The organism is Sphingomonas sp. PP-CC-3A-396, assembly GCF_004343105.1.
GTDB lineage: Bacteria > Pseudomonadota > Alphaproteobacteria > Sphingomonadales > Sphingomonadaceae > Sphingomonas.
Genome location: NZ_SLYF01000001.1, coordinates 167,730 through 225,146, shown reverse-complemented (window position 1 = coordinate 225,146; position 57,417 = coordinate 167,730). Strand labels below are relative to the sequence as shown.

The following is a 57,417-nucleotide window of genomic DNA, read 5'->3' as shown; positions in this document are numbered from 1 at the left end:
CCTCCTGCTCGCGCTCGCGATCACCGCCGCGGCGCCTGCCGCCGCGTTTGCCCAGACCGCGCCGCAAACCGCAATCCAGTCGCCTTTCACGTTCGAAGAGGTGATGGTGCCGATGCGCGACGGGGCGAAGTTGCAGACGGTCATCATGCGGCCGCGCGGGATGACCGGTCCGCTGCCGATCCTCCTCCAGCGAACGCCCTACGGCGTGCCCGATGCGCCGTTTCCCACCGCCGATCGCTTCGCGCCGCTGATGAAGGACGGCTATGTCTTCGTGTTCCAGTCGATGCGGGGGCGATTCAGGTCGGACGGGGTGTTCACGCTGTCGACTGCGGTCCATCCGAACGATCCGAAGGCGGTCGACGAGGCCACGGACGCGTACGACACCGTCGGCTGGCTGGTGAAGAACATCCCCGCCAACACTGGCAAGGTCGGCATGTGGGGCGTGTCCTACCCCGGTTTCGCTGCCGCCGTCGCGCTGGCGAACCCGCATCCGGCGCTGAAGGCGGTATCCCCGCAGGCGGCGTGGATCGATTACTGGCAGTCGGACGATCTGCACCGCAACGGCGCGCTGCGGCTGAGCTATGCGACCGACTGGGTGTCGTCGCTGCAGCTCGACAAGACGAAGAATTCCGACTTCGCGTATCCAAGCGATACCTACGACTATTTCCTGAAGGCGGGCTCGGCGGAGGCGATCGACCGGAATGTCTTCAAGGGGCGGGTGCCGATGTTCACGTCGCTGCTCGACCATCCCAATCACGACACGTTCTACACCGCGCAACGCTGGACCGATGCGCTCGGCAAGACGACGGTGCCGACGCTGAACGTCGCCGGGTTCTGGGATCAGGAGGATCCGTGGGGCTCGTGGCAGATTTACGCGCGTCAGAAGCGGAACGACCCGAACCACTTGGCGCAGATGGTGGCGGGGCCGTGGCGGCATGGTGGGTGGCAGGGGGTGGCGGATCATCTCGGGCCGATCCCGCTAGGCGCCGCGAGCGGGACGCAGTTCCAGGAAAAGATCCAGGCGCCGTTCTTCGCCTATTGGCTGCACGGTAAGGGGCCGCGGCCGGACTTTGCGGCGAAGATGTTCCAGTCGGGGTCTAACGTGTGGAAGACGTATGCTGCCTGGCCTCCGACGGGTGCGAAGACGACCGAATTGTATCTGCACGCGGACGGCAGCCTGTCGTTCACCGCGTCGGCGGCGGGCGAGGGGTGTCGCGACTACGTGTCCGATCCGGCGAACCCGGTGCCGTTCCGCCGGCGACCGATGTCTGCGACCTATGCCAGTCCGGACTGGGCTTGGTGGGAGGCGGACGACCAGCGCTTCGTCGATCACCGGCCCGATGTGCTGGGGTATGTGTCGGAGCCTCTGACCGCGGACCTGACCGTGACGGGGGCGCTGTCGGCGACGTTGCAGGCGTCGACCAGCGGGACGGACAGCGATTTCGTGGTGAAGCTGATCGACGTGCTGCCCGACGATACGGAGGTGTTCGACGGCCGTGCGGCGCAACCGGGCGACTATGCGAAGACGCTGAACGGCTATCAATTGCCGATCGCGATGGAGGTGCGGCGCGGGCGCTTCCTGGCGAGCGATACGGCGCCGCAGCCTCTCGTGCCGGGGAAGGTCGTCGCGTGGAACGTGCCGCTGCGTGACCATGATCATGTGTTCAAGGCGAGGCACCGGATCATGGTGCAAGTCCAGTCGACGTGGTTCCCGATGATCGACCGCAACCCTCAGTCGTTCGTGCCGAACATCGGGCGGGCAAAACCGGGCGATTACGTAAAGGCGACCCAGAAGGTCTGCGCGGGCTCGCGGATCACGTTGCCGGTTATGCGGTAAAAAGCTTGTTCTCCCGCGAAGGCGGGAGCCCAGACTGGGTCCCCGCCTTCGCGGGGAAACATGGTTCTTCAGCTTAGTTCTTCATCCGCCAGCCGGTCTTGAAGATCCAGGCGATCGCGATCAGGCACACGGCGAGGAAGCCGGCCGTCACCGCGAGGCTCACCCCGACCGCGACGTCACCGACCCCGAAGAAGCTCCAGCGGAAACCGCTCACCAGGTAGACGACCGGGTTGAACAGGCTGAACGTGCGCCACGGCTGGGGCAGCATGTCGATCGAGTAGAACGCGCCGCCGAGGAACGTCAGCGGCGTGATCAGCAGCGCGGGGACGAAGTTCAGCTGCTCGAAGCCGTTCGCCCACACGCCGATGATGAACCCGAACAGGCTGAACGCGACCGCGGTCAGGATCAGGAACGCGATCATCGCGAACGGGTGTTCGATGCGGAGCGGCACGAAGAACGACGCCGTCGCGAGGATGATCAGCCCTAGGATCACCGACTTGGTGGTCGCCGCGCCGACATAGCCGATCACCATCTCCATCGCCGACACGGGCGCGGAGAGCAGCTCGTAGATCGTGCCGGTGAACTTGGGGAAGTAGATGCCGATCGATGCGTTCGAGATGCTCTGCGTGAGCAGCGACAGCATGATCAGGCCGGGAACGATGAAGCTGCCGTAACCGACGCCGCCGACCTGTTGCATGCGGCTGCCGATCGCGCCGCCGAAGACGATGAAATACAGCGAGGTAGTGAGGACGGGCGTGACGAGGCTTTGCCAAAGGGTGCGCAGCGCACGCGCCATTTCGAAGCGATAGATCGCCCAGATGCCATGGGTATTCATGCGCGTTCTCCGACGAGATCGACGAAGATGTCTTCGAGGCTCGATTTGCTGGTTTCGAGATCCTTGAAGCCGATGCCGAGTTCGCTGAGCTTGCGCAGCAACGACGGGATGCCGGTGTGGTCGGCCTGTGCATCGAACACGTAGCGCAGGCGCTTGCCGTCGTCTTCCAGTGCCACATCCCAGTCGGCGAGTTCCGGCGGGATCGTCGTCATCGGGTCCTGGAGCGCGATGTCGAGTTCGCGCTTGCCGAGCTTCTTCATCAGCGACGCCTTGTCGTCGACGAGGAGCAGCTTGCCCTTGTTGATGACGCCGACGCGATCGGCCATTTCCTCGGCCTCCTCGATGTAATGCGTCGTCAGGATGATCGTCGTGCCGCCTTCGCGCAGGCGGTGGACGAGCTTCCACATGTCGCGGCGCAGCGCCACGTCGACGCCTGCGGTCGGCTCGTCGAGGAACAGGATTTCGGGTTCGTGCGCGAGCGCTTTCGCGATCAGCACGCGGCGCTTCATGCCGCCTGAGAGTTCGCGGATTTTCGCGTCGCGCTTGTCCCAGAGCGAGAGGTCGCGGAGCACCTGTTCGATGTACGCGCTGTGGCCCGAACGGCCGAACAGGCGGCGGCTGAAGGTGACGGTGGCGAGCACCGTCTCGAACATGTCGACGTTGAGTTCCTGCGGGACGAGGCCGATGCGGCTGCGCGCCTGCTTATAGTCGCGGATCGCGTCGTAGCCGGCGACCTTGATCGTGCCGGCGGACGGCGTGACGATGCCGCAGATGATGCTGATCAGCGTCGTCTTGCCGGCGCCATTGGGGCCGAGGAGGGCGAAGATCTCGCCTCTCTGGATGTCGAGGTCGACGGGGTGGAGGGCGGTGGTGCCGCTCTTGTAGGTCTTGGTGACGCCCGCGATGGACAGGATCGGTTCGGTCATTGGCACCCCTTTTTCGTGGGTGTCAGATGGGGGTGGGACGTGCCTATTGATAGGGGGCGGGCTACCCAAATCCCGTCATCCTGGGCTCGACCCAGGATCCAGAGCCATGCGCGTTCCGATTGTGGCTCTGGATCCTGACTTTCGTCAGGATGACGGGAGTGGGTGGGATTAGCCAGCGCGGGCTGCTGCTACGGCTTTTTGCAGGTCTTCGAGGGGGAGGGCGCCCGACAACACGCGGTCGCCGACCACCCAGCTCGGCGTGCCGGTCATGCCGAGCTTGGCGGCGGTTTCCATGTTCTTGGCGATCTCGGCGTCGGCGGTCTTGGTGAAGCTCGCCTGCGTCGTGTCTACCCCGGCCTTGCTCGCAGCCGCGGCGATCGAGGCGTCGCTGACGGGGCCGCCGGCGTAGAGCGCGTCGTGGAAGGTGGCGAACTTGCCTTGTTGTGCCGCCGCCAGGCTCGCGCGCGCGGCGATGCGGCTTTCGGCGCTGAGGATCGGGAGTTCGCGGAAGACCACGCGGACCTTGGGGTCGGCGGCGATCAGCTTGGCGATCATCGGCAGGCTCGCGCGGCAATATCCGCAATTATAGTCGAAATACTCGACCAGCGTGACGTCGCCCTTGGGGTTGCCGGCCCAGGCGCTGCCGAACGGCGTGACGATCGCGTCGCGGTTGGCGGTGACGGTCTTGCCGGACTCGCGGTCGCGCAGTTTCTCCATCGCCTCGGGCAGGATTTCGGGGTGCGCCAACACGTAATCGTGGACGATCGATTCGACCTGCGCGCGCTCGACACCGCCGCCCTGGCGGTCATAGCCCCAGACGGCGAGGCCTCCGATGACGGCGCCCGCGACCGCGATCGCGGGGAATGTAAGTTTGCTCATTTGCGGCGCTTATACTGCTTCGGGTTGTCGTCCATCTCGTTCTGCGCGGCCATCGCGATATCCTGCGCGCGGATCCAGTCGGTGGTGTTCGCCGGGATGTTCGCCAGCGCATATTGCGCGCTTGCCGACGCGGTTCGCATGTCGCCGCCCATGCTGGCGCGCTCGGCGGTGGCGAGCGCGGCGCGTGCGGTATCCCCGGTCAGTTCGTAGACGGTGCCGAGCTGCATCCAGGCGAACGGGTTCTGATCGTCGCGGCCGACTGCGGTGCGCAGGACCCTGGTGGCCTCGGGGTAGTTCGCCTTGTTCTCGGTCGCGATCAGCGCGTGGCCGAAGGTGGTGGCGATCAGTGGGTTGTTACGCGAACCCTCCGTGGCTTCGCGCAGGGGGACCAGCGACTCGGTCGGCTTGCCGGCTTCGAGCAGAATCTGACCCTTGATCTCGAGGAAATACGGGTCGGTGGGCTCGGCCTTCACCAGTGCATTAGCTTCGGCGTCGGCTTTCTCGGGGTAGCCTGCTTTGTGGTACGCATAGGCGCGGGCGTAGTGCGCGTAGATCGTCTGGTTGCTGGGCGGGTAGGCCTGCAGCGTCTGGTCGGCGGGCATGACGTAGCCGGCGAGCTTGGCCTTCACGCGGCGGAAGCGTTCTTCCAGCGCGGCGTCGGGTTTGTTGGCCCAGGCGGGCGAGGCTTGCAGGTCGGCGGTGAGCGTCGCGACGCGCTCGCCGGAGAGCGGATGCGACTGCATGAACGGGTCGATGTTGGCGGTGCCGAAGCGGTATTCCTGCTGCTGCAGTTTCTTGAAGAAGCTGAGCATGCCGCGGCCGGAGACGTTCGCCTCGCGGAGGAACTTCGCGCCGGTCGCGTCTGCGGTCGATTCCTGGACTCGGCTGAACGAGAGGTAGCTGCCCATCGCCGCCTGCTGACCTGCCGCCATGATGCCGGCGCCTGCTTCGCCGCTGCCGGCCGCCATCGCGGCGAGGCCGAGGACCATCGAGAGCAGGTACATGCCCATTGCCGGCTTGGTGCCGCGATCGGCGAGGACGACGTGGCCGTCGGCGATGTGGCCGAGCTCGTGCGCGATGACGCCCTGGACTTCGTTGGCGTTGTCGGCGGCCTGGATGAGGCCCGAGTGGACGTAGACGGTCTGGCCGCCGGCGACGAACGCGTTGATCGACTCGTCGTTGATGAGCACGACCTTCACGTCGCGGGTGGAGAGCCCGGCCGCCTTGATCAGCGGGTTCGACATCTCCGCGAACATGGTTTCGGTCTCGGCGTCGCGGAGGATCGACTGGGCCTGGAGGGGCGTCGTCCAGAGGAGGAGGGCGGTGGCTGCGGCGGCTACTAGGCGCTTCATATTACGGGGTATCGTCGATTGGGGGCGGGGGGGCAATGGTCGTGCGGTGGAGTGAAGTTAGTCAAGAGTCGGCGCCGCTTACCCCGATCACTGTCATCCCAGCGAAAGCTGGGATCTCTCCGTTTGGCGGGCGTCGCGAGCCACGTGGGATACCCCAGCTTTCGCTGGGGTGACGGGGTTTGGTTGACGTGTCGGGGAGGGGCCGAGATTTTTGGCGTGAGCAACTGGCAGCACGCACTTGATTACGAAGAAGCACGCATCGGCCTGCTCCATGGGCCACCTCCCCGGCGGAGGCCGGGGTCCAATTGGGGGACCGGGCTAACTGAGGGCGGCGCTTCGTTATTGCCACCTTTCCAATTGGGCCCCGGCCTTCGCCGGGGTGGTGGTGGGTGGGGGGAGTTCGGCGTGCGTCACTACGGCGCTGGAACTCAAACCTCGCACTGCCCCCGTGTCGTGTTCACCCGCGAAGGCGGGTGCCCAGTCTGGGTCCCCGCCTTCGCGGGGAAACATACATTTGTCGGACGGAGCGTCTCACCGGTAGCTTCTGGGCCTCCCCACAAACGAAAACGGGCGCGGCCTTTCGGTCGCGCCCGTTCTTTGGTCTCAGCGTTCGGGGTTAGCCGAAGGTGCGCTGCCACCAGCCGCGGCGGGGGGCGCCGTCGGGGTCGTCGTTGGCGCCGTCATCGGTACGGGGGGTCGCGACGTCCTGGGGCTGGACTTCGGCCTTGGGCGGGGTGGTTGCGATCGGCTCGGCGAGGGGCTCGCTGGTCGGGGCGGCATCGCCGGCATCGACCACGGCTGCCTTGCGTGGACGACCGCGGGGCTTGGCGACCTTCGCAGGCGCTTCCTCGACGACTGGCGCTTCCACCACTGCATCAGACGCCTTACGGCGCGCACGCTTGGGCTTGGGCGCCGACGCTTCGATGGTCTCGGCGGGCGTTGCGCTCACCTCGTCCATCGTCGCTTCCGCAACCGCTTCGCGACGGCGACGACCGGGCTTCGGTGCGGCCGGCTCGGCCGCGACGGGCTCCGCTATCGGTGCCGGAACCACTGGCTCCGGTGCGACCGTCTCGGCGTCCGCCTCGACCGCGCGGGGCTTGCGACCACGGCGTGCCTTGGGTGCTGCGTCCGCCACCGCCTCGGCGATGTTCGCCGCTGCGGCTGCTGCACGGGCGCGTGGACGACGGCGCATCTTCGTACCCTCGGCGACTTCCGCGACCGGGGCTTCCTCGACGGCGGGCTCGAACGCCGGTTCGTAAGGCGGCTCGGCATAGGTCGACTCGACCGGCTCGTACGCTTCCGGCTCGGGCGCCTCGGCGATCAACTGGGCGTCGTCGACGCTGCTGACGGCGACCGACTGGCCGTTCTCGGCGCCCTGCTCGTTGCGGCGACCACCGCGACGTCCCCGACGACCGCGACGACGACGGCCTTCGCCCTCTGCGCCATTGGTCTGCTCGGCGGGTGCGCCGACTTCGACGATGTCGCCCTCGACCTCGTCGATCTCCTCGACGTTGGTGTCGGCGTCCTCGAAATTACCGTCCTCGTTGACGCCCTCTGCTGCACCTTCCTCACCGGGACGTGCGCGACCGCGACGACCACGACGACGACGGCGCTTCTTGCCGGCTTCACCGTCCGCATCGCGACCGTTTTCACGCGGTGCACGCTGCTCGCCATTACCCTCGCGGGGCTCACGACCCCCCTCACGACGGCGCGGCTGCTCGGCTTCGGCCTCCTCGACTTCCTCTTCCTCGATCTCGTCCTCGATCTCCTCGGGAAGGTCGTCCTCGTCCTCCTCGATGATCTGGACGAACTTCGGGGCGTGCGCGGGCGGCGGGCCGCTGGCCTCGACCGTCATGTGCGCGCCTTCCTCGTCCTGGCCGGGGATGATCTCGACGATCACGCCGTAGCGATCCTCGATCTCGGCGATGTCGGCGCGCTTGCGGTTGAGGATGTAGACCGCCGCTTCCTGGCTCGCGCGCAGGGTGAGTAGCGAACCGCGACCGCGTGCGGCCTCGTCCTCGATCAGGCGCAATGCCGAGATGCCCGACGACGATGCGGTACGGACCAGACCGGTGCCCTCGCAATGCGGGCAGGCGCGGGTCGACGCTTCGAGCACGCCGGTGCGGAGGCGCTGGCGGCTCATTTCCATGAGGCCGAACGACGAGATGCGGCCGATCTGGATGCGCGCGCGATCGTTTTTGAGCGCCTCCTTCATCGCCTTCTCGACCTTACGGACGTTGGAATTGTTATCCATGTCGATGAAGTCGATGACGACGAGCCCGGCCATGTCGCGCAGGCGGAGCTGGCGGCCGATTTCCTGGGCGGCCTCGAGGTTAGTCGCGGTCGCGGTCTGCTCGATCGAATGCTCGCGCGTCGACCGGCCCGAGTTGATGTCGATCGAGACGAGCGCCTCGGTCGGGTTGATGACCAGATAGCCGCCCGACTTCAGCTGGACGACGGGGTGGTACATCGCGGCAAGCTGATCCTCGACGCCGGCGCGCTGGAACAGCGGCACGGGGTCGGCGTAATGCTTGATGCGCCGCGCGTGCGTCGGCATCAGCAGGCGCATGAACTCGCGCGCCTGGCGATAGCCGTCCTCGCCCTCGACGATGACCTCTTCGATTTCCTTGTTGTAGATGTCGCGGATCGCGCGCTTGATCAGGTCGCTGTCGCCGTAGACGAGCGCGGGGGCCGACGCCTTAAGCGTGGCCTCGCGGATGCCGTCCCACAGGCGGGCGAGGTAATCGAAGTCGCGCTTGATCTCGACCTTCGAGCGCTGGAGGCCCGCGGTGCGGACGATGCAGCCCATCGACGGCGGCAACTGCATGTCGGCCATGATCGTCTTGAGACGCTTGCGATCGCCCGCGTTGCTGATCTTCCGCGAGATGCCGCCGCCGTGCGACGTGTTCGGCATGAGCACGCAGTAGCGACCGGCGAGCGACAGGTACGTGGTCAGCGCCGCGCCCTTGTTGCCGCGCTCCTCCTTGACGACCTGGACGAGCAGCACCTGGCGGCGATGGATCACGTCCTGGATCTTGTAGCGGCGGCGCAGGTTCATGCGACGCTCGCGCAAGTCCTCGACCGCGGCATCGTCGGCGCTCGGCTTGCGTTTCCGTCGCGGGGCTTCGCCGGACTCGCCGCCTTCGAGCTCGTCGGCGACGTCGGGATCTACCCCGCCATCGTCCTCGAAGCGCTCGATGTCGTCCTCGTCGTCACCCTCGTCTTCGTCCGAATCGTAGTCGGCGCGCAGGGCGGCTTCCTCGGCGGCGTGCTCGGCTTCCTCACGAAGCAGCGCGTCGCGATCTTCCTTGGGGATCTGGTAGTAATCAGGGTGGATCTCGCTGAACGCGAGGAAGCCGTGGCGATTGCCGCCGTAATCGATGAACGCCGCCTGGAGCGACGGCTCGACCCGCGTGACCTTGGCGAGGTAGATATTGCCCTTGAGCTGCTTGCGTTCGGCACTCTCGAAATCGAATTCCTCGATCCGGTTACCCTTGACGACTGCGATCCGGGTCTCTTCCCGGTGGCGTGCGTCGATCAGCATGCGCGTTGTCATTATAGATTCTCCGCGCGCGCGCCGGGCCTGTCGGCAACCGTCGCGCGCTTGATGGTGGTGCGGTCGGGCACGGACGCCCGGACTCGCGGATGGTATGCGAAACTGCCTCTGCGCGAAGTGCATGCCGCGGGAACTCTCCCTGCGGCGCCCGCACGACCGCGAGTCCGTCGGCGAAGGCCGGTCGGAGTGCGGGGCGGGGGGAATGCGTCATTCGAGCGTCAACCTGAATTGCCGCGCCGGCGAAGGATCCGCAGGCGGGCGTGAAGACCGGCGCGTCGCTGGTAAAATCCAGGCGACACACGGCTGTACGACAGGCCTAGCACTGCATACCCCATCTCGCAACTAGCCCGATATTGGCGGCTTTCCGGCGCGTTTCGGCTCGAATTAAGGGCAGTAAAGCGCAGACTTGCCGGGGCGGCAGAGCTTTGCCGGCTAATTCATGGCAAACGGCAAATTAACCGCACCCTGCAACGCGCTCTTGGGACGTAGGGGCTTACCTATCGCTGCGGTGATCGGATGTATCGATCGAAGGGGTGTAGCATGGCTTTTCGCTGGACCGGCGGTAGTTCCGCACGGCATGGACGCGAGGTGTTGACGGTCATCGCCCTCCTCGCCGGCTGGCTGGCGAGCGTCCCCGCCTGGGCGGCCACCGTGCAGAGCGTCGCGATCCGGGACGGGCGGATCGTCATCCGCTTCGACGAGGCGGTCGGCGATGCCGCCAGCCGCGTGCTGACCGGGCCGCGCCAGATCGCGGTCGACGTGTCGGGCGCTACGCCGGGCCGCGAGGTCGCCGCGCGCGGGCTCGTGACTGGTGTGACGCAGATGCGCAGCGGGCGGTCGGGGATGCGGATGGTGTTCGATCTGGCCGAGCCGGCGATCGTCACCGATGGCGGGTTCGACTCCGACGGTCGCGAGCTGACGCTGGCGTTGCGCACAGTCGATTACGATCAGTTCGCGGAAGCGGGGATCGCCGGGCCGCTGAACTTCTTCCCGTTCAATTTCGGCGCTGCGTCGCGGCCGAAGTACAAGGTGTCGGTGCCGGTGCCGCCCAAGGCGCGGGGGATGAAGCTGCCGCGCGTGCAGGGCGACGACACGCGGCCGCTGGTGGTGATCGACGCGGGGCATGGCGGCGTCGATCCGGGTGCGATCGGGCCGAACGGGCTGCGCGAGAAGGACGTGACGCTGAAGGTCGCCAAGGCCATCCGCGACGAGTTGCTCGCCTCTGGCCGCGTGCGCGTGGCGCTGACGCGGAGTGATGACCGGTATCTGGTGCTGCGCGAGCGCTACGGCGTGGCGCGGCGGCTGAAGGGGGACCTGTTCATCTCGATCCACTGCGACAGCACCGGGTCGGAAACCGCGACCGGCGCGACCGCGTACACGCTGTCCGAAGTGGCGTCCGACAAGGAGGCCGCTCGATTGGCGGCGCGCGAGAACAAGGCGGACGTGATCTCGGGGGTGAACCTGGGCGAGGCGCCCGCGGACGTGTCGTCGATCCTGATCGACCTGACGCAGCGCGAGACGATGAACGCGTCGGCGACCTTCGCGCGGCTGCTTGGGCGCGAGGCCCGGCCGTTGATGCCGCTCAAGGCGAACTTCCACCGGATGGCGTCGCTGATGGTGCTGAAGGCGCCCGACATGCCGTCGATTCTGTTCGAGACGGGGTATATCTCGAACCCGCAGGACGCTGCGTTCTTGGATAGCGAGGAAGGGCGGCACCGGATCGCGGAGAGCGTGACGCGCGCGGTCGAGGTGAATTTCGCGCGGCGAATGGCGACGCGGTAGGACCGGTAGCGGGTAGGCAAGGTAAACCCGCCCTTCCTTGTTCTCCCGCGAAGGCGGGAGCCCAGTCTGGGCTCCCGCCTTCGCGGGAGAACAGGCTAGTTACGGTCGATACTGTTTCCTCTGATCGCACATCATGCCACAAGTCGCCCGAATTGCTTTGAGGCTGACGACATGACCGACGCGACGCGGGGCGTAACCGACACCGGCCCCGAGACCAGCATGCGCGAGCTTACGTTTCGCGGGATCGTGCTCGGCGGGATTATCACGCTCCTGTTCACCGCGGCGAACGTGTATCTCGGGCTCAAGATCGGGCTGACGTTCGCGACGTCGATCCCCGCTGCGGTGATCTCGATGGCGGTGCTGCGGTTGTTCAAGGATTCGACGATCCTCGAGAACAACATCGTCCAGACGATCGCGTCCGCCGCGGGGACGCTGGCGGCGATAATCTTCGTGCTGCCGGGGCTGGTGATGATCGGCTGGTGGCAGGGCTTTCCGTTCTTCACGACTGCGGCAATCACGATGTTCGGCGGCGTGCTCGGCGTGTTGTTCTCGGTACCGCTGCGTCGTGCGCTCGTCGTCGACACGGTGCTGCCGTTTCCGGAGGGCCGCGCGGCCGCCGAAGTCTTGAAGGTCGGCGCGGGTAGTCGCGAGGGCGGCGAGGAGAGTGCGCGCGGGCTCGGCATCATCGTTGCCAACGCGGTCGTCTCGGCCGGGTTCGCGATCCTGACTCAGACCAAGCTCGCCGCCGCCGAGGCCGCGACGTGGTTCCGCGTCGGCGCGGGCGCGACCGGCATCTCGGGCGGGCTGTCGTTCGCGTTGCTCGGCGCGGGGCATCTGGTCGGCATCTCGGTCGGCATGGCGATGTTCGCGGGCGTGGTCATCGGCTGGTGGATCCTGCTGCCGATCCTGACCTCGGGTGGCAGCGTCACCGGGACCGCGGAAGTCATCGCGACCACCGTGTTCCGCTCGGACGTCCGCTTCTTCGGCGCGGGCGTGATCGGCGTCGCGGCGATCTGGACGTTGCTCAAGATCGCCGGGCCGGTGGTTGGCGGCGTCCGCTCGGCGTTGGCGGCTTCGGCGGCCAAGCGTGGCGGCGAAGTGCTGGCGCTGGAGGAGCGCGACATTCCGATCGGGATCGTCGGGATCGGTTCGCTGGCGATGCTGGTGCCGATCGGTATCCTGTTGTGGACCGTGTTGCAGGGCGGGCCGCTGGAGGCGTCGGCGATCGGGCTGATCGCGGGGAGCCTCGTGTTCATCCTCGTCATCGGTCTCGTGATCGCGGCAGTGTGCGGGTACATGGCGGGGCTGATCGGCGCGTCGAACTCGCCCGTGTCGGGGATCGGTATCCTCGCCATTCTAGCGGCGTCGATCCTGTTGGTGTCGTGGTTCGGGCGTGCGGTTGAGCCGGGGACGACGCAGGCGCTGGTCGCGTACGGGCTGATCGTGACGGGGATCGTGTTCGGGATCGCGACGATCTCGAACGACAATCTGCAGGATCTGAAGACCGGGCAACTGGTCGGCGCGACGCCGTGGAAGCAGCAGGTCGCGTTGCTGATCGGCGTGGTGTTCGGGTCGATCGTGGTGCCGCCGGTGTTGAACTTGCTGGGGAGCACGCTTGGGTTTGCGGGGGCGCCGGGGGCGGGGCCGAATGCGCTGGCGGCGCCTCAGGCAGCGTTGATCTCGGCGCTCGCGAAGGGTGTGCTGGGGGGGAACCTCAACTGGGCTATGATCGGGTATGGGGCGCTTACCGGCGTGGTCGTGATCGCGGTCGACGAGTTGCTTGGCAAGGCAGGGAAGCTTCGGTTGCCGCCGCTTGGCGTCGGACTTGGCGTGTATCTGCCGATGTCGGTGACGTTGCCGGTCACGATCGGCGCGGTCGTGGGGTTTGCGTATGATCGCTGGGCGGACCGGGCTCGGGATCCTGAGCTTGCCAAGCGGATGGGGGTGCTGACCGCTACCGGGATGATCGTCGGGGAGTCGCTGTGGGGCGTTGGCTTTGCGGGGATCGTGTATCTGACCAACCAGGAGACGCCGTTGGCGCTGGTCGGGGACGGGTTTGCGAGCGTGGCGCTGGTTGGCGGGACGCTGCTGTTCGCGGTGCTGACTTGGGTGATGTACCGGCGGACTATGGCGGCTTCGCGGTAAGCTTGTTTCCCCGCGAAGGCGGGGATCCAGACTGGGCTCCCGCCTTCGCGGGAGAACAAGAAGCGGGAGATGCGCTCGGTTCTAGCGTACCACCCCGGCGGAGGCCGGGGCCCAGTTGGGGGGGCGTTGCTAACTGAGCGATGCGCTTCGTTACTACAGCCTTGCCAACTGGGCCCCGGCCTCCGCCGGGGTGGCGGCTTGATGCTAACGCGTGGGAGAAGGATGGCGTCCGTGGGGACGCCCCCCCTCACTTCATCGCAGCAAGCATGTCCTTGATCGGCACGAACGCGAAGCCCACCGAGCTGTCCGCGATCCCGTACGGCATGAAGATCGTGTCGCCATGCTTCAACGCACCGCAGCTGTAGACGACGTTGGGCACATACCCCTCGCGGTCCTGGTCCTTCGCCGCCAGGATCGGCTGGCTCGTCCGGCCGATCACCTTCGAAGGATCGTCCTTGTGGAGCAGCACCGCGCCGATCGAATATTTCCGCATCGCGCCGACGCCGTGGGTGAGCAGCAGCCAGCCCTCGTCAAGCTCGATCGGCGGGCCGCAATTGCCGATCTGCACCAGCTCCCACGGATATTCGGGCGTCAGGATCTTCTCGCCGTCGTCCCAGTCCGTCAGCGTATCGGACTTCAGCAGGAACAGGTTCTCGCCGTCCTGCCGGCCGATCATCATGTACTGGCCGTTCACCTTCCGCGGGAACAGCGCCATGCCCTTGTTGCGCGCCGCAGGGCCGGTCATCGGCACTAGGTCGAACGCGCGGAAGTCACGGGTGCGCATCAGTTCGGACTGGATCACCGAGCCGTTATACGCGGTGTAGGTGCCGATCCACTCGAACTCGCCATTCTCGTGCTGGAACCGGACGATACGCAGATCCTCGAGACCCTTCGACTGCGCCTGCGTGATCGGGAAGATCACCGTGCCGCTCAGCGTGCTGTCGCGGTGGCGATAGACGGTCACGGGGCCCTCGGGCATCTCGTCCTCGCCGCTGCCGACCGCGTCGGTCGCGGTCGCGAACGGCGGTTCGGGCGCCAGCTTCATCTGGTTTTCGCAGGTGATGATGCCCTCGCGGAACGCTACGGAGGAGATGTGCCCCTCGCCGACCGCGCGCAAGCTCATCAGGATGCGCATCGAGCCCGGCGGCATGCCTGACTGGTCGAAATGCGGCACCGCGCTCGGGTTCATCAGCGCGGCGGCGGCATAGCTGTATTCGTGACAGAAATACGCGCCGATCAGCTGGCGCTTCTCGTCGCCGATCTCCGCGCCGTTCAGCCCGAGCATGTCCTCGATCTGGTCGTAGCGCGTCATGAACACGCGCCGCGTCTGCCAGTGGCGTGCCTCGAAATCCTTCAGCACGACCTCGAGCTGCGCACGCGCCTGTGCTGGCGACATTTCGAGCACTTCGCCGACGAGCCGCTCGGTGCGGCTCGGTGCGCCGCCATGACCACCCCAGGCGATGTGGAACGGCCGCACGACGACACGCGAAGGGTCCGCGTGCAGCCGCAGCTGGTGGTTGAACAGATCCATCGTAGCAGTGCCCCGCGTCGTTCCACTCAGCGCACCGTCGCCTGCAAGGCTGTCGCTAGCGAACTAGGCGACGACGCGGGTCGCTCCTGCCACGCTTTGCGCTGCCTTTGATACCCCCGAAATCGCGCAATTGGCGAGTTGGAGCGCCAAAATCGACTCGGCGCCCTGGTTTCGGTTGAGCCCGCTCGGCATCAGACCGTCGAAACAGCCACCGTCGAGCACGCTCGCGAGCGGCAGATCGAGGTCGTTCGCGCCGAGGAACCAGCCATAAGCGCGCTGTGCCTCGTCATGCCAGCGCATATCGCCGGTCGCTTCGAACGCCGCAGCGCACGCATCGACGGTTGCCTGCGCCTCGAGCGGCTGCTGATCGAACTGCAACGGCTCGGCATAGGGCCGGTTGAAGCTCTCCGACCCGACCGCACGGAAGCGGCCCTCGGGCGAGGTCTGCTTGGCGACGATCCAGTCGAGCGTGGCGATGCCGCAGTCGATCAGGTCCTGACGGTCGAGCGCCTGCCCGGCACGGATCAGTGCCTGCGGAAGCCGCGCATTGTCGTAGGCGAGGACGATCTCGAACCACTGCCACTCGGGGCGACGCGCTGCCGCGAGCAGATCGAGGTGAATCTTCGGAAACGCCTCGAGGATCGACAACGACAGCTGGTGACCGGGTTTGGCCTCCAGCATCGCCGCCGCGCCGAGCATTGCGAACGACTGCGCGCGCAAGGAGCCGAGTTCGAGTGCCATCGTCGCGGTCGAATCGAACATCGCGGTCGCCCAGTCGCGGTGCTTGCCAGCCTGCGCATCGCGCGCGGTGACGCCGAGCGACCAGAGCGTGCGGCCGTTCGAATCCTCAGACCCCGAATCCTCGCACCAGGTGCGATCGAAGTTCATGAAGTTGCGGAAGCGGCGCGTGTCCGGGTTCCAAGCATATTGCACGAACGACGCATAGATCGTCATCCACTTGTCGCGCGTGACATCGTCGAGATCGGGCAGTGCGCTCATCAGCATCAGCGCGCGACAATTATCGTCGATGCAATAGCCGTGGCGGCGATCAGGGATCGAGAAGATCGAATGCTGGAGCATACCGGTCGAATCGCTCATCCGCTCGACTGCGGCGAAGTCGGGCGACAATTGCTTCAGATGCGTCTGCACCTTGGGCAGCCTGAACGGGCGCGCAGCGACGATCGCGTTGATCTCCGCCATCGTCGCTTCGGCGAGCTTCGGCCAGATCATCGTGCGCCCCCGCGCATAGGCGCGCTCCGCGAGACGGAGGCGATCGCGGTCGCTCGACAGCAGCGTGTCGATCTCGCGCGCGAACGCGTCGACGTCGCCGAACGGGACGAGCACGCCGTGGCCATCCGCGAGGATCTCGGTCGCGTGGACGTAGGGCGTTGAGATCACGGGCTTGCCGACGCCGATCGCGTAGCTGAGCGTTCCCGAGGTGATCTGCGCAGGGTTGGTGTAGGGCGTCACATAGACGTCCGCCGCCTGCAGATAGTCAATGAGCTCGCCATGCTCCAGGAAAGCGTCGACGAAGGCGACGTTGTCCGCCACGCCCTTGTCGGCGGCGAGCGCCTTCAGCTTGTCGCGATACTTCTCACCCTCGTGCGCGACGAGGTTCGGATGCGTCGCACCGAGCACGACGTAGAGCAGGTCGGGATGCTTCGCGATCACCGCGGGTAGCGCGTTGATGACCGTCTCGATCCCCTTGTTGGGCGCGAGCAAGCCGAACGTCAGCATGACCTTGTGGCCATCCCAGCCGAACTTGCCCTTCACGGCAGCCGTGTCGAGCAAGGCGCGATCGGGCACGCCGTGCGGGATCATGACGATCTGGCGTGCATTGGCGCCGTAGACGCGCTGGAGGATGTCCCGGCCACGCTCGGCCATCACGATCACGCGCGCGGCGCGGCGAAGCAGACCCTCGAGCACACGACGCTCGTCGGCGTTGGGCTTTTCGAGGATCGTGTGGAGGGTAACGATGACCGGCAGCGTCGTGCGGTCGAGCAGCGCGAGGATGTGCTCGCCCGCGGGGCCGCCATAGATGCCGTATTCATGCTGCACCCAGATCGCCTGCGCGCCGCTTGCCTCGATCTTCCGCGCGGTGTCGATATAGGCCGACAGGTCGGGCTGCGGGATCGTGCCGGTCACCTCCGGCGGATAGTCGTATTTGCCGGGGTGATCGTCCATCGCGTAGACGTCGACGGCGATCTCGGGAAAGCGCGCGCGCATGGCCGTGAAAACGTCGGTCGTGAAGGTGGCGATGCCACACTGTCTCGGCAGGAAATTACCGATCAGCGCCAGTCGCGCGATATTCCCACCGTCCGCCGGTTTCACCATACCCTGTCCCTCGTTTGAGCGCGCACTTCTGGGAGAACCCGGTCGCGCATCCATTTGAACGGTTCAGGTAGCATAAAGTTTCATCGCATACTGCAGTGCAGCACGGGAATAATATCAATCTAAATCAAATCGATATTTCGCGTCCTCGTCCTGGCCCTCATCCCCGGCCGCGATACGGGGCGACTCCCTGGTCGGGTAGCCACAGATCGTGCGGCGGTGCACTCGATTGCCAGAACACGTCGATCGGGATTCCGCCGCGCGGATACCAGTAACCGCCGATCCGCAGCCACACCGGTTTCATCTCGTCGAACAGGCGCTCGCCGATGCCGACGGTGCAATCCTCGTGGAAGCCGGCATGGTTGCGGAAGCTGCTTAGGAAGAGCTTCAGCGACTTCGATTCGACGATCGTCTCGCCGGGGACGTAGTCGATGACGAGGTGTGCGAAGTCGGGCTGGCCGGTGACGGGGCAGAGCGAGGTGAACTCGGGCGCCGCGAACCGCACCAGATACGTCCGGCCCGGGCGCGGGTTCGGAACATAATCGAGCACGGCCTCTTCTGGAGAGGCGGGGAGGGCGCTGTTCTGGCCGAGATGCAATGGGTTCTGGGGAGCGGTCATGTGCCGCCTTGTAGGATGCGATTCGAATGCCGCAAAGTGGGTGATCCTTCTTCCCGTCGTGCCGGGCTCGTTCCGGCATCCACCCGTCCGCGGACTCCACGGGCGGCGAGTGTGCGGAACGGTGGACCCCGGAACAGGTCCGGGGTGACGGAGAGGGCGCTGATATGACGACGACACTCGTACCGATCCTCGGCGACCAGCTCACGATCGACCTCGCCTCGTTGCGGGAGTGCGATCCGAAGACGACGATCGTGCTGATGATGGAGGTCGACGAGGAGACGACCTATGTCCGCCACCACAAGCGCAAGATCGCGTATATCCTGTCAGCGATGCGGCATTATGCCGAGGCGCTGCGCGAGGCCGGGTGGACGGTCGAATACACGCAGCTCGACGACTCGGACAATGCGGGCAGCTTCACCGGCGAGATCGCGCGCGCGGTCGAGCGGCATGATCCCGAGCGGATCGTTGTCACCGAGGGTGGCGAGTGGCGCGTGATGGCGATGCTCGAAAGCTGGGAGACGTTGTTCGGCATTCCGGTCGAGATCCGCAGCGACGACCGCTTCCTTGCCAGCCACGCCGATTTCGAGACTTGGGCGGCGGAGCGGAAGACGCTGACGATGGAGTGGTTCTATCGCCAGATGCGGACGCGCACCGGGCTGTTGATGACCGACGGCAAGCCCGAGGGCGATCGCTGGAACTTCGACAAGGAGAACCGCAAGCCCGCCAAGAACGACCTGCTCATGCCCCGCCCCATCGTGTTCAAGCCGGACGCGATAACGCAGGACGTGCTGCCGCTGGTGGCCGAGCGGTTCGCGGATCATCCGGGGAGCCTCGACGGGTTCGAGTACGCCGTGACCGCGAAGGATGCGGAGCGGCAGGCGACCAATTTCTTCAAGCACGCGCTGCCGCAGTTCGGCGATTACGAGGACGCGATGCTCACCGGCGAGCGGCATCTGTGGCACTCGATCCTGTCGCCGTACATCAATTCGGGGCTGCTCGATCCGCTCGACCTGTGCCGGCGCGCGGAGGCGGAATATCGCGCCGGGCGCGCGCCGCTGAATGCCGTCGAGGGGTATATCCGCCAGATCATCGGCTGGCGCGAATATATGCGCGGGATCTATTGGCGCGAGGGTCCGGAGTATGTCGAGCGCAACTTCCTCGACCACCACCGCGACCTCCCCGGCTGGTACTGGACGGGCGAGACCGACATGCACTGCCTGCGCGAGGCGATCGGCCAGACGCTGGAGACCGCGCATGCGCACCATATCCAGCGGCTGATGGTGACGGGCAATTTCGCGCTGCTGATCGGCGCGGACCCGGCCAAGGTGCACCTCTGGTACCTCGAGGTGTATGTCGATGCGTATGAATGGGTCGAGCTGCCTAACACGCTGGGGATGAGCCAGTTCGGCGATGGCGGCCTGCTCGGGTCGAAGCCGTATATCTCGTCGGGTGCGTATATCGACCGGATGTCCGATTATTGCGGGACGTGCCGGTATAACGTGAAGCAGCGGATCGGGCCCGATGCGTGCCCGTTCAACGCGCTGTATTGGGATTTCCTCGCGCGGCACGAGGACAAGCTCGGGCGCAACAACCGGCTGGCGATGCCGTATCGCAACTGGGCGAAACAGTCCGAGGCGGACCGCGAGGCGACGCGTGCGCAGGCGGCGGGGTTCCTCGCCTCCCTCGACGGGAGCGGCCCGGCTGGCTACTGACCGATCGAGCACAAGGAGCCGCATATGGACGCGTTGGTAAGCACCGATTGGCTGGCGAACGAGCTGGGCGCGAGTGATCTGCGTATCGTCGACGCGACCTATGCCGAAGGACGTGATGCGGCGGCGGAATATGAGGCGGCGCACATACCCGGTGCGGTGTTCATGAACCTCAGCGAGTTGCGCGATACCGACAGCGATCTGCCCAACACGCTGCCGTCGGCGGAGAAGTTCGCTAGCCGGATGCAGACGCTGGGGCTCGGCGATGGCAGCCGGATCGTGCTGTACGACAGCTCGCCCTGGCACACGTCCGCGCGCGCGTGGTGGTTGCTGCGGCTGTTCGGTGCGCACAACGTCGCGATCCTCGATGGCGGGTTCGCCAAGTGGCAGGCCGAGGGGCGTGAGACCGCATCCGGCAAGGAAACGCCGCGGCATCGCCACTTCACGACCTGGGCGGACCTGAAGGGCGTGCGCGATCTCGACCAGATGAAGGCGAATGTCGAAAGCGGTGCGGAGCAGGTGCTCGACGCGCGGTCCGCGGCGCGCTTCACCGGCGTGGAGGAAGACCCGCGGCCGGGCACCGCGCCGGGGCATATTCCGGGCTCGAAGAATTTGCCGCAGGGCGCGGTGTTCAACGCGGACGGGACGTGGAAGACCGGCGACGCGTTGAAGGCCGAGTTCGACAAGGCGGGCATCGACCTGATGAAGCCGATCGTTATGACCTGCGGCTCGGGCATCACCGCGTCGGTGCTCGCGTTCGGCGCGCATCTGCTCGGCAACGACGCGGCGCTGTACGATGGCAGCTGGTCCGAATGGGGCGGCGATCCCGAGACACCCAAGGCGACAGGCACAGCATGAGCGACACGAACAAGCCGGTCGGCGACGCGACCAAGGTCGTCCTCGCTGGCCGTCGCCCGGAATGGACTCAAGGGATCGTCAGCCCGCCGGTCTGGCGCGCCTCGACGATCCTCTATGATTCCGTCGGCCACCTCCGCGACAGCGCGACGCGCGATACGCACCACCGCCTGTTCTACGGGCGCAAGGGCACGCCGACGCAGTGGAGCCTCGCCGACGCGCTGACCTCGCTCGAGCCGGGCGCGGAGGGGACGTTCCTCTATTGCTCCGGCGTCGCTGCGATCGCGGCTGCTCTGCTGTCGGTACTGTCCCCCGGCGACGAACTGCTGCTCGTCGACAGCGCCTATGACCCGACGCGCGGCATGGCGGGCGGGTTGCTCAAGCGGTTCGGGATCACCACGCGCTATTACGACCCGATGATCGGCGCCGGTATCGCCGAGCTGATCGGCGAGAACACGCGGACGATCTTCATGGAAAGCCCCGGCTCCTTGAGCTTCGAGGTGCAGGACGTCCCCGCAATCGTCGCTGCCGCGAAGCCGAGGGGCGTGACCACCCTGCTAGACAACACCTGGGCCACCCCGCTGTTCTTCCCCGCGATCGAGCGCGGCGTCGACCTGACGATCCTCGCCGGCACGAAGTACGTCGTCGGCCATTCGGACGTCATGCTCGGCTCGGTCACCGCCGCGCCCGGCCATTTCAAGAAGCTGCGCGAGACGAGTTTCCAGCTCGGCCAGGTCGCGAGCCCCGACGATTGCTGGCTCGGCAGCCGCGGCTTGCGCACGATGGCGGTCCGCCTCGCGCAGCACCAGTCGAGCGCACTGACCATCGCCAAGTGGCTCCAAGAACGCCCCGAAGTCGCGCAGGTGCTCCACCCCGCACTTCCCGACTGCCCCGGCCACGAGCTGTTCGTCCGCGACTTCAAAGGCTCCAGCGGCCTGTTCTCGTTCGTCCTGAACGGCGGCGACGAGGCCTCGCGCGCCGCGCTGATCGACGCCCTCCAGCTGTTCGGCATCGGCTATAGCTGGGGCGGTTTCGAAAGCCTCGCCATCCCCGCCGATCCTCAGCGCCACCGCAGCGTCACCAAGCGCGACGCCGCCGGACCGATGGTGCGCCTCCAGATTGGCCTGGAGGACCCCGCCGACCTGATCGCCGATCTCGAAGCGGGGTTAGACGCCTTTCGGCGAGTGCGCGGCTAACGGTTCGTCCGCAGTTTTCATCGCCGCGTCATCACCCCGATAGGGCCGCGTCACTACCCTATTCGCAGGCCAACCGACGGGACGAGTGATGACGGAGACTCAAGGCGATCTGTTGGGCAGCCTCATTGTCCTGGTGAGTACGGGGCTGCTGCTCACCGCGGTGCACCGCGCCAGTTCGTCGCGGGACGCGCCGGAGGTCCGCTGGCTTGTCATACTGAGCGTCATCCTGTCGGTCGCGGGCGTCGCCATCGTCATTCTGACCTGATCGCGTCGCCCCGCCGTCTCCGGCGCCCTCCCGGCGGTTGAAACTCAGTCTTGTCGCTGCCCCTCGGATAGATTTGGTGTGTCTGTTGCGCAACATGTGTGGCGTCAAACCCGGATTGTACGCAAGATTCGCTTGTGCGTCGCACCATGGACTGTCACACATTCGTCACCGCAGGAAAGACCGCACTCGGAGGCTGAGGCCTTGATAGATGCGGCGTCCGCGGTTGCAGGCGGGGACATCGACTTTCCAGTATCGAAAGGGAAACGATGCGCTTCACCACTATTCTTCTCGGCGGCATCGCATTGGCTGCCGCTACGCCAGCGTTCGCTCAGGACGAGGCTACCGCACCACCCAAGGAGGTCACGGTCTCCGGCTCGGTCGGGCTCGTCAGCGATTACCGCTTTCGCGGCGTGTCGCAGTCGGACGAGAACCTCGCCGTCCAGGGTGGCATCACCATCGCGCACAAGAGCGGCCTGTATATCGGCACCTGGGGCTCGAACCTCGCGGGCTGGGGCACGTTCGGCGGCGCCAACATGGAGCTCGATCTGATCGCGGGCTACAAGGTCCCGGTCGGTGGCGGCGGTACGCTCGACGTCGGCGCGACCTGGTACATGTACCCGAGCGGCTTCGACAACACCGACTTCATCGAGCCCTATGCCAAGCTGTCGGGCACCGCCGGCCCCGTCGCCCTCACCGCCGGCGTCGCCTACGCGCCCAAGCAGCAGGCGCTGGGGCCCTGGTATACCAACGGCACATCGGCCGCGAACGGCGTCTACGACCGCGTCAATGCGAAGGACGACAATCTCTATCTCTGGGGCGACGTCAGCAGCGGGATCCCGAACACCGGGCTGACCGTGAAGGGCCATATCGGCTATTCGCGCGGCAACAAGGGCCTCGGGCCGTTCGCGACCAGCGTGTCGCCGACCGGCGAGTATTTCGACTGGCTGCTCGGCGCGGACTATGTGATCCCGACGACCCCGCTGACGCTGGGTGTTGCGTATGTCGACACCGACATCGGCAAGGGCGAGTCGGCGTATCTCCAGCCAAGCTTCAGTCGGGGTCAGGACGGCAACGGCTCGATCGCAAACGGCAAGGTCCTGGTCTCGCTGACCGCGGCGTTCTGATCTAGCGCCGTCCTCGCCCTTCCTGCTTTCCCTCTCCTATCTGGAGAGGGAAAGGCGGCGATGGGTTAGGGCACGCCAGCATTGTCTCCCCGCGAAGGCGGGGATCCAGACTGGGCTCCCGCCTTCGCGGGAGAACAAGGAGGGGCGTGCCGAGGTTACTCTTGCCGGGGCTACTTCGTTCCCCGTTCCCCATCGCGTCACCCCAGCGAAAGCTGGGGTATCTCTCGAGGCTAGCGACGTTCGTCACACGGTGAGATCCCAGCTTTCGCTGGGATGACGGATTTAGGGGCGGGTGCGGGCACGGATCGTGGGATCATGAAATCATGGTCCGCTTCGGACCTTCCCGCGGCGCTAACCAGACGAGAAAAAGGGCGGCCCCGCGAGGAGCCGCCCTTTTTCGTGCTTCGGGAGAACCCCGATCAGTTCGCGGTGGTGCGCGCGTCTTGGCCGTCGCCCTCTGGCGCTGCGACGATGTCGCGCGTGGTCGAGCCCTTGTCCACCACCGTCGTGCCGGGATCGCCAGCGCTGGAACGGATGCCGGGGTCATCGCTGTCCGCACCCGCGTCGTTCAGCACGCCGGTCTCGGCCGCGCTACGTGCAGCAGTCCCGCCGAACAGCGCGTCGAGCGTCTGGGCGTTGGCCGCGGTATCCTGCGGGCGAGCGGCGCCGGGCTGCGGCGGGACCAGTGCGAAGTCGGGCGGGATCACGAGCGGCGCCTGGCGGGCCACCGCGAACTCGTCGGGGCGCGCGCGATCGAGGCTCTTGCTCGTCGCACAGCCGGACAGGAGGACAACGACGCTCGCCATACCGGCAGCCAGGGGCACAAACTTACGCATGGGAATTCTCCACAGGGGGCTTCTCGCGCACGAGAAGCGCCCGAACAAGCAGGACGAGCACGCCGACAGTAATCGCTGCATCGGCGACATTGAAGACCAAAAACGGACGCCATTCGCCGATATGCAGGTCGCAGAAATCGACCACATAGCCGAGCCGGATCCGGTCGAGGATATTGCCGATCGCGCCGCCGAGCACGAAGCCGAGCGCGATCTGATCGGCGGGGTTCTTCTCACGCGTCATCCACACCGCGACGCCGATCGCGATCGCGCCGGTCAGCAGTACCAGCGCCCATCGGGTCAGGTGGCCGTCGGCGGGGAGCAGGCCGAGCGAGATGCCGATGTTGGGGACGAAGCGCAGGTCGAAGAACGAGGTGATCGTCTGCGAATCGCCGAGCGAGTCGATCCCGAGCGGCTTGGTCACCGCCCATTTGCTGAGTTGGTCGGCGAGGAACAGCGCGATCGCCGCGCCGAACCCGGCCTTTGGCAGGTTACGCATCGGCCACCACCTCGTCGCACCGGTTGCAGAGATCGCCGTCGACGGTCACCTCGGGGAGGTGGCGCCAGCAGCGGCCGCATTTGTGGAAGTCGGTCCGCGTCACGGTGACTGCGTCGCCCGGCGTAACCTTGGCAACGATGAACGCCTCGGCCAACTCCGCTGCTTCATTCGGCGCAAGAGGCGAGACCGATCGAATTGTCACCTCTGCCTCTAAGCTTGAGCGAACAGTCTTTTCGCGACGCATCGGTTCGATTGCTTCGGTAACGGTTTCGCGCAGCGCACGGATCTGCGTCCACTTCGTCCCGATAGCAACGCCATCCTCCACCTCTGGCAGCGACGGCCATTCGAGGTAGTGTACCGAGCTATCATCGTTGGGGAAGCGCGATTGCCACACTTCCTCGGCGGTGAAGCACAGCACCGGCGCGGCGTAGCGCACGAGCGCGTGGAACAGCACGTCGAGGACGGTGCGGTACGACCGGCGCTTGATGTCGCTCGGCGCGTCGCAATAGAGCGAGTCCTTGCGGATATCGAAGAAGAACGCGGACAGGTCCTCGTTCGCGAAGTCGGTCAGCAGGCGCGTGTAGCGGTTGAACTCGTAGGCTTCGGCCGCCTGGCGCAGTTCGGTGTCGATCATGCCGAGGCGGTGAAGGACGTAGCGCTCGAGCTCGGGCATGTCGGATACAGCGACGCGCTCCGAGTCGTCGAAGCCTTCGAGCGCGCCGAGCATGTAGCGGAACGTGTTGCGCAGCTTCCGGTACGCGTCGGAGGCGGTGGCGAGCACCTCCTTGCCGATCTTCACGTCGTCGAAATAGTCGGTCGAGGCGACCCACATGCGCAGGATGTCGGCGCCGGACTCGCCAATGATCTTGAGCGGATCGACGACGTTGCCGAGCGACTTCGACATCTTGCGGCCCTGGCCGTCGAGCGCGAAGCCGTGCGTCAGGACCGCGTCATAGGGTGCGCGACCGCGCGTGCCGCAGCTTTCGAGCAGCGACGACTGGAACCAGCCGCGATGCTGGTCCGAGCCTTCGAGATACAGGTTCGCGCGGGTGCCTTCGCCGTAGCGTGCTTCGACGGTGAAGACGTGCGTGCAGCCGGAATCGAACCAGACGTCGAGGATGTCCTTCACGACCTCATAGTCGGCGAGGTCGTAGTCGGGGCCGAGCAGCGCCTGGTGGCCGTCCGCATACCACGCGTCCGCGCCGTTCTGGCGGAAGGCCTCGACGATGCGCGCGTTGACGTTCGCGTCGTTGAGGTACTGGCCGGTGGCGCGATCGACGAACAGCGCGATCGGCACGCCCCAGGCACGCTGGCGCGAGATGACCCAGTCGGGGCGGCCCTGCACCATCGACGTGATCCGGTTTTCCGCGCGCGCGGGGATCCAGGTGGTAGCGGCGATCGCATCGAGGGCGATCTCGCGGAGGGTTGCGCCGTTGGAGCTTTCTGCTTCTGCTCCCCTCCCGCTTGCGGGAGGGGTTAGGGGAGGGGAGGCGTCGAGCGCAGCATTTGCGGCACTGCCCTCCCCTAACCCCTCCCGCAGGCGGGAGGGGGACTCTGTGTCGCTCCGGTCCATCGGGATGAACCATTGCGGGGTCGCGCGGAAGATCACCTTCGCCTTCGAGCGCCACGAATGCGGGTAGCTGTGCTTGAAGTCGTCGCTCGCCGCCAGCAGCGCGCCGGCCTCGCGCAGGTCAGAGCAGATCGGGCCGTCGGCGCTCACGAACTTTTTGTTGATGACGCTGCCCTGGCCACCGAGCCATGCCCAGTCGGCGCGGTACATCCCGGCGCCGTCGATCGCGAAGACCGGGTCGATGCCGTATTGCTTGCAGAGTTCGAAATCGTCCTCGCCGTGGTCCGGCGCCATGTGGACGAGCCCGGTGCCGGCGTCGGTCGTGACGAACTCACCGGGGAGGAACGGCCGCGGCTTCGCGAAGAACCCGCCGAGTGCGTGCATCGGGTGCCGTGCGGTTGCGTCGGTCAGAAGCTTCCCGCTGCCATTCCATTTTACCTGGAAGACGGGATAATATAAGCCGCTGTTATCCGAGGATATTTGCTTTGCGAGCCGGTCCTTAAACACATCTTTCAAAACGTCGGCTACCAGAAAGCGGCGGCCTGACCATATTTGATGTGCGTTGATCAGCTTCTCTACGTCGGGTTCAACGTTGCTGCCGAGCTGCCCAATACTCAGAATCTCAACGACGACATACTCGATCTCAGGCCCATAGCTCAGCGCTTGGTTCACCGGGATCGTCCACGGCGTCGTCGTCCAGATCACCGCATGCGCGCCGACCAGCTCGGGCGCATTCGGCGCGTCCACAATCTCGAACGCGACGTCGATCTGCGTGGAGACGATGTCCTCATACTCGACCTCGGCCTCGGCGAGCGCGGTCTTCTCGACTGGGGACCACATCACCGGCTTCGCACCACGATACAGCTGGCCGCTCTCCGCGAACTTCAGCAATTCGCCGACGATCGTGGCTTCTGCCTCAAATTTCATCGTCAGATACGGATCGGCCCAGTCGCCCATCACGCCGAGCCGCTCGAACTCGCCCTTCTGCACGTCGACCCATTTCTCGGCGTAGGCGCGGCATTCGGCACGGAACTGGTCGACGGGGACGTCGTCCTTGTTGAGCTTCTTTGCGCGATACGCTTCCTCGACCTTCCACTCGATCGGCAGGCCGTGGCAGTCCCAGCCGGGGACATAGGGCGCGTCCTTGCCCATCAGCGATTGTGAGCGAACGATGATGTCCTTCAGGACCTTGTTCATCGCGTGGCCCATGTGGATGTCGCCGTTCGCGTACGGGGGGCCGTCGTGCAGGATGAAGCGTTCGCGCCCGAGCCGCTGTTCGCGCAACCGGTCGTAGATGCCGAGCTTCGCCCAGCGCTCGAGAATCGCCGGCTCCTTGGCGGCCAGGCCCGCCTTCATCGGGAAGTCGGTCTTCGGCAGGAAGACGGTATCGCGGTAATCGCGGGCGGGCGCAGGAGTATCGGTCATAAGTGGGCCGGGCTGTAGCCGGTAGCGCGCCGCGTTGCCATCCCCTGTCCCATGACGGTGACCCCAGTCTCTACCGTCACTTCAGCCCCTGCCGTCACCCCAGCGAAAGCTGGGGTCTCGTGCGGTAGGGGGCCGTTCCATTACATGGATACCCCAGCTTTCGCTGGGGTGACGGGACTTGTGAGGAGGCTATCGCGCTAAGATCGCCCGCGCGCGCGCGCAGTCGGCGTCCATCTGCGTGATGAGCGCATTGAGGTTGGCGAACTTCGCCTCAGCACGCAGATACTCGATCAGGGCAACCTCGATCCGCTGGCCGTACAGGTCCTCGCCGAAATCGAAGAAATGCGGTTCGAGCAATTCCTTCGGCGGATCGAAGCTCGGGCGGATGCCGAGGTTCGCGGCGCCCTTCAGCACGCGCCCGTCCTCGAGCCGCCCGGTCACCGCATAGATCCCGTAGGCGGGGCGCAGATAATTGCCCATGTCGAGATTGGCGGTCGGATAGCCGATCGTGCGGCCGACCTTGTCGCCGTGCTGGACGAAGCCCTGGATCGCGAACGGCCGCGTCAACAGCCGGGTGGCGGTGGCCATGTCGCCCGCGCGGAGGGCTTCGCGGATGCGGGTGGAGGAGATGGTTTCGCCGTCTAACGATACCGCGCCGACGGTTTCCGCGCGAAACCCGTGGGCCGGGCCGCGCGAGGCGAGCGTGCGGACGGTGCCGGCCTTGCCCTTGCCGAAGGTGAAGTCCTCACCGGTGACGACACCCGCCACGCGCAGATTGCGTTCGAGCCGCTCGGTAATGAAGCGCTCGGCGGTCAACGCGGCGAGATCGCCGTCGAAATTGAACACGACCATCGCGTCGGCGCCGGCCTTCTTGAAAAGCGCCTGGCGCTGATCGAGCGTGGTCAGGCGGAAGGGCGGGGTGTCGGGGCGGAAATGGCGGACCGGATGCGGGTCGAATGTCGCGACGATTGCGGGGCGCCCCTCGGCATGCGCCCAAGCGACCGCGCGCGCGACCACGGCCTGGTGGCCAAGGTGAAATCCGTCGAAATTCCCCAGCGCGACGATCCCGTTCGCCAGATACGAAGGGATGGAAGCGCCACCGTCGAGCCGTTGCATGCGCGGGTCAGTAACCAGCCGTCGCGAAAGGCGATAGTCCTTCCGTAAGCTTGTTCTCCCGCGAAGGCGGGAGTCCAGCCTGTGCTCCCGCCTTCGCGGGAGAACAACTTAGCCCCGGGTGAGCGTCATGAAGCTGTAAGCCGGACGTTCGCCTTCGGCCGAATGGTCTTCGCGGGCGATCTCCACCCAGCCGTCGAACGCGGGCACGGTCGCGTTGCCCTCTGGCTTGGCATGGACTTCGGTCAGTTCGATGCGATCCGCGTGAGCGAGCAATTGCATATAAATTTGCGCACCGCCGATCACCGCCACGTCGTCGCCGGCCATCGCCAGCGCCTCTTCAACGGAGTGCGCGACCTCGGCGCCTTCCGCGGTCCAGTCGCCGCGCGTGAGAACGATGTGGCGGCGGCCGGGCAGGGGGCTCGGGAAGCTCTCGAACGTCTTGCGCCCCATCACCATCGGCTTGCCCATCGTCAGCACTTTGAAGCGCTTGAGGTCGGCGGGGAGACGCCACGGGAGGTGCCCGTCGCGGCCGATGACGCCGTTGCTGGCGCGGGCGAGGTAGAAGGTGATCATGGCGGAGGTCATGCCGCAATCGAGGGCAAAGAGCCACTTCGAGCATTGTGCCGGAACCTGACCCCAGCACCTCCCCGGCGGAGGCCGGGGTCCAGTTGGGAAACGTCGCTAACGAAGAACTGCACTCCGTTACTCCCACCTTTCCAACTGGGCCCCGGCCTTCGCCGGGGTGGTGGAGTCCGGGAAGATGTGCGATTTTAGTTCGGCGCGTGTTCCTTCACATACGCCTCAGGATCCTTCTCGACGACCTTAACCCCGTTCAGATGATTCGCCTCGAATGCCGCAAACCGCACGCCCAGCTCATGCCGCTCTTCCAGCGTCGCATGCTTGCGGAAATCGGTCAGCCCTTGCCGCTCTTCCTCCGCCAAATGATCGCTGTTCGCCTTGTTGCACTCGCCAACCGCCTCGAACCACGCGTCCGACCCAACAGGATGCTTGTCGACTGCCTCGCCCGTTTCGCGGATGTCGTTGTGATCCTCGATCGCGTCCTCGGTCTCCTCAGCGGCCGAGTCGGCGTCGTTGCCGCCGGTGCCGATCTTCATCAGCCGCGGGTAGAAGAAGCGCTCCTCCGCCTCGGCATGCGCGTCGAGCAGGTTCTTGAGCCGCGTCCACAACGCCGACAGCGCCTCGGTGTCCTTCGCGTCGATCGAATCGATCTGCGCGAAGAGGTTACGCTGCTGCGCGTGTTCGTCGAGGATGAGCTGTGTGATGTCCATGCGCCTCTGAACCACGCAGCACGCAGCCGGTTCCTATTGCGATTCGCTCTCTGTTCAGACCGCGACGGGCGCCTTGATGTGCGCCTGCGCGACGTAGTCGTGGAGCACGAAATCTTCATATTCGTACGCGTCGATCGAGTCCGGCTTCCGCGAGATTTCGAGGCGCGGCAACGGGCCGGGATCGCGCGTTAGTTGCAGGCGCGCCTGCTCCAGATGGTTCGAATAGAGGTGGCAATCGCCGCCGGTCCAAATGAACTCGCCGACCTCCAGCCCGCATTGCTGCGCGAGGATGTGCGTGAGCAGCGCGTAGCTGGCGATGTTGAACGGCACGCCGAGGAAGATGTCGCCCGAGCGCTGGTAGAGCTGGAGCGACAGCTTGCCGTTCGCAACGTGCGTCTGGAACAGGCAGTGGCAGGGCGCGAGCGCCATCGCGTGCAGATCGCCCGGATTCCATGCGCTGACGATCTGGCGGCGCGAGGCGGGGTTCGTCTTGATCTGCTCGATCAGCTCGGCGATCTGGTCGATGTCACGGCCATCGGCGGCCACCCAGTCGCGCCACTGCTTGCCGTAGACCGGACCGAGATCGCCGTTCTCGTCCGCCCATTCGTCCCAGATCGCGACTTTCCGATCCTGCAACCAGCGCACGTTCGTATCGCCGCGGAGGAACCACAGCAGTTCGACGATGATCGAGCGGAGGTGGAGCTTCTTGGTGGTGAGGACGGGAAAGCCCTGCGCGAGATCGAAGCGCATCTGCGCGCCGAACACGCTGAGCGTGCCGGTGCCGGTGCGGTCCATCGTCTCGACGCCGGTCGAGAGCACGCGGTCCATAAGGTCTAGATATTGGCGCATCGGGTTTGCGTAGCGGGGCGGGGGCGGGGGCTCAAGCGGATGTAGTTGCGCGTGCGGTGGCGGGCATCGCGGGGCAGGCGGGTACGTGCTGCCGTCGCCCGTGCCTTCTCCTCGTATCGCGGACCTCGCCGCGGCTCGCGCGCTGTTCGCCGGGTTGGGTCATGCCACGGTCGAGACGGTGGCGGTCGCGTATCTTGATCCGAATCGGAGGCTTCTCCGGATGCGGCATGTCGTCGGGGGGCGGGATCAGGTGGCGATCTCGATCCGCACGGTTGCAGCGGATGCGTTGGCGTTCGGCGCGGTCGGGGTCGTGATGGCGCATAACCATCCGAGCGGCGATGCGACGCCGAGTGCGCAGGACGTGGCGTTCACGCGGGCGCTGGCTGCGGGGTTGCGGACGCTGGAGGTGGTGTTGCTCGATCATCTGGTGATCGCGGGCGACGAGGTGACGAGTCTCAGGACGATGGGGGTGATTTGACCGTTTCGACATCAATCTTCCCCTGCAAGGGGAGGTGGCTGGCGCTTGCCAGACGGAGGGGTGACACCCTCTCGATAGCGCGATACCCCTCCGTCAGCCCGATGGGCTGACACCTCCCCTTGCAGGGGAGGATTGACCGGGGCTCCTCACCCCAACCTGCAAGCCCGAATCGCCTCCGGCTTCGGCCGCGGCCCGGTCGCGCGGAACGTCGCGAGATACCCGCCCGCCGACGGCATCTCGTCCATATCGACCTGCGTATACCCAACCGCAGCGAACTCGCACTTCAGCAACGCCGGTGGCGTGCCGTGGTTCTGCGTCGGGCGGTTCGCATCCACCACCACCACCAGCCCGTCGGGCTTCAGCGAAGGCCGCAGCCGCCACAGGAACTCGTACGGCTGCTCGATCTCGTGATACATGTGCACCATCAGCACCCGGTCGAAGCTCGCCTCGGGCAGCTTCGGGTCGTTCGCTTCGCCCAGCTTCACGCTGACGTTCGCCAGATCCTCGCGCGCGACACGCTCCGCCAGCGTGTCGCGCACGCTCGCGACGATGTCCTCGGCCAGCACACGCCCGTCCTTGCCGACCCGCGCAGCCATGCGGATCGTGTAATAGCCCTCACCCGCGCCGATATCCGCGACCGTCATCCCCTTGCGGATCTCGGCCTTGTTCATCACCTCGCCAGCTTCGTTCAGCCGATCGCGCGCCTCTTCGTTCGACCAGCGCGCGGAGACGATCGACGCGACTGGACGATCGGCCGCGGGGAACACCGGCTCCTTCGGCTCGCGCTTGATCAGCGGTTTGCTCCCGTCGCACGCTGCGAGCAGGACCACCGGCGACAGCATCAGGGCAAGGGCACCCTTCAGCTTCAATCGACGTCCTCCACCTCGACGGCCTCGCCGGTCACGCGCTGCGACAGCGCCGCCGCCATGAACATCTCGAGATCGCCGTCGAGTACGTCGGACGGGCTGGTCGAGACGACGCCGGTGCGAAGGTCCTTCACCATCTGGTACGGCTGGAGCACGTACGAACGGATCTGGTGGCCCCAACCGATGTCGGTCTTGCCCGCATTCTCAGCGTTCGCCGCGGTCTCGCGGATCGCCAGTTCGCGCTCGTACAGACGCGCGCGGAGCTGGTTGTACGCCTCGGCCTTGTTCTTGTGCTGCGAGCGCTGGTTCTGGCACTGCACGACGATCCCGGTCGGGATGTGTGTGATGCGCACCGCCGAATCGGTCGTGTTGATGTGCTGACCGCCGGCGCCCGACGCACGGTAGGTGTCGATGCGCAGGTCGCTTTCGTTATATTCGACCTCGATATTGTCGTCGACGACCGGATACACCCAGACGCTGGCGAACGACGTGTGCCGTCGCGCCGCCGAGTCGTACGGGCTGATCCGGACGAGCCGGTGCACGCCGCTCTCGGTCTTTGCGTAGCCGTACGCGTTCTCGCCTTTCAGCAGCAGCGTGGCCGACTTGATCCCGGCCTGTTCGCCCGAATGCTGGTCGACCAGCTCGACCTTCAAGCCGTGGCGCTCGCCCCAGCGCGAATACATCCGGCTGAGCATGCCTGCCCAGTCTTGGCTTTCGGTCCCGCCGGCGCCCGCGTTCACCTCGATATAGGTGTCGTTGGCATCGGCCTCGCCCGCGAGCAGCGCCTTGATCTTGTCCCGGTCGGCACGCGCGGCGAGTTCGGCGAGCGCGGCGACGCCGTCCGCCTCCATCGCGGTGTCGCCCTCGGCCTCGGCCATCTCGATCAGCTCGGCGGTGTCCGACAACTCGCTCTGGATCGCGCGCGTCGCGCTGATCGCCTCGTCGAGACGACGACGCTCGCGCATCACCTCCTGCGCGGCCTTGGGATCGGACCAGAGCGCCTGATCCTCGACGCGCGCGTTCAGCTCGTCGAGACGACGCAGCGCGCGGTCCCAGTCGAGGAAGCGGCGCAGCAGCGCCAGCGCGTCGTTGATGGTGTCTACGTGAGCCTGCGCTTCGGCGCGCATGATATTCTCCAAAATGTCCGTCATCCCAGCGAACGCTGGGATCTCCGTCCGCGAGGGCGCGGGTGCGGGTTGAGATCCCAGCGTGCGCTGGGATGACGATGTAGGAACTGCGCTAGTAGATTCCGCCTTGTCTTTGCAAGAAATCGCTGTCGCGCGGCGCTTCGGCCTTCTTCACCGCGGTGGTGGTCGCTGCCGCGGTCGGGGCGACATCCGAGCGTCGCGCGGCACGCCGCGGTTCGCTCTCGGGCTTGAACGCTTCCCAGATCACCGCGGGTTTAGGATCGCTGGTATCGGGCCACGTGCCATAGACCGGCCGGCCGCTCGCGCGATCGATCCGGACCATGCGGATCCCCGCCGGCGCGCGGAACGGCAGCTTGGGCAAATCCTCATACGCCTTGACCGCGAACTGCTTGAAGATCGGCGCGGCGAGCGTGCCGCCCTGTGCTGCGCCACCAAGGTTCTTCGGCGTGTCGAACCCGATATACAGCCCGCCGACGAACTGCGGCGTGCCCCCGACGAACCACACGTCGGTCGGACCGTTGTTCGTGCCCGTCTTGCCGAACATCGGCCGATCGAGATCGCGCAACGTCACCGCAGTGCCGCGCTGGACGACGCCCTCGGTGATGTGGACCATCTGGTAGGCGGTCATCGCGTCGAGCACCTGGCGCTGGCGCGTAATCGGCCGCGGCATCGGCTTGCCGTCCCAGTCGGGCGCGTTGCAGCGATCGCAGGGCCGCCAGTTCTCGGGCCAGATCACCTTGCCGTGGCGATCCTGGACGAAGTCGATCAGCGACGGCGGGCCGCCCTTGCCGTTGTTGGCGAGGATCGAATACGCGTTGACCATCCGCCCGACGGTCGTCTCGCCGGCGCCGAGCGCGTAGGAGAGATACGGCGCGTAATCGCCGACGCCCATCTTCTTGATGGTCGCGACGACCTTGGGCATGCCGGTCTGCGCGGCGGCGCGCACCGTCATCAGGTTGCGCGACTGCTCGATGCCCCAGCGCATCGTGTGCGGGCCGGACCCGCGCGAATTGCCGAAGTTGCGGAAGCATTTCTGCCCCAGCCGCGCGCCCTGATAGACGCAGAACGGCCCGTCGACGATGATCGAGGCAGGCGTCATGCCGTTGTCGAGCGCGGCGGAATAGACGATCGGCTTGATCGTCGAACCCGGCTGGCGCATCGCCTGCGTCGCGCGGTTGAACGCCTGCAACCGGTCGTCGAAGCCGCCCTGCATCGCCAAGACGCGGCCCGACGCCGGCTCCTCGACGACGAACGCGCCCGAGACCTTGGGGATCGCCCGGAGCGCGAACGAACCACCGTCCGGCGCCACCGCGATGATGTCGCCGGTCTTGATCGCGCCGAATGCGTTGCCGCCCTTGCCGCGCACCGGCATCTGCGCCGCATAGCGCGGCAGCGTGCCGGTCTTGCCAGTGCGGAAGCCGAGGCTCCAGGCGTTGCCGTCCTTGCCCGTCACGATCGCCGCGACCCAATCGCGGTAATCGAGCGCGATATTGCTGTTGAGCAGAGGCTGGAGCCAGTTGTCGTCCTCGATCTCGACATGACGGATCGGCCCGTTCCAGCCACGTCCGCTGTCGAACCGGACGAGACCGTCGCGGAGCGCCTGCTGCGCCAGATCCTGCAACTTCGCGTCGAACGAGGTGCGCACCCACAGCCCGCCCGAATAGACGCTGTAGGGGCCGTCCTTCGCGTTCTCGCCGAACTTGGCCATCAGCTGGCGGCGGACTTCCTCGACGAAATAGCCGCCGACGCTCTCGAACTTCGGCGTCCGCCGCATCACCGCGCCGAGCGGCTCTGCATTAGCCTGGTCATGCTGCGCGCGCGTGATGAAGCCGTTGTCGAGCATCCGGTTGAGCACATAGTTGCGCCGGATCATCGCGCGCTCGGTGTTGCGCACCGGATCGTAGTTCGACGGGCCCTTGGGTAGGATCGCGAGATACGCCATCTGCGCGAGATCGAGCTGGTCGAGCTCCTTGTCGAAATACGCATGGCTCGCCGCCTCGACCCCGAACGCGTTACGCCCGAGCGCGATCTGGTTGAGGTACAGCTCGAGGATCTGCTCCTTGGTCAGCGTATCCTCGATCTTGTACGCCAGCACCGCCTCGCGCAGTTTGCGTGACGGCGAATAGGCGTTGCCGATCAACAGGTTCTTCGCGACCTGCTGCGTGATCGTCGAGCCGCCCTTGGCGCGCTTGCCGGTGCCGAGCTTGGTCGCATAGTCGTACACCGCGCCGGCGAGACCGGGATAATCGACGCCGTGATGCTCGAAGAACGACTTGTCCTCGGCGGCGAGGAACGCCTTCACGAGCAGCGGCGGATATTCGGCATAGCTGAGTTCGACACGGCGTTCGCGGGCGTAGCTGTGAATCGGCGCCCCATCGATGCCGCGGACGTTGGTCGGCAGCGGCGGCTCGTAGGTGCGCAACGTATCGACCGAAGGGAGGTCGCGCATGACCGCAAACCAGAACGCGAAGATCGCGACGAGACCCAGCACGACCAGCACCAGTGCGGCCTTGGTCCACCGACTCGCCCACGCGCGCGAGAACCGACCACGCAGCCGGTCGGAGGTGCGGCCTGTCGCCGTCGTCGAGGTGGGGGAGGGATCGGACGCCATGATTACTGGCGCAGCGTCTAGCAGGTTCGCGGGCGCTTGCCAGCCTTCGGTGGGATAGGGGTGGGGGCGGCTGTCGCAACGCGTTCGTCAGCGACAAACTCGTTCGGTGCCCGATCCATCCGCATATGCGCGCCACCCCGGCGAAGGCCGAGGCCCAATTGGAGAGGCGGCAGTAACGGAGTGCAACGGCCTTCATTGCCGTTTCCCAATTGGACCCCGGCCTTCGCCGGGGCGGTGCTGTTGGCGGGTAGGTAAGCCATCGACGTCCGTGAGCTCGAACGATCCTCCCCCGCCAGGGGGAGGTGGCACCGAAGGTGACGGAGGGGGAGGACACGGAGCCGAAGTCGTCGCTTACCGCCCCCTCCGTCAGGCAAGTGCCTGCCACCTCCCCCTGGCGGGGGAGGATCGAAAGGGCGCGATCGTCGGTTTGAACCCGCATCTTCTCAGACGGCTTCCAGCCACAAAACCTGTCGCCAACCCCGCTACTGTGGCAGCAGGCGAGCATGACCCCGCCGCCGCTCCCGATCCTAGCCGTACTCCCCGACCTGCTCGCCACCCTCCGCGACCGCACCTCCGCGGTCCTCGTCGCTCCCCCAGGCGCCGGCAAGACCACCGCGGTAGCGCCGGCTCTCCTCACCGAACCCTGGTGCACTGGCGAGATACTCCTCCTCTCCCCCCGCCGCCTGGCCGCCCGCGCCGCCGCCGAACGCATGGCCTCCACCGCCGGCGAGCCCGTCGGGCAGACCTTTGGCTACGCCACCCGCATGGACAGCAAGCGCTCCGCCGCGACCCGCGTGACGGTCATCACGGAGGGCATCTTCGTCGCCCGCATCCAGGCCGATCCCGAACTCGCCGGCGTCTCCGCGGTCCTGTTCGACGAAGTCCACGAACGCAGCCTGGATGGCGATTTCGGCCTAGCGCTGGCGCTCGACGTTCAGGCCGGCTTCCGCCCCGACCTCCGCATCGTTGCGATGTCCGCAACGCTCGACGGTGCGCGGTTCGCGGCATTGATGGACGGCGCCCCCGTCATCGAGAGCGAAGGCCGCAGCTACCCGCTGACCCTCCGCCACATCGGTCGCCAAGCCGAACTCCGCATCGAGGACTCGATCGCCACCGCCATCCGCCGCGCGCTCGGCGAAGCGGAGGGCGGTGTGCTCGCCTTCCTCCCCGGGGTCGCGGAGATCGAACGCACCGCCGACCGCCTCGCCAACCTGCCCGACGACATTGTCCTCCACGAACTCCACGGCAGCCTCGACCCCGCAGCCCAGCGCGCCGCGATCCTCCCCGAACCAGACGGCCGCCGGAAGGTCGTGCTCGCCACCAGTATCGCCGAGACCAGCCTGACGCTCGACGGCATCCGCATCGTCGTCGACTCCGGCCTCGCGAGACGCCCCCGCTACGACCGCGCCGCCGGCATGACGCGCTTGGTGACCGAACGCGCGAGCCAAGCGGCGGTCACCCAACGCGCCGGCCGCGCCGCCCGCCTCGGGCCGGGGATAGCGTATCGCCTGTGGGAAGAGGCGGCGACTGCCGGCCTCCCGCGCTATGACCCGCCTGAAATCCTCGAAGCAGACCTCTCCGCGCTGGTCCTCGCTTGCGCACTCTGGGGCGTCGCCGATCCGCGTGACCTACGCTGGATCGACCCACCCCCCGCCGCGGCGATCGACGAGGCGATAGCGCGGCTGACGACGCTGGAGGCGATCGAAGACGGCCGCCCGACCTCGCACGGCCGCGCGATAGCCAAACTTCCGATGTCGCCAAGATTGGCGCACATGCTGCTGCGAGCCGGGGAGCGCGGGTTGGCAAATGTAGCGGCGCAAATCGCGGTGCTGCTAGGCGAACGCGGCATAGGTGGACAGGACGTCGACCTCGAAACCCGCCTCCGCAGATGGAAAACTGAACGCGGGGCCAAGGCGCAAGCGGCAAGAGCGATGGCCGATCGCTGGGCGAAACTTGCTCCCCTCCCGCTTGCGGGAGGGGTCGGGGGAGGGCGCGACATACCCCAAGCGCGCGGCACTGCTGGATCAGCCCCTCCCCCGACCCCTCCCGCAAGCGGAAGGGGGGTAGAGGTTTGCGTTGCGCTCGGCTTCCCGGACCGCGTCGCCCGCCGCCGCGACCCGTCCGGCGAAACCTGGGCCTCGGTCGGCGGGCGCGGGTTCAAGCTCGACCCGACCTCGCCGCTCGCCCGCTCCGAATGGCTCGCCGTCGCCGATACCCAAGGCTCGGCCACCGGCGCGCGCATTCTCTCCGCCGTGGCGATCGACCAGGCTACCGTCGAAACCCTCTTCGCCGATCGCATCGACTCCCGCCGCACCGTCACGTTCGACCCCACAACCGGCGGCATCCAGACCCTCCGCGAACGCCGCCTCGGCGCGATCCGCTTGTCGAGCGGCCCCGACAGCGGCGCCGATCCCGACTCGATCCTCGCCGCGCTCATCGACGGCGTCCGCGAGCACGGCCTCGCGCTGCTACCGTGGAGCGACGGCGCGCAAGCCCTGCGCGACCGCGCCGCCTATGCGGGCGTACCGCTCGACGACGCGACCCTGCTCGACCGCGCCGACGAATGGCTCGCCCCGCTCCTGACCGGCAAACGCCGACTCGACGCGATCGCCCCCGGCACGCTCGCCGAAGCCTTGCGCAACCTGCTCGGCTGGGACGCGGTGCAGACGATCAACCGCCTTGCCCCGCCCGATTTCACCAGCCCCGCCGGCAGCACGCACGCGATTGACTACGCCGCGGAAGGCGGCCCGCGCGTCGAACTCCGCGTGCAGGCGCTGTTCGGACTCGCAGTGCATCCGGTGATCGGCGAGGCACGCGTACCGCTGGTGCTGAGCCTCACATCCCCCGCCGGGCGCCCGATCCAGACGACGCGAGACCTGCCTGGTTTCTGGGCGGGCAGCTGGACCGCGGTGGCGAAGGAAATGCGCGGGCGCTACCCCAAGCATCCGTGGCCCGACGACCCCGCTGCGGCGTCCGCCACGCTGCGCACGAAAAAGGCGGATGCAAGGGCCGCCGGTTCGCGATAAGGGGGGCTCATGCCAACCGCCCGTATCTTCCAGCGCCCCAAGAACGCCATGCAGTCCGGCAAGCACCGGACCGACGCCTGGCAGCTCGAATTCGAACCCTCGGAGCCCAAGCGCCCCGACCCGCTCACCGGCTGGGCCGGCAGCGGTGACACCCGCGATCAGCTGCGCCTGCTGTTCCCGACCGCAGAAGCCGCGATCGCGCACTGTGAGCGCGAGGGGTTCGGCTACACCGTCGTCCCTGCGCCGCAGAAGACGCTGAAGCTGCAGAGCTACGCGGATAATTTCAAGTAAGCGAAGCTGAGAGGCGCGAAGTCTCTCGCACTTCCTTGTTCTCCCGCGAGGGCGGGAGCCCAGTCTGGGTCCCCGCCTTCGCGGGGAAACAATTCTTGGTTAGAGGATCGACCCAGCCAGGATCAGCAGCATCTTGGTATCGATCGCCACCCCAGCCTTGCGCTTCTCCGCCACGAACGCCGGCACATCTGCCAGCGGCACCCGGTGCACGGTGATGTTCTCGTCGCCATCCCCGCCGCCGTCGCTTACCTTCGTCAGCCCGGTCGCGCGGACCAGCGTGAAGCATTCCGACGTCATCCCGGGCGACGAATAGAACACCCCCAGGTCCTCGATTGCCTTCGCCCGGTAGCCGGTCTCTTCCTCCAACTCGCGGCCGGCCGCTACTGCGACGCTCTCGCCCGCGGTCTCGTCACCGACCAAGCCTGCCGGTAGCTCCAGGCACGCCCGCCCGAGCGGTACGCGGAACTGCTCGACTAGGATTACGTCGCCGTCGTCGATCGCGACGATTACCGCCGCTGCGATCTCGCCCTGGCGCGCGGCGAATTCCCACGTGCCTTCGGTCTGCACGGTCAGGAATTTGCCCGCCCACATGGTCTTGCTCATAGTTCGATCAGCCTATCTGGAAGCTCGTTCACCGGCGCACCGGTGCGCGGGAAATGCTCGGCGAGCACTGCGCCGATCTGCGCGACCGCATCTGCCATGCCGTCGGCGGGACGATCGTCGCGCACGCCGGCGAGCACCGCCGCCATCGCTGCGCCCCAGGTCTCGTTCGGCACGCGCGAGTGGATCGCATCGTCGGCGATGATCTCGGCACGGTGCTCGGCCAGCGACAGATACAGCAGCACGCCGGTCGAGCCCTTGGTGCGCTTTTCGGCCCCGGCACGAAACAGGAGCAGCGCGCGTCGCCGCACGCGTCGCGCCTTGGTCGCGCCCGGCGTCAACGCCACCCGCGCCGGCGTCCAAGCCAGCACCAGCCGCACCGCCAGGAACACCAGCGTCACCAGCACCAGCGCGATCACGTACAGCGCACCCTGTGGAGCCACCTGCCAGGGATCGACCAGCGCATATATATGATCCGCCGCGACCGGATGGTACGCTAACAGCGCTAGCGTCAGCAGCATCGCCAGCACCGCCCAGTGCATCGATACGTCGTGATATGCATCGGACTGCCGCGCGACGATCGTGACGATCTCGCCGGTCGTCGCCGTCTCCGCCTGCGTCACTGCCGCGGTGACGCGATCGTGGTCGGTTTCGCTCAGCCGCATGTCACCAACTCCCCGATGCGCCGCCGCCGCCGCCGGATCCACCGCCGCCGCCACCGAAACCACCGCCGCCCCAGCCACCGCCGCTATCGCCGCCGCCGCCACCGAAGCCGCCACCACCGCCGCCGCCGCCACGGGTCATCGCATCGGCGATGCTCCACAGCACGATCGGCAAGGCGCCGCTGCCACCACCGCGGCTGCCGCCATCGACGTAATGCCTGCCGCCTGCGCGCCGCGATATCATCGGAATGACGATCGCCGCCAGCACGATTCCGAAGAAGATCAGCCCGATCGGCACGCCGCCGCCGCCTGAATTCGACCGGCGATGCGTTTTGTCATACTCCGCCGCCGCCGCCGTCACCTTCGCGCGCGCCTCCGCATCGGGGAGCGCAAGCTGGTCCGCCACCGCGTTCGTCCCCGCGACGATGCCGCCGGGAATGTCGCCCGCCTTGAAGCGCGGCAGGATCTGCTGGTTGATCACGACGCTGGAGAACGCATCGGTCAGCACCGGCTCGAGGCCATAGCCGACCTCGATCCGCACCTTCCGGTCGTTCGGCGCGACCAGCAGGATCGCGCCGTTATTCGCATCCTTCAGCCCGACGCCCCAGCTCCGGATCAGCGCATTGCCGTAATCCTCGATCGGATAGCCTTCGAGGTCGGGCACGGTCGCGACGACCAGCTGGTTGCCGGTCGACTTTTGCAGGTCGTCGAGCCGCTTGGTCAGCGCCGCTTCCTGGTCGGGCGGGATCACGTTCGCCGCATCGACGACGAAGCCGGTGAACTTGGGCAAGGTCTGCGCGGTCGCGGCGCTGCTTCCCAGCAGCACCGCGAACGCCAGCATCAGGAGATGGCGGAGCATCGGGCCCCGATCAGCTCGCGTTGCCGAAGTTCACCGTCGGCGCGGTTTCGGCGCCCGGCGTCGTCGCCGCGAACGGCACCATCGGCTTGGCACCGTAGAAGATCTTCGCGCCGACCGCGTCGGGGAAGGTACGGATCTTGGTGTTATACGCCTGCACTGCGCCGTTATAGTCGCGCCGCGCGATCGTGATGCGGTTCTCGGTGCCTTCGAGCTGGCTCATCAGCGTGGTGTAATTGGCCTGGCTCTTCAGCTCGGGATACGCCTCCTGCAAACGCTGAAGCGATACGCCGACTGCACCCTGGACGCGCTGATACTGCTCCATCTTCGCGGGGTCGGACAGATCAGCGGCCGAAACCTGGACCGAGTTCGCGGCCGAGCGTGCCTGCGTCACCTGGACGAGAATATCCTTCTCCTGCGCGCCGGCCGCCTTCACGGTCGCCACGAGGTTGGGGATCAGGTCGGCGCGACGCTGATAGTTGTTCTGGACGTCCGCCCAGCGTGCCTTCGCGGTTTCCTCGGCGGTCGGCACGCTGTTGATCCCGCACCCGGCGAGTGCGGATGCGAGGAGGATTGCGGCGGTACCGCGGGCGATTGGGGCACGTGACATCGGGGCTCTCCTGAATACCTGTGTCACCCTCATAGGACAGTCCGCAGGGTTGGCGAAACCGAAATCGGCGGTTAGCCTTGGGCCGGCAACAGAAGGGGGCGGCATTGCTCAAGGAATTCGCCGATGTTTAAAGAGTTTCGGGCGTTCATCATGCGCGGCAACGTGCTCGATCTCGCCATCGCGGTGATCATCGGCGCGGCGTTCGGCAAGATCGTCACGTCGCTGACCGACGACGTGCTGATGCCGGTGATCGGCAAGATCTTCGGCGGGCTCGATTTCTCGAGCTATTTCTGGCGGATGGGGCCGGTGCCGGCGAATTACGTCGGCTCGCTGAGCGATTACGCGGCGCTCAAGAAGGCCGGCGTGCCGCTGCTCGGCTATGGCGCGTTCGCGACGCAGCTGGTCAATTTCGTGATCGTCGCGGGTATCATCTTCATGATTCTGCGCGTGGTGAACCGGACCGCGGCGCTGATCGAGCGCGAGACGGCGCGGTTGAAGCGCGAGGAAGAGGCGGTGGCCGTCGCGCCTGCGCCGGAGCCCGTCGAGATCGCGCTGCTCCGCGAGATCCGCGACGAGTTGAAGGCGCGGGGGTGATTGCCTTGTCCCTCTCCCCGTTGGGGAGAGGGAGGGAGGAGCCGTAGGCGACGGAAGGGTGAGGGGCTTGAAGCTTGGGAGCGCATCCCAACTCCCCCTCATCCGACGCTACCGCGCCACCTTCTCCCCGCAGGGGAGAAGGGTAAAATTACGCTGCTACCAGATCCTCGGCGTTGGCATCGGCCAGGCTCGTCCCATCCAGGATCCGCGCAGTCTCGTCCCGAACCCGCATCATCGCATAGCGGATCGCGCAATCCGCCTCGCTCTTGCAGTCGAGGCACGGCCGGTACGCGGTCCGGCTCACGCACGGCACCAGCGCGAGCGGCCCCTCGATGATCCGGATGATCTCGCCCAGCGAAATCAGATGGCTCGGCCGCGACAGGCAATAGCCGCCCATCTTGCCGCGATGGCTGATCAACAGCCCGGATTCACGCAGGTCGGCGAGGATCAGCTCGAGGAATTTCCGCGGAACGTTCGCCTCGGCGGCAATCCGCGTCATTGGGATGGGAGGGCCACCGGCGGGGGCACCGCCAAGGAAGATCATCGCGCGGAGCGCGTAGCGGGAGCGCTGCGTCAACATAATGCAGGTTGCTATGCACGCGCTTTGTGGCGAGCGGAAGGCGGTTTGGCACGCCGCATGCTAGGACATTGGCGTTTCCGATAAAAAAGCAGCCTGCGCCGGGCTTTTCATCGCGATGCGGCCCCCCTATATCGGTCATGCCGTCGGGGGAATCTTCTCTTGGCGGCTATGGCGATAAACCGTGGCGTGTCATAGACACAGCGGACCCGGGGGCAGTACCCGGCGACTCCACCACCGCCCTCTTCGCAAGAGGGGGACGATGACGGGGTCGAACTAGGATCGACGTGTGTTCAACGACGCTATGTTTCGCTCGGAATGGGACCACCGCAACGGCCCATACACAAGTGCCAACGATAACGAAGCACTCGCAATTGCCGCATAACTGACGGTCTAACGACCTAAGTTATACGGACGAAAGCGCGGTTCGGGCCACACCGGGCAACAGAAGTGGACACCGGCGGTACGGGGGGCACCGAGCAACAGAAGCTCCCCACTGTCCCCACATCACGCGGCGAGACGCTCCACCAGGCGGAGCACCGGCGGACTTATTCCGAGCAGCCCGATCAGCATTTGCGTCGCGACCAACACGCCACCGCCCCACCAATAGGCGGAATGGACGCGGCCGCGCGATCGCACGTCGAACACCATGCCCGCGATCACATAAAGCGCCATCACCGCAAACACCCCGAGCCCTGCGAACTTGCCGAGCAACGGCATCGGCAGGATGCGCCCGATCGCTGGCGACATGACGAGGATCGTCCCGCACAGCATCAGCCTCTTGTGCCACGCCGCCTGCCTGCGCAGCACGATCGCCCAGGCGGTCAGGATACCGAAGCCGATCACCCCCAGCACGTCGAGCACGAGGAAGATGCCGGGCGGAAAGAATGGCGGCACGCGGTGCTGCTCGATCGCCATGACGGTGGTGACGATGCCCAGCACCACCATCACGACCGCGATACCCGCACCGAGTGCGCCCAACTGCCGATGCCATTTGAGGGAACCGCGTACGATCAGCCAGTTCTGCACGACGTACAGCAGGATCCACGCCGAAAACGCGGCCGCGTGCAGATGCACCTGCGGCGGCAGCGCCAGAAAACTCCAGTGCATCCGCGCTGCGTTCATGGTGAAGCCGATGACAACCGTGGCGGCGATCGCAAGTGCCATGAGCAGGAAAAACCGCCGTTCGCTCACGAGGACGCCGCGCTGTGGCGCCCCTGTCGTAATCGCCGTTGCCATCCTGTCGCCCCCGCGAGTCGATACCCAGATACCCAGATACCGGATCCGGATACTGGACGATGATCGCAATCGGATGATCCGGCAAGCAAGTTTACAGGATGGTGGCGGCCTCTTGCGATAGATCAAGTCCTGGGGATTCAGACCAGGACTGCTTCGGTCTGCTTTGTAGAGTCGGGATAGCGGCCATTGAGCAGGAACGACATCAGGGGAAATCTTTCGACGGCCAGGAAATGTGCGGCATAGGTGATCGCCGATGCTGCCACGATCGTGATCGAGAATTCGACATAGGGGTTCCACGCTATGTGCATGAGCACAAGCTTTGCTGCGATGATGACCGGAAAATGCAGGATGTAGATCGTGAACGATGCATCCGCGAACCGCCGGACGATCGTCGGGATGGTTCGTATCGTGATCGCCGATCGCAGGATCAGGACCGATGCGGCGGGGGGGCATATCGCCATCCCGATCAGCTCGACGAGATCGCCGACGATCGCCCGACGGAGCGGATCGAGCGCCAGTCTCACGCCGCCGAACCAGCCTGCATAGACGATACCGACGCAGACCAGGATGATGACCGGCATGCGGATCGAGTGCGTCGCCGCGCGGAACAGCATCGGCGACCGTGCGAGCAGGAAACCAAGCAGATAGAAGGGCGCATAGCCGAGCATCAGCTGGATATGCGACAAGGGCGCGGCATAACCCGGCGGAATATGGCCCGCCAGGATCTGACGGGTGAGCATCACCAGCGCGCAGCATGCGAGTGCGGTGGCGAGCAGGACGACGGTCTGTGCCGATCGGCCCGAGCCAATCGAACGGTCGGCGAGCGCCTGCTCGATCCGGACGATCACGCCATAGCGACGATCCCATTGGTGAAACGCGTAGCTGAGCGGCGCATAGGCGAGCAGCGCGACGAGAAACCAGAGGTGATACCAGTCGTGCGCCAACACGAAGGGCCAGCGCGTGCGATCGGGGAGGTCGTCGAGCATCCAGCCGATCAGCGGACAGATCACGAGCAGCCCGACCAGCAGCGGCACGCCGATCTGGATGCTGCGCCGACCCAGCCACGCCAGTGGCGACCGGCGTCGCGCCATGGCGTAACCGCACAACAGGCCGGAGATCAGCATGAAGCTGCCCATCCGGAAGGCGTGTGAGATCAGCGGGATCGCAGCGAATACGGGGATATGCTCGAGGCTGATCGCGCCATGCAATAGGACGCCGCCAAGCATCAGGATCGCCCGCCACATCGACAGACCTTCGATCCTGGTACCGGGCGCGCCGATGCTCATCGCCCGACGATCGCCCGACCGGTCAAGATTGCGCTTCTAGCGGCTGGGGACATGCCCGGGCGGGCGCATGCCGTATGATGGTTTTCAGGGTCGGCTGGATCGCGGCGGTCAGCCTGCCATAGCCGGCAGCATTGAGATGGATGCCGTCATCGACATAAAATGCGCCGGGACGGTGGTTCACCAGGAACAGCGGGACGATGTTGACGAACGTCGCACCCGGTGTGCGTAGCGCGATCGCGCGCGCGGCGGTGTTGAAGGCGGTCTGTTCGGGAAGGTTGCCCCACCGCGTCGGCGTCGGCTTCAGCGACACGATCACGACCGGAAGATTGCCCCATCTAGCTGACTTCAGCTTCAGGAACGTCCGCAGATTGGCGATATCGTCGGCGGCGCTAGCCCCTTTGGCGATATCGTTCTCGCCTGCGTAGAAGACGATCGCGCGCGGCGGCGTGCCACGCGGCTCGTTGCGGATCATCTGCAGCAATTCGGGCATCGTCGCGCCGTCGACGCCGCGGTTGCGTGCATCCAACGGCGCCATATCGGTCGCCAGCGTGCTCCATTTGTGGATCGTCGAACTGCCGATGAACCACAGCGCGCAACCGTTCGCCGGACCGCCGTCGGGAAGCGTGGCGGATGCCGCACGCATCGCCGCGCGCGACTGCATCACGAGCACGCCGCCGCCGAAGACGACCGCAAAGACCGATGCGGCGACGCTCAGCTTGCCCAGCTCGGCCCACCGCGAAGCCGATCGGGTGGAATGGCGGCTATCGCTGTGAAGCCGAGCCGCAGGAATATCGTCGTCGCCTCGCGCCACTGCGCCTCACCTAATTGCCCTAGCCAGACGACATAGCCGGACGGTGTAAGCCAAACGTTAATCCGCAGCGATCGGCGCGGGCATGGTCAATCGAGTTGCTGGTGCAACAGTCGGCTCAACTGTGCGCCAGTATAAGGTTTGGGAATGAAACGAGCATCGCCCGGCAACATGGTCTCGCAGATCTCGCCGGCGCCCGACGTGACGAGGATGGCGATGTCCGGACGCCGATCATAGACGGCATTGGCCAAGCCGACACCATCGAGCTGGCCCGGCATCTTTATATCGGTGAACAAGGCGCCGATGTCGGGCCGTTCCTCCAGCCGCGCCAAGGCGTCGCTGGCGTTGCAGGCCTCGACCACCTCGAACCCGGCATCCTCCAGCGCAAGGTTGGAGTGAACGCGTACAAGCGGATCATCATCGACAACGAGGACCACGGACTTCGACATACTCTTCATATCGGTTCGAACCGCTGGCCGATCGCTCCGTTCCGAGCTTGGCCGACTTCTTTGTGAAACAATGCGACGGACCGCTCGTCGCATAGAAAAAGGGGCCCGGTTTCCCGAGCCCCTTCCACATTACCACAGTGCGGCAATGCTTTAGTCGCGATCGCCCGTCAGGAACGCCGGGGCGAACTCGGGGGCCTTGTCGCCCTCGGAACGCTCGGCGCGGGGAGCGCGGCCTTCAGTCTGGGCACCGCCACCGCCGCCATCGCGACGCGGGCCACGGCCACCGCCGTTGCCGCCTGCGTCGCGGCCGCCATCGCCGTCGCGACGTGGGCCACGCGAGCCACGGTCACCGCCGCCGCCTTCGCCGCGCGGACCACGACCGCCGCCGCCGTTGCCGGCATCACGACCGCCATCGCCATCGCGACGTGGACCGCGCGGACCACGATCGCCACCCTCACGGGGCTCACGTGCAGGACGAGTGTCCTCCAGCTCTTCGCCGGTCGTCTGGTCGACGACGCGCATCGACAGGCGAACCTTGCCGCGCGGATCGATCTCGAGAACCTTGACCTTGACCTCCTGGCCTTCGGTCAGGGCGTCCGAGACCTTCTCGACGCGCTCGTTCTTGATTTCGGACACATGGACGAGACCGTCCTTGCCACCCATGAAGTTCACGAACGCCCCGAAATCGACCAGGTTGACGACCTTGCCGTCATAAACCTTGCCGACTTCGGCTTCCTCGACGAGGCCCTTGATCCACTTGATCGCGGCTTCGATCTGCGCGGGGTCGGACGACGACACCTTGATCACGCCTTCGTCGTCGATGTCGACCTTGGCGCCGGTCTGCGCGACGATCTCGCGGATCACCTTGCCGCCGGTGCCGATGACTTCACGGATCTTCGACTTGTCGATCTGGAAGCTCTCGATGCGCGGTGCGTGCGCCGACAGTTCCTCACGCGTGTGGTCGAGTGCCTTGGCCATCTCGCCGAGGATGTGCGCGCGGCCTTCCTTGGCCTGCGCCAGCGCCTTGCCCATGATCTCTTCGGTGATGCCGGCGATCTTGATGTCCATCTGCATCGTGGTGATGCCCTCGGACGTGCCCGCAACCTTGAAGTCCATGTCGCCGAGGTGATCCTCGTCGCCGAGGATGTCGCTGAGAACCGCAAAGTTCTTGCCCTCGAGGATCAGACCCATCGCGATGCCCGACACCGGACGCTTCAGCGGAACGCCGGCATCCATCATCGACAGCGAACCGCCGCAGACCGTTGCCATCGACGACGAGCCGTTGCTCTCGGTGATGTCCGACAGGACGCGGATCGTGTACGGGAACTCTTCCTTGGTCGGCAGCACCGGGTGCAGCGCGCGCCATGCGAGCTTGCCGTGACCGACTTCGCGACGACCCGGCGCACCGAAGCGACCGACTTCACCGACCGAGTATGGCGGGAAGTTGTAGTGCAGCATGAAGTTTTCGTACGACAGGCCATTGAGACCATCGATCATCTGCTCCGCATCGCGCGTACCGAGCGTGGTGGTGCAGATCGACTGCGTCTCGCCGCGCGTGAACAGCGCCGAGCCGTGCGTACGCGGGAGGAAGTGGACCATCGCCTCGATCGGACGGATCTGCGTGGTGGTGCGGCCGTCGATGCGGGTGCCGTCCTTGAGGATGGCGCCGCGGACGATCTCCGCCTCCAGCTTCTTCATCAGCTTGCCGGCTGCCATCTGGTCCTGCGGCGACGCGTCCGCAAATGCGGTCTTGCCCTTCGCACGAGCGGCATTCAGCAGGTCCGACCGCTTGGACTTGTCGGTCACCTTGTAGGCGGCCGCGATGTCCTTGCCGATCAGCTTCTTCAGCTTGTCCTTGGCGGTCGACAGGTCAGCCTGCTCGGCCATTTCCCAAGGATCCTTCGCGGCCATCTCGGCCAGATCGATGATCAGGTTCGCGGCCTCGCGGCAGGCCTTGTGGGCGAACTGCACGGCGCCGAGCATGATCTCTTCCGAAAGCTCCTTGGCTTCCGATTCGACCATCATCACGGCCTGGCCGGTGGCGGCGACGACGAGGTCGAGATCGCCAGCCTTGGCTTCCTCGAGCGTCGGGTTGAGGATGTACGCGCCATCGACGTAACCGACGCGTGCTGCGCCGATCGGGCCCATGAACGGCACGCCCGAGATCGTCAGCGCTGCCGAGGCCGCGACCATCGCGAGGACGTCCGGCTCGTTCTCGCCGTCATACGACAGAACCTGGCAAATCACGTTGATCTCGTTGTAGAAACCCTCTGGGAAAAGGGGACGGATCGGGCGATCGATGAGACGGCTGGTCAGCGTCTCCTTTTCGGTCGCGCCACGCTCACGCTTGAAGAAGCCGCCGGGGATGCGGCCGCTCGCGGAGAACTTCTCCTGGTAATGGACGGTGAGCGGGAAAAAATCCTGCCCTTCCTTGACGGTCCGTGCAGCCGTCACGGCGCACAGAACGACGGTCTCGCCGAGGGTGGCGAGGACTGCGCCGTTGGCCTGGCGCGCAACGCGGCCGGTCTCGAGCGTCAGCGTCTTGCCGCCCCACTGGGCGCTTACGGTCTTGGTATCGAACATTCTTTTTCCTTCACTCCGGTCGCCAGATGCGAACGGGGCCTATGTGCGGGCTTAGCCGGCCCGCGGCGGTGTGGGATGAATTGTCATCCCAGGAGGGGTGGCCGAATTGCCGCCGCTCCAGTTCCTTGTTCCCCCGCGAAGGCGGGGGCCCAGTCTGGACTCCCGCCTTCGCGGGAGAACAACCCTATATACGAAAACGGCCCCCCGAGGGGAGCCGTCTAAGTTACTTGCGGAGACCGAGCTTCGCGATCAGATCCAGATAGCGCTGGCCGTCCTTGTGACGGAGATAATCCAGCAGCGTCCGGCGCTTGTTGACCATCATGAGAAGACCACGACGCGAGTGGTTGTCCTTCTTGTGGCCCTTGAAATGCTCGGTCAGGTTCTTGATGCGCTCGGTCAGGATCGCGACCTGAACTTCCGGCGAACCGGTGTCACCCTCGGCGCGCGAATGCTCCTTGACGAGCTCGGTCTTGCGTTCAGCGGTAATCGTCATGAATTCATGTCCTCGACATCACAGATTGAAACCGCGAACGACCCGGACGTCTCCGTCCTCGACCTCGACCAGCGCGACCGGGACAGCGTCCAGCTCGGCAAAGTATTGGCCATCGTCTGCGGCGATCCCGGCCAAGATACGCCCCTGTCGGAGCGCCCCTGCCTGGTCGGGGGTGAGGGAGAGAGCCGGGATGTCGTCCAGCGCCACCCTCAAGGGCAGAAGTACATCTTCAAGCGCGTTGCCTCTAGCGAGTTCGTCCAGTTTGTCCAGCGATATCGCGGGGGAGAGGTCGAACGGGCCGGCCTTGGTGCGGCGTAGCATGGTAACGTGGCCGACGGTGCCGAGCGCGATCGCGATGTCGCGCGCCAGGGAGCGGATGTAGGTGCCCTTCGACACATGCGCGGTAAGCGTGACCTCCTCAAGGGGAGTGTGGGGAAGGGGGGGCTGCAATTCCTCCCCGGAACGGGGAGGGGGACCGCCGTCCGCTTGGACGGTGGTGGAGGGGGGCTCGCCACCAGCGGAACGCTCGCGGAAGCCCCCCTCCACCAGCTGCGCTGGTCCCCCTCCCCGTACCGGGGAGGATCTCAAGCTGTGGATCGTCACATCCCGGCTAGCCAGCACCACCTCATGCCCAGCCCGAGCCAGATCATAAGCCCGTTCTCCATCCACCTTCAGCGCGGAGTACGCTGGCGGCACCTGTGAAATCGGCCCGGTAAACTGCGCAAGCACAGCCTCCACCGCCGCCAGAGTCGGCCGAACATCGGACGTAGCGATGCTCACCCCCTCGGCATCCAGCGTATCCGTCTGAACCCCGAACATCACCGTGAAGTCATAGATCTTGTCGCTATCGAGCATTCGCCCGGCCAGCTTCGTCGCCTCGCCAACCGCAATCGGCAGAACCCCGGTGGCCAGCGGATCGAGCGTCCCCCCATGCCCCACCTTGAACTTCCCATACCCGCCGCTGCGCAAGGCACGCTTCACCGCCGACACCCCCTGCGTCGAGCCAAGCCCCAGCGGCTTGTCGAGAATGATCCAGCCATGCATGCGCGTAATTCCTAGAATTCAATTGAGGCGGGAGCTGCTACCCACTCCGTCATCCTGACGAAAGTCAGGACCCAGAGCCACAAGCGACGGTGTTCGGTACCCTGGATCCTGACTTTCGTCAGGATGACGGGGAGGGATAAAGCCTACCCCAAAGCCTCACAAAAATGCCGCCGACACAGCGCGACATAGCGGTCATTTCCGCCAATCTCGGTCTGCTGCCCCTCGGCAATCGCCCGCCCGTTCCCGTCGACCCGCAGGTTCATCGTAGCTTTCCGCCCACACCCGCAAACCGACTTGATCTCCACCAGCGAGTCCGCCAACGCCAGCAACCGCGCCGACCCCGGAAACAGCGCTCCCTGGAAATCGGTCCGCAAGCCGTACGCCAGCACCGGTATCCCAACCACGTCGCAGATATGCGCAAGCTGATCGACCTGCGCGGAGGTCAGAAACTGCGCCTCGTCCACCAACACGCACGAAATCGCGTCCTCGCCGTGCTGCCGGATTACGCAGGCCCCGATATCCGTCCCCGCATCGAACGCGATTGCCGGCGCCTCCAGCCCGATCCGCGACGTGATCGTCCCCGCCGCGAAACGATCGTCGATCGCCGCGGTGAACAGCATCGTCCGCATCCCCCGCTCACGGTAGTTGAAGTCCGCCTGCAACAGGTTCGTCGACTTCCCCGCGTTCATGGAGGCGTAGTAGAAATACAGCTTGGCCATTGTGGGCAAAGAGCGGGAACGCGGGAGGATGTCCAGAGGAGCGGTGCACTATGGCTCGGAATTCCCAAAGCCGCTCCCGCACGACCACCTCTTGCCACCTGTTGCCCAACCACCACCCGTTCGTCCTGAGTAGCTGCTGAGCGTGTCGAAGCGGCGTATCGAAGGACAGGTTGGCGCTCGGGGCCGGTGCTTAGATACGAGCTCTCGATACGCTTCTTCGAAGCTACTCGGTCTCTACTCAGCACGAACGGGAGGGTGGAGGGTATCGCGCGGGCGCAAAGGGGGAGCCGGCGATTTTGCTCGATCCGCCCCTCCAATTGATTGCAAGCGAAGTGCTAGCAGCCCGGCACCATCAATCTTCCGCCAAATCCCGCGCCACATGCGGATCACGCAACAACTGGTCGATATGCGTGCCTTCGTCGAAGCTCTCATCCGCGAGGAACTTCAGCTTGGCGGCATACCGCATCTGCACCCGGTTCGCGACTTCGCGTTGGAGATAAGCGGTGTTGGTCCGCAGAGCCTTCAGCACCTTCTCCTCGTCCTTGCCGAGCAGCGGCTTCACGAAGACGGTGGCGTGGCGAAGGTCGGGGGACATGCGGACTTCGGTGATCGTCACGAGGTGCTTTTCGAGCAACGGATCGTGGACGTCGCCGCGCGCGAGGATGTCCGACAAGGCGTGACGCGCCTGTTCGCCGACTCGTAGCGAGCGGACGGCTTTTGCTTCTGGGGTATCGGTCTTCATAATCTTTAACTCCCCTCCCGCTTGCGGGAGGGGCCGGGGGTGGGCGCCCGGCCTCAGCGTATCGTGCCGTGGATGGCGGGTGCCCACCCCCCAGCCCCCTCCCGCGAGCGGGAGGGGGAGCAGTAAGTTACAAAGTACGTTCGCGCATCTCGACTTCGAACGTCTCGAGGACGTCGCCGGCCTTGATGTCGACGAAGTTCGACGTGAACGTCACGCCGCACTCCAGCCCCGCACGGACCTCGGCGACATCATCCTTGAAGCGACGCAGCGATGCGATTTCGCCCTGGTAGATGATGACGTCGTTGCGCGTGATGCGCGCCTTGAGCGCCTTGCGGATATTGCCCTCGGTGACGAGCAGACCTGCCGCCTTGCCGTGCTTGCCCGCCGAGAAGACCTCGCGGATATCGGCACGACCGACGACCGTCTCGAACGCTTCCGGCCCAAGCTCGCCTGCCATCCCCGCCCGGATCTCGTCGATCAGGTCGTAGATCACGTCGTAATACTTGAACGCGACCTTCTGACGCTCTGCGATCTCGCGTGCCTTGGCGTTCGGACGAACGTTGAAGCCGATGATCGGTGCCCCAGAAGCGGCCGCCAAGGTGACGTCCGACTCGGTGATACCGCCGACGCCCGAGCTCAGCACGCGCGCCTTGATCAGGTCGGTGGAGATCTTGTTGATCGCCCCGACGATCGCCTCGACCGTGCCCTGCGTATCCGCCTTTACGACCAGCGGATATTCGATCGCCTGCTTTTCCTTCAGCGCTGAGAACATGCTCTCCAGGCTGGCGGGAACCGATGCGGTGCGCTTGTCGGTCTTCACGCTGCGACGATATTCCGCGACTTCGCGGGCCCGTGCCTCGTTCTCGACGACCTGGAACGGATCGCCCGCCTGCGGAACACCCGACAGACCGAGGACCTCGACCGGCATCGCCGGACCCGCTTCCTTGATCTGCTTGCCCTTGTCGTCGACCAGCGCACGGACCTTGCCGCTCTCGCCGCCGACCACGAAGATGTCGCCGACCCGCAGCGTGCCGCGGTTGACGAGGATCGTCGCGACGGGCCCGCGACCCTTGTCGAGCTTGGCCTCGATCACCGTACCCTCGGCCGCGCGATCCGGATTGGCGCGCAGTTCGAGCAGTTCGGCCTGGAGCTGGATCTTCTCGATCAACGCATCGAGACCGATCTTCTTGGTCGCGGAGACTTCGACGTCCTGGACGTCGCCGCCCATGTCCTCGACCACGATCTCCTCGCTCAGCAGGCGCTCGCGCACCTTCTGGGCATTGGCGCCTTCCTTGTCGATCTTGTTGATCGCGACGATCATCGGCACGCCCGCCGCCTTGGTGTGGGCGATCGCCTCCACCGTCTGCGGCATCAGGCCGTCGTCCGCCGCCACCACCAGGATGACGATGTCGGTGACGTCCGCGCCACGCGCACGCATCTGCGTGAACGCCTCATGGCCCGGCGTGTCGAGGAAGGTGATCTTCGACTTGTCCTTCAGCGTGACCTGATACGCGCCGATATGCTGGGTGATGCCACCCGCTTCGCCGCGCACCACGTCGGTGCCGCGCAGGGCATCGAGCAACGACGTCTTGCCGTGATCGACGTGACCCATGATCGTGACGACCGGCGCACGTGGCTTCAGCGTCTCCTCGGCATCGTCGATCGTGTCGTTGGCCAGATCCTGGTCGACATCGCTGACGCGCGTCAGGTTGTGGCCGAACTCGGTGACGAGCAACTCGGCGGTATCCTGGTCGATCGTCTGCGTCATCGTGACGGGCATGCCCATCTTGAACAGCGCCTTGACGAGGTCGGCACCCTTCTCGGCCATGCGGTTGGCGAGTTCCTGCACGGTGATCGCTTCTGGAACGACGACGTCGCGGATCTGCTTGGCCTGCGCCTCGCGCGGACCACCGGTGCCACGACGCTCCTTCTCGCGCGCACGCTTCAGCGCGGCGAGCGAGCGAGCGCGTGCACCATCACCATCGCCGAGCGCGCGGTTGACGGTGAGCTTGCCCGAGGTGCGACGATCGTCACCCTTGCGGTCACGCTGCTGCGGACGCGCAGGCACGGCGTCGCGACGGACGCCACCAGCCGGAGCGTTGACGCCGGTCGCGCCGGGGCGCGCCGCGGTCGTGCCGGCATTCGCAGCCGTGGTCGGCGCTGCGGCAGCGGGTGCTGCGACAGGCTTTGGCGGCGGCGGAGGACGCTCTGGACGCGCCACCGGCGAGAACCGGCGCGGTGCCGGAAACGCCGGATCGCGGGTCAGTTCCAAAATGGGCGGCGGTGCCGGCGGTGCGACGGGGGCCGGTGCGGGCTTGGGAGCCGGTGCAGGAGCGGCAGCTACCGGAGCAGGCTTCGGTGCAGGCGCAGGTGCCGCAGCAACCGGAGCCGGGGCAGGCGCCGCAACAACGGGCGCTTCGACCGGAGCCGGCGCAGGCGCTGGCGTCGGAGCCGCGACCGGAGCGGGAGCCGCTTCGACGACAGGTGCGGGCGCAGGCGCAGGGGCCTCGACGGGCTTCGGCGCCTTGGCTTCAGCCTCGGCACGCGCACGATCGGCGACGCGGTTACGCTCGTCTTCGATCGCCTTGGCCCGTTCGGCTTCCTGGCGACGACGCCCTTCTTCCAGCGTGTTCATGCGCTGCTCTTCGGCCTCGCGGAGCAGCTTGGCCTGGCGCTCCTGCGGGGACAGATTGCTCTGCTGCTGGCGCACGGGGGCGGGCGCAGGCTGCGGCGCGCGCGCCTGCGGTGCCGGAGCGGCGGGCGCCGCAGCCGGGGCGGGCGCGGCAACCGGGGCGTCCGCGACCTGCACGTCGGGCTCGCCCGGACGGCGCAGGACGCGCGCGCGCTTGGTTTCCACGATCACCGTATTCGATCGGCCGTGGCTGAAGCTCTGCTTCACCTGGCCGGTCTCGACCGTGCGCTTCACACCCAAGGGTGCGCGCATGCCAAGTTTCGGCTTCTCGTTGTCCGTGTCGCTCACTCAAATTCCTCAGTCATGTCCACGGCCGGGCGTTGTCCGGTCGATCCGGACGCCCCTATATTTTGTGACGCCGATGCGCCCTGCGAGGCCGTTTCGCAAGACACGGAAGAAGGTTCGGAGCCGATAAAATGCAGCCAACGGTCGAGCGCTTCGCTCACCCGCTTTGCTGCAGCGCGGTCTGTCAGGCCAATGTGTACCACATTTTCCCGTCCCAGCGCCAACGCCAATATGGTGCGCGACACCGGGAGTGCCAACCCCCGCAAACCCGAGCCCTCGACATCGTTGCCGATGCGCCATGCCTGGTCGAGCTTGCGGTTGCCATCCTCGGCCGCGTCGGACGCGTGATAGAGCGTCTTCAGCTTCCCCTGACGTGCGTTCTGCTCGATCCGGTCGGAACCGATCAGCACCGTGCCGGACCGCGATTCGAGACCGAGCCGGTCGAGCGCGTTACGCTCGAGCGCGGCTTCGATCTTGGCGGGAAGCTCGGGATCGATGGTGAACTCGCCGGTCTTGAACGCGCGGGACAGAGCGCCCTTGAGCTTGCCCTTCTTGATCGCGGCTTCGAGCTCGACTCGAGTCACCCCGATCCAAGCGCCGCGGCCTGGAGCCTTGGCGCGGACGTCGGGCAGGATCTGGCCATCGGGTGACAACGCGAGTCGCACCAGATGCGGCCTGACGTCGCGTTCACCCGAAAGAATGCACTTGCGCACTGGCTCATTCCCCTCCCGCTCGCGGGAGGGGTCAGGGGAGGGGCTATCCGCAGGGGCGGCAGCCGTGACTGCCCTCCCCCGACCCCTCCCGCGAGCGGGAGGGGAGTTTAGCGGCGCAGTGTCATTGGGAGGGTTCCGCACGTGCGTCCTCCTGCGCCGGAGATTTTGGAGCGTCGCGGTCGACCAGCAGCTGGCCGCCCGCGCCGTAATTCTCGGTCGAGACCTCTTCGATCACGATCTGCACCGCAGCCGGGTTCTTTCCCAGCCGCTGCACAAGCGACTGGGTGACGTCGGCGACGATGCCGGACTTCTGGTCCTTGGTGGCGGACCCCGAGATGCGGATGCTGACGAAGGGCATCAGGCCTTGTCGCCCTCGCTCTTCGAGTCGGTCTTGTCCGCCTCTTCTTCAACCGAAGCGTCGTCGGTCGAAGCTTCTTCGGCCGTCATGTCTTCAGCCGCAGCGTCCTCGACCACGGCGTCATCAGCCGAAGCCTCTTCCACCGAAGTTTCGTCCGCCTCGACGTCGTCAGCCGAAGCCTCCGGAGCCTCGTCCTCGAACCAGTGTGCGCGCGCGGCCATGATGATCTCGTTGCCCTGCTCGTCGCTCAGGCCATATTCCGCGAGAATCCCGCCCTTCGGCTCGGGTCGCTTCGGCGCGTCTTCGTTGCGACGACGTGGCTCGACGCGCTTCTTCTCGACCAGCTCGTCGGTCGCGAGATCGGCGAGGTCGTCGAGCGTCTTGATGCCCGCCTTGCCGAGCGTGACCAGCATCGCCTCGTTGAGATACGGCATGCCGGCCAGCGCATCCTCGACGCCGAGCGCGGTACGCTCTTCGCGACTCGCGGCGTCGCGACGCTCGAGCGCCTCGGTCGCACGGTTCTGCAACTCGCCCGCGAGGTCCTCGTCGAAGCCCTCGATGCCGGCGATCTCCTCGACCTCGACATAGGCGACCTCCTCGAGGTTCGTGAACCCTTCGGCGACCAGCAGCTGTGCCAGCGTCTCGTCGACATCAAGCTCCTTCTCGAACATCGCCGAACGCTCGACGAAGTCCTTCTGGCGCTTCTCCGACGCATCGGCCTCGGTCAGAATGTCGATCGCCTTGCCGGTCAGCTGCGATGCGAGCCGCACGTTCTGGCCACGACGGCCGATCGCCAGCGAAAGCTGATCGTCGGGAACGACCACCTCGATGCGCTCTTCTTCCTCGTCGATCACGACGCGCGACACCGAGGCCGGCTGCAACGCGTTGACGACGAAGGTCGCGATGTCGGGCGACCAGGGGATGATGTCGATCTTCTCGCCCTGCATTTCCTGGACGACGGCCTGGACTCGCGAGCCCTTCATGCCGACGCAGGCGCCGACCGGATCGATCGATGAATCATGCGAGATGACGCCGATCTTCGCGCGCGAACCCGGATCGCGGGCCGCGGCCTTGATCTCGATGATGCCGTCGTAGATCTCGGGCACTTCCTGCGCGAACAGCTTCTTCATGAAGTCGGGATGCGCGCGGCTGAGGAAGATCTGC

Annotated in this window: 48 protein-coding genes and 1 other RNA gene (2 of these 49 running past the window's edge); 13 read left to right on the top strand and 36 right to left on the bottom strand. The window is 66.0% G+C overall.

What is annotated here, in order from left to right; translation table 11 throughout:
• Positions 1–1,837, top strand: partial view of a CocE/NonD family hydrolase gene (locus C8J40_RS01070; protein ID WP_132895422.1) — the 3' portion only. 14 nt of this gene lie to the left of the window's left edge; the window shows 1,837 of its 1,851 coding nt (coding positions 15–1,851); its start codon lies off the left edge, out of view; its stop codon occupies positions 1,835–1,837.
• Between the two features lie 73 nt (positions 1,838–1,910).
• On the opposite strand, the gene C8J40_RS01065 is transcribed toward C8J40_RS01070, so the two are convergent.
• From C8J40_RS01065 to C8J40_RS01045, 5 genes are all read right to left on the bottom strand, one after another.
• Complete coding sequence (locus C8J40_RS01065; RefSeq protein ID WP_056065813.1) at positions 1,911–2,672, bottom strand: ABC transporter permease; 762 nt, start codon at positions 2,670–2,672, stop codon at positions 1,911–1,913.
• A complete protein-coding gene (locus C8J40_RS01060) occupies positions 2,669–3,598 on the bottom strand; it encodes an ABC transporter ATP-binding protein (RefSeq protein ID WP_132895421.1) in 930 nt (309 codons plus the stop codon). Before C8J40_RS01060 ends, C8J40_RS01065 begins: the two co-directional genes overlap by 4 nt.
• 168 nt (positions 3,599–3,766) lie before the next feature.
• The gene (locus C8J40_RS01055; RefSeq protein ID WP_120301337.1) at positions 3,767–4,477 is read right to left on the bottom strand and encodes a DsbA family protein; all 711 of its coding nucleotides are present in this window, start codon (positions 4,475–4,477) and stop codon (positions 3,767–3,769) included.
• Positions 4,474–5,829 carry a M48 family metalloprotease gene (locus C8J40_RS01050; RefSeq protein ID WP_132895420.1) on the bottom strand — a complete coding sequence of 452 codons (1,356 nt, stop codon included), beginning with the start codon at positions 5,827–5,829 and terminating at the stop codon, positions 4,474–4,476. The genes C8J40_RS01055 and C8J40_RS01050 overlap by 4 nt, the downstream gene beginning before the upstream one ends.
• Before the next feature lie 616 nt (positions 5,830–6,445).
• The gene (locus tag C8J40_RS01045) at positions 6,446–9,373 is read right to left on the bottom strand and encodes a ribonuclease E/G (RefSeq protein WP_132895817.1); all 2,928 of its coding nucleotides are present in this window, start codon (positions 9,371–9,373) and stop codon (positions 6,446–6,448) included.
• Between the two features lie 552 nt (positions 9,374–9,925).
• Between C8J40_RS01045 and C8J40_RS01040 the strand changes: the two genes are divergently transcribed.
• Positions 9,926–11,167 carry an N-acetylmuramoyl-L-alanine amidase gene (locus tag C8J40_RS01040; protein WP_132895419.1) on the top strand — a complete coding sequence of 414 codons (1,242 nt, stop codon included), beginning with the start codon at positions 9,926–9,928 and terminating at the stop codon, positions 11,165–11,167.
• Positions 11,168–11,338: 171 nt separating this feature from the next.
• A complete protein-coding gene (locus tag C8J40_RS01035) occupies positions 11,339–13,312 on the top strand; it encodes an oligopeptide transporter, OPT family (RefSeq protein ID WP_243693155.1) in 1,974 nt (657 codons plus the stop codon).
• Between the two features lie 247 nt (positions 13,313–13,559).
• Here the strand turns inward: C8J40_RS01035 and C8J40_RS01030 are convergent, their stop codons facing one another.
• The 3 genes from C8J40_RS01030 to queF form a co-directional block, all read right to left on the bottom strand.
• Entirely contained in the window at positions 13,560–14,843 is a 1,284-nt protein-coding gene (locus C8J40_RS01030; protein WP_132895418.1) for a glycoside hydrolase family 130 protein, read from the bottom strand.
• 63 nt (positions 14,844–14,906) lie between these two features.
• Positions 14,907–17,177 (bottom strand): glycosyltransferase family 4 protein, encoded by a 2,271-nt coding sequence (locus C8J40_RS01025; protein WP_132895417.1) that lies wholly within the window; start codon positions 17,175–17,177, stop codon positions 14,907–14,909.
• A gap of 157 nt (positions 17,178–17,334) precedes the next feature.
• Positions 17,335–17,793: a preQ(1) synthase gene (gene queF / locus C8J40_RS01020; protein ID WP_056489630.1), complete on the bottom strand. Its 459-nt coding sequence runs from the start codon at positions 17,791–17,793 to the stop codon at positions 17,335–17,337.
• A gap of 164 nt (positions 17,794–17,957) precedes the next feature.
• On the opposite strand from queF, the gene C8J40_RS01015 reads away from it, so the two are divergent.
• From C8J40_RS01015 to C8J40_RS01000, 5 genes are all read left to right on the top strand, one after another.
• Entirely contained in the window at positions 17,958–19,505 is a 1,548-nt protein-coding gene (locus C8J40_RS01015; protein ID WP_132895416.1) for a cryptochrome/photolyase family protein, read from the top strand.
• Positions 19,506–19,529: 24 nt separating this feature from the next.
• Positions 19,530–20,360, top strand: coding sequence for a sulfurtransferase (locus tag C8J40_RS01010; protein WP_132895415.1), 831 nt, complete (start codon positions 19,530–19,532; stop codon positions 20,358–20,360).
• A complete protein-coding gene (gene metC / locus C8J40_RS01005; protein ID WP_132895414.1) occupies positions 20,357–21,553 on the top strand; it encodes a cystathionine beta-lyase in 1,197 nt (398 codons plus the stop codon). The genes C8J40_RS01010 and metC overlap by 4 nt, the downstream gene beginning before the upstream one ends.
• Positions 21,554–21,641: 88 nt before the next feature.
• Positions 21,642–21,818, top strand: coding sequence for a hypothetical protein (locus C8J40_RS20115; protein WP_165886461.1), 177 nt, complete (start codon positions 21,642–21,644; stop codon positions 21,816–21,818).
• Positions 21,819–22,084: 266 nt separating this feature from the next.
• The gene (locus tag C8J40_RS01000) at positions 22,085–22,942 is read left to right on the top strand and encodes a TorF family putative porin (RefSeq protein WP_132735909.1); all 858 of its coding nucleotides are present in this window, start codon (positions 22,085–22,087) and stop codon (positions 22,940–22,942) included.
• A gap of 419 nt (positions 22,943–23,361) precedes the next feature.
• On the opposite strand, the gene C8J40_RS00995 is transcribed toward C8J40_RS01000, so the two are convergent.
• From C8J40_RS00995 to C8J40_RS00965, 7 genes are all read right to left on the bottom strand, one after another.
• The gene (locus tag C8J40_RS00995; protein WP_132735906.1) at positions 23,362–23,778 is read right to left on the bottom strand and encodes a DUF3035 domain-containing protein; all 417 of its coding nucleotides are present in this window, start codon (positions 23,776–23,778) and stop codon (positions 23,362–23,364) included.
• Positions 23,771–24,274, bottom strand: coding sequence for a signal peptidase II (lspA, locus tag C8J40_RS00990; protein WP_132895413.1), 504 nt, complete (start codon positions 24,272–24,274; stop codon positions 23,771–23,773). Before lspA ends, C8J40_RS00995 begins: the two co-directional genes overlap by 8 nt.
• Complete coding sequence (ileS, locus tag C8J40_RS00985) at positions 24,267–27,269, bottom strand: isoleucine--tRNA ligase (RefSeq protein WP_132895412.1); 3,003 nt, start codon at positions 27,267–27,269, stop codon at positions 24,267–24,269. The genes lspA and ileS overlap by 8 nt, the downstream gene beginning before the upstream one ends.
• A gap of 189 nt (positions 27,270–27,458) precedes the next feature.
• Positions 27,459–28,385 (bottom strand): bifunctional riboflavin kinase/FAD synthetase, encoded by a 927-nt coding sequence (locus C8J40_RS00980; RefSeq protein ID WP_132895411.1) that lies wholly within the window; start codon positions 28,383–28,385, stop codon positions 27,459–27,461.
• Positions 28,386–28,493: 108 nt separating this feature from the next.
• Positions 28,494–28,958: a dihydrofolate reductase gene (locus C8J40_RS00975; protein ID WP_132895815.1), complete on the bottom strand. Its 465-nt coding sequence runs from the start codon at positions 28,956–28,958 to the stop codon at positions 28,494–28,496.
• Positions 28,959–29,155: 197 nt separating this feature from the next.
• The gene (locus C8J40_RS00970; protein ID WP_132895410.1) at positions 29,156–29,674 is read right to left on the bottom strand and encodes a hemerythrin domain-containing protein; all 519 of its coding nucleotides are present in this window, start codon (positions 29,672–29,674) and stop codon (positions 29,156–29,158) included.
• Between the two features lie 54 nt (positions 29,675–29,728).
• On the bottom strand, positions 29,729–30,523 hold the full coding sequence (locus tag C8J40_RS00965; RefSeq protein ID WP_132895409.1) for a thymidylate synthase: 795 nt from the start codon (positions 30,521–30,523) through the stop codon (positions 29,729–29,731).
• Between the two features lie 85 nt (positions 30,524–30,608).
• Between C8J40_RS00965 and C8J40_RS00960 the strand changes: the two genes are divergently transcribed.
• Entirely contained in the window at positions 30,609–31,001 is a 393-nt protein-coding gene (locus C8J40_RS00960; RefSeq protein ID WP_132895408.1) for a JAB domain-containing protein, read from the top strand.
• A gap of 146 nt (positions 31,002–31,147) precedes the next feature.
• On the opposite strand, the gene C8J40_RS00955 is transcribed toward C8J40_RS00960, so the two are convergent.
• The 3 genes from C8J40_RS00955 to C8J40_RS00945 form a co-directional block, all read right to left on the bottom strand.
• Entirely contained in the window at positions 31,148–31,843 is a 696-nt protein-coding gene (locus tag C8J40_RS00955) for a class I SAM-dependent methyltransferase (protein WP_132895814.1), read from the bottom strand.
• Positions 31,844–31,866: 23 nt separating this feature from the next.
• Positions 31,867–32,994 (bottom strand): peptide chain release factor 2, encoded by a 1,128-nt coding sequence (prfB, locus tag C8J40_RS00950; RefSeq protein WP_060526781.1) that lies wholly within the window; start codon positions 32,992–32,994, stop codon positions 31,867–31,869.
• A 112-nt stretch (positions 32,995–33,106) separates the two neighbouring features.
• Positions 33,107–35,626, bottom strand: a complete 2,520-nt coding sequence (locus C8J40_RS00945) for a transglycosylase domain-containing protein (RefSeq protein ID WP_132895407.1) — start codon at positions 35,624–35,626, stop codon at positions 33,107–33,109.
• Positions 35,627–36,129: 503 nt separating this feature from the next.
• Between C8J40_RS00945 and hrpB the strand changes: the two genes are divergently transcribed.
• Both hrpB and C8J40_RS00935 read left to right on the top strand, forming a co-directional pair.
• The gene (gene hrpB / locus C8J40_RS00940) at positions 36,130–38,652 is read left to right on the top strand and encodes an ATP-dependent helicase HrpB (RefSeq protein ID WP_132895406.1); all 2,523 of its coding nucleotides are present in this window, start codon (positions 36,130–36,132) and stop codon (positions 38,650–38,652) included.
• Between the two features lie 9 nt (positions 38,653–38,661).
• The gene (locus tag C8J40_RS00935; RefSeq protein ID WP_056051595.1) at positions 38,662–38,943 is read left to right on the top strand and encodes an ETC complex I subunit; all 282 of its coding nucleotides are present in this window, start codon (positions 38,662–38,664) and stop codon (positions 38,941–38,943) included.
• A 99-nt stretch (positions 38,944–39,042) separates the two neighbouring features.
• On the opposite strand, the gene C8J40_RS00930 is transcribed toward C8J40_RS00935, so the two are convergent.
• Genes C8J40_RS00930 through C8J40_RS00915 form a run of 4 tightly spaced genes read right to left on the bottom strand, consistent with a single transcriptional unit; the run spans position 39,043 to position 41,671 of the window.
• Entirely contained in the window at positions 39,043–39,546 is a 504-nt protein-coding gene (locus tag C8J40_RS00930) for an NUDIX hydrolase (protein ID WP_132895405.1), read from the bottom strand.
• A complete protein-coding gene (locus C8J40_RS00925) occupies positions 39,543–40,208 on the bottom strand; it encodes a hypothetical protein (RefSeq protein ID WP_132895404.1) in 666 nt (221 codons plus the stop codon). Before C8J40_RS00925 ends, C8J40_RS00930 begins: the two co-directional genes overlap by 4 nt.
• A gap of 1 nt (position 40,209) precedes the next feature.
• The gene (locus C8J40_RS00920; RefSeq protein WP_132895403.1) at positions 40,210–41,064 is read right to left on the bottom strand and encodes a TPM domain-containing protein; all 855 of its coding nucleotides are present in this window, start codon (positions 41,062–41,064) and stop codon (positions 40,210–40,212) included.
• Between the two features lie 10 nt (positions 41,065–41,074).
• Positions 41,075–41,671 (bottom strand): LemA family protein, encoded by a 597-nt coding sequence (locus tag C8J40_RS00915; protein WP_132735877.1) that lies wholly within the window; start codon positions 41,669–41,671, stop codon positions 41,075–41,077.
• Positions 41,672–41,794: 123 nt separating this feature from the next.
• Between C8J40_RS00915 and mscL the strand changes: the two genes are divergently transcribed.
• Positions 41,795–42,265 (top strand): large conductance mechanosensitive channel protein MscL, encoded by a 471-nt coding sequence (gene mscL, locus C8J40_RS00910; protein ID WP_132895402.1) that lies wholly within the window; start codon positions 41,795–41,797, stop codon positions 42,263–42,265.
• A 148-nt stretch (positions 42,266–42,413) separates the two neighbouring features.
• Here the strand turns inward: mscL and C8J40_RS00905 are convergent, their stop codons facing one another.
• Complete coding sequence (locus tag C8J40_RS00905) at positions 42,414–42,845, bottom strand: Rrf2 family transcriptional regulator (RefSeq protein ID WP_132735874.1); 432 nt, start codon at positions 42,843–42,845, stop codon at positions 42,414–42,416.
• A 100-nt stretch (positions 42,846–42,945) separates the two neighbouring features.
• Between C8J40_RS00905 and ssrA the strand changes: the two genes are divergently transcribed.
• Positions 42,946–43,301, top strand: a transfer-messenger RNA (tmRNA) gene (ssrA, locus tag C8J40_RS00900).
• 48 nt (positions 43,302–43,349) lie between these two features.
• Here ssrA and C8J40_RS00895 read toward each other — a convergent pair.
• The 13 genes from C8J40_RS00895 to nusA form a co-directional block, all read right to left on the bottom strand.
• Positions 43,350–44,081 (bottom strand): hypothetical protein, encoded by a 732-nt coding sequence (locus C8J40_RS00895; RefSeq protein WP_132895401.1) that lies wholly within the window; start codon positions 44,079–44,081, stop codon positions 43,350–43,352.
• Between the two features lie 137 nt (positions 44,082–44,218).
• A complete protein-coding gene (locus C8J40_RS00890) occupies positions 44,219–45,367 on the bottom strand; it encodes an acyltransferase family protein (RefSeq protein ID WP_132895400.1) in 1,149 nt (382 codons plus the stop codon).
• A 22-nt stretch (positions 45,368–45,389) separates the two neighbouring features.
• Positions 45,390–46,178 (bottom strand): GDSL-type esterase/lipase family protein, encoded by a 789-nt coding sequence (locus C8J40_RS00885; RefSeq protein ID WP_132895399.1) that lies wholly within the window; start codon positions 46,176–46,178, stop codon positions 45,390–45,392.
• A gap of 86 nt (positions 46,179–46,264) precedes the next feature.
• Positions 46,265–46,624, bottom strand: a complete 360-nt coding sequence (locus C8J40_RS00880; protein WP_132735862.1) for a response regulator — start codon at positions 46,622–46,624, stop codon at positions 46,265–46,267.
• A 150-nt stretch (positions 46,625–46,774) separates the two neighbouring features.
• On the bottom strand, positions 46,775–49,207 hold the full coding sequence (gene pnp, locus C8J40_RS00875) for a polyribonucleotide nucleotidyltransferase (RefSeq protein ID WP_132895398.1): 2,433 nt from the start codon (positions 49,205–49,207) through the stop codon (positions 46,775–46,777).
• Positions 49,208–49,430: 223 nt separating this feature from the next.
• Positions 49,431–49,700: a 30S ribosomal protein S15 gene (rpsO, locus tag C8J40_RS00870; protein WP_055881152.1), complete on the bottom strand. Its 270-nt coding sequence runs from the start codon at positions 49,698–49,700 to the stop codon at positions 49,431–49,433.
• An 18-nt stretch (positions 49,701–49,718) separates the two neighbouring features.
• Complete coding sequence (gene truB, locus C8J40_RS00865) at positions 49,719–50,744, bottom strand: tRNA pseudouridine(55) synthase TruB (RefSeq protein WP_132895397.1); 1,026 nt, start codon at positions 50,742–50,744, stop codon at positions 49,719–49,721.
• Between the two features lie 143 nt (positions 50,745–50,887).
• Entirely contained in the window at positions 50,888–51,463 is a 576-nt protein-coding gene (locus tag C8J40_RS00860) for a thymidine kinase (RefSeq protein WP_132895396.1), read from the bottom strand.
• Positions 51,464–51,815: 352 nt separating this feature from the next.
• Entirely contained in the window at positions 51,816–52,208 is a 393-nt protein-coding gene (rbfA, locus tag C8J40_RS00855; RefSeq protein WP_207901131.1) for a 30S ribosome-binding factor RbfA, read from the bottom strand.
• 124 nt (positions 52,209–52,332) lie between these two features.
• A complete protein-coding gene (gene infB, locus C8J40_RS00850; protein WP_132895394.1) occupies positions 52,333–55,185 on the bottom strand; it encodes a translation initiation factor IF-2 in 2,853 nt (950 codons plus the stop codon).
• Positions 55,182–55,895: a DUF448 domain-containing protein gene (locus C8J40_RS00845; protein ID WP_243693154.1), complete on the bottom strand. Its 714-nt coding sequence runs from the start codon at positions 55,893–55,895 to the stop codon at positions 55,182–55,184. The genes infB and C8J40_RS00845 overlap by 4 nt, the downstream gene beginning before the upstream one ends.
• Positions 55,896–56,016: 121 nt before the next feature.
• Complete coding sequence (locus C8J40_RS00840) at positions 56,017–56,253, bottom strand: 4-oxalocrotonate tautomerase family protein (protein ID WP_132895392.1); 237 nt, start codon at positions 56,251–56,253, stop codon at positions 56,017–56,019.
• Positions 56,253–57,417, bottom strand: the 3' portion of a protein-coding gene (gene nusA, locus C8J40_RS00835) for a transcription termination factor NusA (protein ID WP_165911333.1). Its footprint extends 596 nt past the window's final position; only the last 1,165 of its 1,761 coding nucleotides appear in the window; its start codon lies off the right edge, out of view; the stop codon is at positions 56,253–56,255. The genes C8J40_RS00840 and nusA overlap by 1 nt, the downstream gene beginning before the upstream one ends.

What these genes read in the sequence shown, in the direction of transcription:
- C8J40_RS00920 (WP_132895403.1), bottom strand. Translation starts at nt 41,064, where the DNA reads ATGCTCCGCCATCTCCTGATGCTGGCGTTCGCGGTGCTGCTGGGAAGC.
- C8J40_RS00915 (WP_132735877.1), bottom strand. Translation starts at nt 41,671, where the DNA reads ATGTCACGTGCCCCAATCGCCCGCGGTACCGCCGCAATCCTCCTCGCA.
- C8J40_RS00965 (WP_132895409.1), bottom strand. Translation starts at nt 30,523, where the DNA reads ATGCGCCAATATCTAGACCTTATGGACCGCGTGCTCTCGACCGGCGTC.
- mscL (WP_132895402.1), top strand. Translation starts at nt 41,795, where the DNA reads ATGTTTAAAGAGTTTCGGGCGTTCATCATGCGCGGCAACGTGCTCGAT.
- C8J40_RS00880 (WP_132735862.1), bottom strand. Translation starts at nt 46,624, where the DNA reads ATGTCGAAGTCCGTGGTCCTCGTTGTCGATGATGATCCGCTTGTACGC.
- C8J40_RS00935 (WP_056051595.1), top strand. Translation starts at nt 38,662, where the DNA reads ATGCCAACCGCCCGTATCTTCCAGCGCCCCAAGAACGCCATGCAGTCC.
- C8J40_RS00970 (WP_132895410.1), bottom strand. Translation starts at nt 29,674, where the DNA reads ATGGACATCACACAGCTCATCCTCGACGAACACGCGCAGCAGCGTAAC.
- C8J40_RS00895 (WP_132895401.1), bottom strand. Translation starts at nt 44,081, where the DNA reads ATGGCAACGGCGATTACGACAGGGGCGCCACAGCGCGGCGTCCTCGTG.
- lspA (WP_132895413.1), bottom strand. Translation starts at nt 24,274, where the DNA reads ATGCGTAACCTGCCAAAGGCCGGGTTCGGCGCGGCGATCGCGCTGTTC.
- C8J40_RS01045 (WP_132895817.1), bottom strand. Translation starts at nt 9,373, where the DNA reads ATGCTGATCGACGCACGCCACCGGGAAGAGACCCGGATCGCAGTCGTC.
- truB (WP_132895397.1), bottom strand. Translation starts at nt 50,744, where the DNA reads ATGCATGGCTGGATCATTCTCGACAAGCCGCTGGGGCTTGGCTCGACG.
- C8J40_RS01015 (WP_132895416.1), top strand. Translation starts at nt 17,958, where the DNA reads ATGACGACGACACTCGTACCGATCCTCGGCGACCAGCTCACGATCGAC.
- C8J40_RS01030 (WP_132895418.1), bottom strand. Translation starts at nt 14,843, where the DNA reads ATGGATCTGTTCAACCACCAGCTGCGGCTGCACGCGGACCCTTCGCGT.
- C8J40_RS00860 (WP_132895396.1), bottom strand. Translation starts at nt 51,463, where the DNA reads ATGGCCAAGCTGTATTTCTACTACGCCTCCATGAACGCGGGGAAGTCG.
- metC (WP_132895414.1), top strand. Translation starts at nt 20,357, where the DNA reads ATGAGCGACACGAACAAGCCGGTCGGCGACGCGACCAAGGTCGTCCTC.
- C8J40_RS20115 (WP_165886461.1), top strand. Translation starts at nt 21,642, where the DNA reads ATGACGGAGACTCAAGGCGATCTGTTGGGCAGCCTCATTGTCCTGGTG.
- C8J40_RS01050 (WP_132895420.1), bottom strand. Translation starts at nt 5,829, where the DNA reads ATGAAGCGCCTAGTAGCCGCCGCAGCCACCGCCCTCCTCCTCTGGACG.
- pnp (WP_132895398.1), bottom strand. Translation starts at nt 49,207, where the DNA reads ATGTTCGATACCAAGACCGTAAGCGCCCAGTGGGGCGGCAAGACGCTG.
- C8J40_RS01025 (WP_132895417.1), bottom strand. Translation starts at nt 17,177, where the DNA reads ATGGTGAAACCGGCGGACGGTGGGAATATCGCGCGACTGGCGCTGATC.
- C8J40_RS00925 (WP_132895404.1), bottom strand. Translation starts at nt 40,208, where the DNA reads ATGCGGCTGAGCGAAACCGACCACGATCGCGTCACCGCGGCAGTGACG.
- ileS (WP_132895412.1), bottom strand. Translation starts at nt 27,269, where the DNA reads ATGACCGATACTCCTGCGCCCGCCCGCGATTACCGCGATACCGTCTTC.
- C8J40_RS00995 (WP_132735906.1), bottom strand. Translation starts at nt 23,778, where the DNA reads ATGCGTAAGTTTGTGCCCCTGGCTGCCGGTATGGCGAGCGTCGTTGTC.
- C8J40_RS01010 (WP_132895415.1), top strand. Translation starts at nt 19,530, where the DNA reads ATGGACGCGTTGGTAAGCACCGATTGGCTGGCGAACGAGCTGGGCGCG.
- C8J40_RS01040 (WP_132895419.1), top strand. Translation starts at nt 9,926, where the DNA reads ATGGCTTTTCGCTGGACCGGCGGTAGTTCCGCACGGCATGGACGCGAG.
- C8J40_RS00905 (WP_132735874.1), bottom strand. Translation starts at nt 42,845, where the DNA reads ATGTTGACGCAGCGCTCCCGCTACGCGCTCCGCGCGATGATCTTCCTT.
- C8J40_RS00975 (WP_132895815.1), bottom strand. Translation starts at nt 28,958, where the DNA reads ATGATCACCTTCTACCTCGCCCGCGCCAGCAACGGCGTCATCGGCCGC.
- C8J40_RS00930 (WP_132895405.1), bottom strand. Translation starts at nt 39,546, where the DNA reads ATGAGCAAGACCATGTGGGCGGGCAAATTCCTGACCGTGCAGACCGAA.
- C8J40_RS00840 (WP_132895392.1), bottom strand. Translation starts at nt 56,253, where the DNA reads ATGCCCTTCGTCAGCATCCGCATCTCGGGGTCCGCCACCAAGGACCAG.
- C8J40_RS00980 (WP_132895411.1), bottom strand. Translation starts at nt 28,385, where the DNA reads ATGCAACGGCTCGACGGTGGCGCTTCCATCCCTTCGTATCTGGCGAAC.
- prfB (WP_060526781.1), bottom strand. Translation starts at nt 32,994, where the DNA reads ATGCGCGCCGAAGCGCAGGCTCACGTAGACACCATCAACGACGCGCTG.
- hrpB (WP_132895406.1), top strand. Translation starts at nt 36,130, where the DNA reads ATGACCCCGCCGCCGCTCCCGATCCTAGCCGTACTCCCCGACCTGCTC.
- C8J40_RS01065 (WP_056065813.1), bottom strand. Translation starts at nt 2,672, where the DNA reads ATGAATACCCATGGCATCTGGGCGATCTATCGCTTCGAAATGGCGCGT.
- C8J40_RS00955 (WP_132895814.1), bottom strand. Translation starts at nt 31,843, where the DNA reads ATGCTGTCGCCGGTGGTCCTGCTCGCAGCGTGCGACGGGAGCAAACCG.
- C8J40_RS01055 (WP_120301337.1), bottom strand. Translation starts at nt 4,477, where the DNA reads ATGAGCAAACTTACATTCCCCGCGATCGCGGTCGCGGGCGCCGTCATC.
- C8J40_RS00945 (WP_132895407.1), bottom strand. Translation starts at nt 35,626, where the DNA reads ATGGCGTCCGATCCCTCCCCCACCTCGACGACGGCGACAGGCCGCACC.
- C8J40_RS00890 (WP_132895400.1), bottom strand. Translation starts at nt 45,367, where the DNA reads ATGAGCATCGGCGCGCCCGGTACCAGGATCGAAGGTCTGTCGATGTGG.
- C8J40_RS01060 (WP_132895421.1), bottom strand. Translation starts at nt 3,598, where the DNA reads ATGACCGAACCGATCCTGTCCATCGCGGGCGTCACCAAGACCTACAAG.
- C8J40_RS01000 (WP_132735909.1), top strand. Translation starts at nt 22,085, where the DNA reads ATGCGCTTCACCACTATTCTTCTCGGCGGCATCGCATTGGCTGCCGCT.
- queF (WP_056489630.1), bottom strand. Translation starts at nt 17,793, where the DNA reads ATGACCGCTCCCCAGAACCCATTGCATCTCGGCCAGAACAGCGCCCTC.
- C8J40_RS01035 (WP_243693155.1), top strand. Translation starts at nt 11,339, where the DNA reads ATGACCGACGCGACGCGGGGCGTAACCGACACCGGCCCCGAGACCAGC.
- rpsO (WP_055881152.1), bottom strand. Translation starts at nt 49,700, where the DNA reads ATGACGATTACCGCTGAACGCAAGACCGAGCTCGTCAAGGAGCATTCG.